General features: G+C 54.3%; 45 protein-coding genes, 1 other RNA gene and 1 pseudogene. 20 read left to right on the top strand and 27 right to left on the bottom strand.

From position 1 onward, the window contains the following. Positions 1 to 235: 235 nt before the first annotated feature. From lpxC to ftsA, 3 genes are all read right to left on the bottom strand, one after another. A complete protein-coding gene (lpxC, locus tag AAC086_RS19690; protein WP_339781297.1) occupies positions 236 to 1,201 on the bottom strand; it encodes a UDP-3-O-acyl-N-acetylglucosamine deacetylase in 966 nt (321 codons plus the stop codon). 292 nt (positions 1,202 to 1,493) lie between these two features. After that, a complete protein-coding gene (gene ftsZ / locus AAC086_RS19685; RefSeq protein ID WP_339781295.1) occupies positions 1,494 to 3,197 on the bottom strand; it encodes a cell division protein FtsZ in 1,704 nt (567 codons plus the stop codon). 212 nt (positions 3,198 to 3,409) lie between these two features. Beyond that, the gene (ftsA, locus tag AAC086_RS19680) at positions 3,410 to 4,660 is read right to left on the bottom strand and encodes a cell division protein FtsA (protein WP_339781293.1); all 1,251 of its coding nucleotides are present in this window, start codon (positions 4,658 to 4,660) and stop codon (positions 3,410 to 3,412) included. Positions 4,661 to 4,964: 304 nt separating this feature from the next. On the opposite strand from ftsA, the gene AAC086_RS19675 reads away from it, so the two are divergent. The 7 genes from AAC086_RS19675 to AAC086_RS19645 all read left to right on the top strand — a co-directional run bounded on the left by AAC086_RS19675 (position 4,965) and on the right by AAC086_RS19645 (position 12,800). Then, a complete protein-coding gene (locus AAC086_RS19675) occupies positions 4,965 to 6,224 on the top strand; it encodes an ABC transporter substrate-binding protein (RefSeq protein WP_339781291.1) in 1,260 nt (419 codons plus the stop codon). Positions 6,225 to 6,290: 66 nt separating this feature from the next. Further along, the gene (locus AAC086_RS19670; protein WP_339781289.1) at positions 6,291 to 7,184 is read left to right on the top strand and encodes a sugar ABC transporter permease; all 894 of its coding nucleotides are present in this window, start codon (positions 6,291 to 6,293) and stop codon (positions 7,182 to 7,184) included. Next, positions 7,184 to 8,068 carry a carbohydrate ABC transporter permease gene (locus AAC086_RS19665; protein ID WP_339781287.1) on the top strand — a complete coding sequence of 295 codons (885 nt, stop codon included), beginning with the start codon at positions 7,184 to 7,186 and terminating at the stop codon, positions 8,066 to 8,068. The genes AAC086_RS19670 and AAC086_RS19665 overlap by 1 nt, the downstream gene beginning before the upstream one ends. Positions 8,069 to 8,119: 51 nt before the next feature. Next, entirely contained in the window at positions 8,120 to 9,232 is a 1,113-nt protein-coding gene (gene ugpC / locus AAC086_RS19660; RefSeq protein ID WP_339781285.1) for a sn-glycerol-3-phosphate ABC transporter ATP-binding protein UgpC, read from the top strand. Between the two features lie 42 nt (positions 9,233 to 9,274). Beyond that, complete coding sequence (locus AAC086_RS19655; RefSeq protein ID WP_339781283.1) at positions 9,275 to 10,363, top strand: LacI family transcriptional regulator; 1,089 nt, start codon at positions 9,275 to 9,277, stop codon at positions 10,361 to 10,363. Positions 10,364 to 10,484: 121 nt separating this feature from the next. Beyond that, positions 10,485 to 11,624, top strand: coding sequence for a Fic family protein (locus AAC086_RS19650; protein WP_339781281.1), 1,140 nt, complete (start codon positions 10,485 to 10,487; stop codon positions 11,622 to 11,624). 237 nt (positions 11,625 to 11,861) lie between these two features. Further along, a complete protein-coding gene (locus tag AAC086_RS19645) occupies positions 11,862 to 12,800 on the top strand; it encodes a transposase (protein ID WP_339781280.1) in 939 nt (312 codons plus the stop codon). Positions 12,801 to 12,823: 23 nt separating this feature from the next. Here AAC086_RS19645 and AAC086_RS19640 read toward each other — a convergent pair whose 3' ends face one another. The 14 genes from AAC086_RS19640 to AAC086_RS19575 form a co-directional block, all read right to left on the bottom strand. Beyond that, the gene (locus AAC086_RS19640) at positions 12,824 to 13,693 is read right to left on the bottom strand and encodes a cell division protein FtsQ/DivIB (protein WP_339781278.1); all 870 of its coding nucleotides are present in this window, start codon (positions 13,691 to 13,693) and stop codon (positions 12,824 to 12,826) included. Beyond that, positions 13,681 to 14,595 carry a D-alanine--D-alanine ligase gene (locus AAC086_RS19635; RefSeq protein ID WP_339781276.1) on the bottom strand — a complete coding sequence of 305 codons (915 nt, stop codon included), beginning with the start codon at positions 14,593 to 14,595 and terminating at the stop codon, positions 13,681 to 13,683. Before AAC086_RS19635 ends, AAC086_RS19640 begins: the two co-directional genes overlap by 13 nt. Next, complete coding sequence (gene murB, locus AAC086_RS19630) at positions 14,592 to 15,533, bottom strand: UDP-N-acetylmuramate dehydrogenase (RefSeq protein ID WP_339781275.1); 942 nt, start codon at positions 15,531 to 15,533, stop codon at positions 14,592 to 14,594. The genes AAC086_RS19635 and murB overlap by 4 nt, the downstream gene beginning before the upstream one ends. Then, positions 15,530 to 16,942 carry a UDP-N-acetylmuramate--L-alanine ligase gene (murC, locus tag AAC086_RS19625; protein ID WP_339781273.1) on the bottom strand — a complete coding sequence of 471 codons (1,413 nt, stop codon included), beginning with the start codon at positions 16,940 to 16,942 and terminating at the stop codon, positions 15,530 to 15,532. Before murC ends, murB begins: the two co-directional genes overlap by 4 nt. After that, on the bottom strand, positions 16,939 to 18,135 hold the full coding sequence (murG, locus tag AAC086_RS19620; protein WP_339781272.1) for an undecaprenyldiphospho-muramoylpentapeptide beta-N-acetylglucosaminyltransferase: 1,197 nt from the start codon (positions 18,133 to 18,135) through the stop codon (positions 16,939 to 16,941). Before murG ends, murC begins: the two co-directional genes overlap by 4 nt. Before the next feature lie 104 nt (positions 18,136 to 18,239). Continuing rightward, the gene (gene ftsW / locus AAC086_RS19615; RefSeq protein ID WP_339781270.1) at positions 18,240 to 19,382 is read right to left on the bottom strand and encodes a putative lipid II flippase FtsW; all 1,143 of its coding nucleotides are present in this window, start codon (positions 19,380 to 19,382) and stop codon (positions 18,240 to 18,242) included. Then, a complete protein-coding gene (murD, locus tag AAC086_RS19610; RefSeq protein WP_339781269.1) occupies positions 19,379 to 20,821 on the bottom strand; it encodes a UDP-N-acetylmuramoyl-L-alanine--D-glutamate ligase in 1,443 nt (480 codons plus the stop codon). Before murD ends, ftsW begins: the two co-directional genes overlap by 4 nt. 27 nt (positions 20,822 to 20,848) lie before the next feature. Then, positions 20,849 to 21,937, bottom strand: coding sequence for a phospho-N-acetylmuramoyl-pentapeptide-transferase (gene mraY / locus AAC086_RS19605; protein WP_339781268.1), 1,089 nt, complete (start codon positions 21,935 to 21,937; stop codon positions 20,849 to 20,851). Between the two features lie 22 nt (positions 21,938 to 21,959). Beyond that, positions 21,960 to 23,396, bottom strand: coding sequence for a UDP-N-acetylmuramoylalanyl-D-glutamyl-2,6-diaminopimelate--D-alanyl-D-alanine ligase (locus AAC086_RS19600; RefSeq protein ID WP_339781267.1), 1,437 nt, complete (start codon positions 23,394 to 23,396; stop codon positions 21,960 to 21,962). 102 nt (positions 23,397 to 23,498) lie between these two features. Then, positions 23,499 to 24,959 carry a UDP-N-acetylmuramoyl-L-alanyl-D-glutamate--2,6-diaminopimelate ligase gene (locus tag AAC086_RS19595; protein ID WP_339781266.1) on the bottom strand — a complete coding sequence of 487 codons (1,461 nt, stop codon included), beginning with the start codon at positions 24,957 to 24,959 and terminating at the stop codon, positions 23,499 to 23,501. Then, positions 24,946 to 26,664 carry a penicillin-binding protein 2 gene (locus AAC086_RS19590; RefSeq protein WP_339781264.1) on the bottom strand — a complete coding sequence of 573 codons (1,719 nt, stop codon included), beginning with the start codon at positions 26,662 to 26,664 and terminating at the stop codon, positions 24,946 to 24,948. The genes AAC086_RS19595 and AAC086_RS19590 overlap by 14 nt, the downstream gene beginning before the upstream one ends. Then, on the bottom strand, positions 26,661 to 27,107 hold the full coding sequence (locus AAC086_RS19585; protein ID WP_339781262.1) for a hypothetical protein: 447 nt from the start codon (positions 27,105 to 27,107) through the stop codon (positions 26,661 to 26,663). The genes AAC086_RS19590 and AAC086_RS19585 overlap by 4 nt, the downstream gene beginning before the upstream one ends. Then, positions 27,104 to 28,102, bottom strand: a complete 999-nt coding sequence (rsmH, locus tag AAC086_RS19580; RefSeq protein ID WP_339781258.1) for a 16S rRNA (cytosine(1402)-N(4))-methyltransferase RsmH — start codon at positions 28,100 to 28,102, stop codon at positions 27,104 to 27,106. Before rsmH ends, AAC086_RS19585 begins: the two co-directional genes overlap by 4 nt. Beyond that, positions 28,099 to 28,617, bottom strand: a complete 519-nt coding sequence (locus tag AAC086_RS19575) for a division/cell wall cluster transcriptional repressor MraZ (RefSeq protein WP_339781256.1) — start codon at positions 28,615 to 28,617, stop codon at positions 28,099 to 28,101. Before AAC086_RS19575 ends, rsmH begins: the two co-directional genes overlap by 4 nt. A gap of 388 nt (positions 28,618 to 29,005) precedes the next feature. Between AAC086_RS19575 and AAC086_RS19570 the strand changes: the two genes are divergently transcribed. Then, positions 29,006 to 29,848 (top strand): EF-hand domain-containing protein, encoded by an 843-nt coding sequence (locus AAC086_RS19570; protein WP_339781254.1) that lies wholly within the window; start codon positions 29,006 to 29,008, stop codon positions 29,846 to 29,848. A 146-nt stretch (positions 29,849 to 29,994) separates the two neighbouring features. Continuing rightward, positions 29,995 to 31,224 carry a magnesium/cobalt transporter CorA gene (gene corA / locus AAC086_RS19565; RefSeq protein WP_339781252.1) on the top strand — a complete coding sequence of 410 codons (1,230 nt, stop codon included), beginning with the start codon at positions 29,995 to 29,997 and terminating at the stop codon, positions 31,222 to 31,224. Here the strand turns inward: corA and AAC086_RS19560 are convergent. Beyond that, positions 31,202 to 32,236, bottom strand: a complete 1,035-nt coding sequence (locus AAC086_RS19560) for a helix-turn-helix domain-containing protein (protein WP_339781250.1) — start codon at positions 32,234 to 32,236, stop codon at positions 31,202 to 31,204. The two genes, corA and AAC086_RS19560, sit on opposite strands and share 23 nt — an antisense overlap. Before the next feature lie 132 nt (positions 32,237 to 32,368). Here AAC086_RS19560 and AAC086_RS19555 point away from each other — a divergent pair, with 132 nt between their 5' ends. Next, positions 32,369 to 32,956 carry a cysteine hydrolase family protein gene (locus tag AAC086_RS19555; RefSeq protein WP_339781248.1) on the top strand — a complete coding sequence of 196 codons (588 nt, stop codon included), beginning with the start codon at positions 32,369 to 32,371 and terminating at the stop codon, positions 32,954 to 32,956. A gap of 53 nt (positions 32,957 to 33,009) precedes the next feature. Further along, the gene (locus AAC086_RS19550; RefSeq protein WP_339781247.1) at positions 33,010 to 33,633 is read left to right on the top strand and encodes a pyridoxamine 5'-phosphate oxidase family protein; all 624 of its coding nucleotides are present in this window, start codon (positions 33,010 to 33,012) and stop codon (positions 33,631 to 33,633) included. A 164-nt stretch (positions 33,634 to 33,797) separates the two neighbouring features. On the opposite strand, the gene rnpB is transcribed toward AAC086_RS19550, so the two are convergent. Continuing rightward, positions 33,798 to 34,199, bottom strand: an RNA gene (gene rnpB, locus AAC086_RS19545) — RNase P RNA component class A. A 199-nt stretch (positions 34,200 to 34,398) separates the two neighbouring features. Here rnpB and AAC086_RS19540 point away from each other — a divergent pair. Further along, positions 34,399 to 35,208, top strand: a complete 810-nt coding sequence (locus AAC086_RS19540) for a transporter substrate-binding domain-containing protein (protein WP_339781246.1) — start codon at positions 34,399 to 34,401, stop codon at positions 35,206 to 35,208. A gap of 12 nt (positions 35,209 to 35,220) precedes the next feature. Here the strand turns inward: AAC086_RS19540 and AAC086_RS19535 are convergent, their stop codons facing one another. The 4 genes from AAC086_RS19535 to AAC086_RS19520 form a co-directional block, all read right to left on the bottom strand. Beyond that, a complete protein-coding gene (locus AAC086_RS19535) occupies positions 35,221 to 35,964 on the bottom strand; it encodes an N-acetylmuramoyl-L-alanine amidase (RefSeq protein ID WP_339781244.1) in 744 nt (247 codons plus the stop codon). Between the two features lie 4 nt (positions 35,965 to 35,968). Continuing rightward, on the bottom strand, positions 35,969 to 36,841 hold the full coding sequence (locus AAC086_RS19530) for an EamA family transporter (protein WP_339781242.1): 873 nt from the start codon (positions 36,839 to 36,841) through the stop codon (positions 35,969 to 35,971). A 278-nt stretch (positions 36,842 to 37,119) separates the two neighbouring features. Beyond that, positions 37,120 to 38,955, bottom strand: coding sequence for an ATP-binding cassette domain-containing protein (locus AAC086_RS19525; RefSeq protein ID WP_339781241.1), 1,836 nt, complete (start codon positions 38,953 to 38,955; stop codon positions 37,120 to 37,122). Positions 38,956 to 39,149: 194 nt separating this feature from the next. Then, the gene (locus tag AAC086_RS19520; protein ID WP_339781240.1) at positions 39,150 to 39,959 is read right to left on the bottom strand and encodes a TerB family tellurite resistance protein; all 810 of its coding nucleotides are present in this window, start codon (positions 39,957 to 39,959) and stop codon (positions 39,150 to 39,152) included. A 481-nt stretch (positions 39,960 to 40,440) separates the two neighbouring features. On the opposite strand from AAC086_RS19520, the gene AAC086_RS19515 reads away from it, so the two are divergent. The 6 genes from AAC086_RS19515 (at position 40,441) to AAC086_RS19490 (ending at position 49,446) form a co-directional block, all read left to right on the top strand. Continuing rightward, on the top strand, positions 40,441 to 40,950 hold the full coding sequence (locus AAC086_RS19515; protein WP_339781239.1) for a winged helix DNA-binding protein: 510 nt from the start codon (positions 40,441 to 40,443) through the stop codon (positions 40,948 to 40,950). Positions 40,951 to 41,265: 315 nt separating this feature from the next. After that, positions 41,266 to 42,240 (top strand): TRAP transporter substrate-binding protein, encoded by a 975-nt coding sequence (locus tag AAC086_RS19510; protein WP_339781238.1) that lies wholly within the window; start codon positions 41,266 to 41,268, stop codon positions 42,238 to 42,240. 118 nt (positions 42,241 to 42,358) lie between these two features. Then, the gene (locus AAC086_RS19505; RefSeq protein WP_339781237.1) at positions 42,359 to 42,871 is read left to right on the top strand and encodes a TRAP transporter small permease; all 513 of its coding nucleotides are present in this window, start codon (positions 42,359 to 42,361) and stop codon (positions 42,869 to 42,871) included. Between the two features lie 14 nt (positions 42,872 to 42,885). Beyond that, on the top strand, positions 42,886 to 44,184 hold the full coding sequence (locus AAC086_RS19500) for a TRAP transporter large permease subunit (RefSeq protein ID WP_339781236.1): 1,299 nt from the start codon (positions 42,886 to 42,888) through the stop codon (positions 44,182 to 44,184). A gap of 88 nt (positions 44,185 to 44,272) precedes the next feature. Next, a complete protein-coding gene (locus tag AAC086_RS19495) occupies positions 44,273 to 47,914 on the top strand; it encodes a hydantoinase B/oxoprolinase family protein (RefSeq protein WP_339781235.1) in 3,642 nt (1,213 codons plus the stop codon). Between the two features lie 191 nt (positions 47,915 to 48,105). After that, positions 48,106 to 49,446 (top strand): MATE family Na+-driven efflux transporter, encoded by a 1,341-nt coding sequence (locus tag AAC086_RS19490; RefSeq protein WP_339781234.1) that lies wholly within the window; start codon positions 48,106 to 48,108, stop codon positions 49,444 to 49,446. A gap of 151 nt (positions 49,447 to 49,597) precedes the next feature. Here the strand turns inward: AAC086_RS19490 and AAC086_RS19485 are convergent, their stop codons facing one another. Then, entirely contained in the window at positions 49,598 to 52,519 is a 2,922-nt protein-coding gene (locus AAC086_RS19485; protein ID WP_339781233.1) for an autotransporter domain-containing protein, read from the bottom strand. 364 nt (positions 52,520 to 52,883) lie between these two features. Between AAC086_RS19485 and AAC086_RS19480 the strand changes: the two genes are divergently transcribed. Next, positions 52,884 to 54,548 carry an FMN-binding glutamate synthase family protein gene (locus AAC086_RS19480; RefSeq protein WP_339781232.1) on the top strand — a complete coding sequence of 555 codons (1,665 nt, stop codon included), beginning with the start codon at positions 52,884 to 52,886 and terminating at the stop codon, positions 54,546 to 54,548. Positions 54,549 to 54,643: 95 nt separating this feature from the next. On the opposite strand, the gene AAC086_RS19475 is transcribed toward AAC086_RS19480, so the two are convergent. Next, positions 54,644 to 54,925, bottom strand: coding sequence for a cupin domain-containing protein (locus AAC086_RS19475; RefSeq protein WP_339781231.1), 282 nt, complete (start codon positions 54,923 to 54,925; stop codon positions 54,644 to 54,646). A gap of 213 nt (positions 54,926 to 55,138) precedes the next feature. Then, positions 55,139 to 56,533, bottom strand: a complete 1,395-nt coding sequence (locus tag AAC086_RS19470) for a branched-chain amino acid ABC transporter permease (RefSeq protein WP_339781229.1) — start codon at positions 56,531 to 56,533, stop codon at positions 55,139 to 55,141. Positions 56,534 to 56,823: 290 nt separating this feature from the next. On the opposite strand from AAC086_RS19470, the gene AAC086_RS19465 reads away from it, so the two are divergent. Continuing rightward, a complete protein-coding gene (locus AAC086_RS19465; RefSeq protein WP_339781227.1) occupies positions 56,824 to 57,531 on the top strand; it encodes a TIGR00266 family protein in 708 nt (235 codons plus the stop codon). A gap of 12 nt (positions 57,532 to 57,543) precedes the next feature. Here AAC086_RS19465 and AAC086_RS19460 read toward each other — a convergent pair. Next, a pseudogene (locus AAC086_RS19460) lies at positions 57,544 to 57,671 on the bottom strand (IS630 family transposase); the annotation flags it as partial.

Genomic DNA, 57,671 nt, shown 5'->3' with positions numbered 1-57,671 from the left:
CAATCCTTAATTCTGTCTGCGGTCGTGCTGAAACCCGTTGGATTTCGCTGGTGTGGCCGGACTATATCACGCCAACACCGCCTATGGGCAAGTGCTTGAATCACTGAAAATTACATTTTCTGTGCTTTTATCAAAAATCTGCGGGCTTGTGGGCCATTTTCGCGGCGGGAAACAGGCAAAAAAAGCAGGCAGGTCGCAAAAAGCGACTGCCTGCCAAATGGTGATCGTGTGATGTTCAGGCGGATGCGCGGATCGGCTCGCTTACATCAAGCGAAGCGGCGCGCATCGGTACCAGGCGCCAGGCGCTCGAATCGGCAAACAGGGCCTTTAACAGCATGTTATTGACCATGTGACCCGATTTATAGGCGGTAACCTTGCCTTGCAACTGGTGCCCGGCGGCATAAAGATCGCCCAGAGCATCAAGAATTTTGTGACGGACAAACTCGTTTTCGTAGCGAAGGCCTTCTTCGTTCATGACCGAATCACCTGACAGAACCACGGCATTTTCCAGCGAACCACCAAGGGCCAATCCGGCGCTGCGCATGGCCTCCACCTCGTGGAGGAAGCCAAAGGTGCGTGCGCGGGCGATGGAATTGACAAACACGCCGTCGTCAAAGGTGACAGACAGGCGCTGGTTGGCAATTGCCTTGCTGGCAAAGTCGATTTCAAAATCGATATGGAACCCGTCGGCCGGTTCGACTTTGGCGCGGCAGCCGTTATGTTCGACTTCGACGGTTTTCAAAACCTCGACAACCAGACGCGCTGCATTCTGTTCTTCAATGCCAACACAATCGATCAGGAAGGTGAACGGCGCTGCACTGCCATCCATGACCGGAACTTCGTCTGCGTCAATGTCGATCAGAATATTGTCAATCCGCTGCCCGGCAAGGGCGGCCATCAGATGTTCGATTGTACCAATTTTGATCCCGGCGGCCAGGTCGCCCAGGCAGGTGCAAAGGCGGGTGTCGATGACTTCATCATACAGGGCGGCAAATTGCGGTTTGCCCGGTAAATCAACGCGGCGAAAAACCACACCGTGATCAACCGGGGCAGGATGCAGTGTGATCTGAATTTTCTGACCTGAATGCAACCCCACACCTGCGCAACCGATCGAGGTTTTCAGACTGCGCTGCCGAACGACAGAAGATGTCGCGGCGCGCTGGTCATTCAATGCGGTGCTAATGTCGGCGATGTTATTCACGGGGAACCCCCAGAAAAATCAGGTTGTATCACGATGATGATTTATCAGGCTGCGTATCGGCCTGTTTGTCAGGATCACAAACTAACCGTGGGTAGGCAATGTCGCAAATCACTCTTTGTTACGCTTTGTAACGCAGGTAAATTCGTTTATTATCAATCATTTATGGCTAAAAATTGCACTGAAAAAGTGCTGTGCATCGTGCGATTAGACGTTACATTTTTACGTATTTATACGGATGCCACTAAAAAAGGGGAAGGTCAGAACCTTCCCCTTTTTGCGCGGAGAGTTGTCGTCAGTTTGCCTGGCGACGCAGGAAAGCCGGAATTTCCAGAAGGTCATCAGACGTCGAAGACGTTTTGACCCGGGAAGCTGGATCGGCTTTCAATTGTGGTCGTGCATCATCCCCCAGTGACAGTTCCGTTTGGCGGGGGGCTGGTGCCTGTGGCTGCGGGGCGGCGTGTTGGCGCGGGGCGTTGTCGCCGTCGGCCTGGTGCTGTCCTTTGCCAAACAGGTTACGAATGCCCCCAAACCGCGGACGGTTGCCATGGTTATTGTCGGCAGCATCGTAAACATCAGGTTCGCCGCGTGCGGGTGCATTGTCGGTCGGGCGGGCGGCACGGGGCGGAATGAACGGCATGTCGCCATTGTCATCTGCAACGTGCTGCTGGCGTGCGCCTGGCTGCGGCTGTTGGGCACGCGGGGCCTGGCGCAGGGCCGGGTTTGGTTTCAAAACGGTTTGGCCCAGTTCGATGGAACCGGTCTGGCCGTGATCGGTGGCCGGGTTGGACAGGCCGGGCTGCTGCGCATTGCCGGTTGCGGCAAAGCGTTCAGCGGGCATGTCTTCAACGGACGAACCGCCTGCATAGTCATCCTGACCGCCAAAGGCTGCGGCGGGCATGTGTTCGGCCGGGGCCTGATGCGGTGCCTGATGGCCAAAACCGGCATTCGGTTTTGCCGCAGCGGCTTTGTCTGTACGGACTGCCGGTGCCAGCGGAATGGTTGTCGGTTTCGGGCGGCGGACATCTTCGGCATCAATGCCGGTTGCCACCACAGAAACGCGCAGGCCACCCTCGATGGACGGATCAAAGGTCGAACCAAAGATGATATTGGCTTCGGGATCGACTTCTTCGCGGATGCGGTTGGCGGCTTCGTCAACTTCATACAGCGCCATGTCCATGCCGCCGGTGATGTTGATCAGGACCGCACGCGCCCCTTTCATCGATGCATCTTCAAGCAGCGGGTTGGCAATGGCGGCTTCAGCAGCCTCCAGCGCACGTTTTTCGCCGGTTGCTTCGCCGGTGCCCATCATGGCTTTGCCCATCTCGCTCATTACGGTGCGAATATCGGCAAAGTCAAGGTTCACAAGGCCCGGAACCATCATAAGGTCGGTGATGGAGCGCACACCATTGCGCAGAACATCGTCAGCCATCTGGAAGGCATCTGCGAAAGTGGTTTTTTCGTTGGCTACCCGGAATAAATTCTGGTTCGGGATAATGATCAGCGTATCAACATATTGCTGAAGCTGTTCAATGCCCTGTTCGGCAGTGCGCATCCGGCGCGTTCCTTCGAAATGGAACGGTTTGGTAACGACACCAACAGTCAGGATACCCGATTCCTTGGCGGCCCGCGCAATCACAGGGGCCGCACCGGTCCCGGTACCACCCCCCATCCCGGCGGTGATAAAGACCATGTGGCTGCCCTCAAGCTGCGCCATGATTTCATCAATCGATTCTTCCGCCGCCGCACTCCCGGCATCGGGGCGTGCGCCCGCGCCAAGGCCCTGGGTTATTTGCCGACCCAGTTGCAGTTTACGAACCGATTTGCTTTGGCTCAGCGCCTGTGAATCGGTATTGGCAACGACAAAGTCGCAACCTTCAAGTTCGGATGCGATCATATTATTGACCGCGTTGCCACCGGCGCCACCGACGCCGATAACGGTTATTTTTGGTTTCAGGTTTTCTTCCGCTTCAGGTACGGAAAAATTAATTGTTGGCATGTTTGCTCTTCCTTCTCCGCGCTTAGGAGTCTGAGTCCAGTAACGGCCTTCCCTTTGCCGAAATTAGACCCGTGCTGATCTTTTACAGGCGAAAGAGTTAGTGCGATGTTAATGACGACGTTAACGGATGAAAAATTTTCATTTTTCTTCGTTTTGCTGTCAGCAGGACTTGTAGCACGGCAAGGCGGGTCTGTTTTATGGAAAATGCGGGGCTAAAAGTTTTCCTTTAACCATGCACCCAGTCGGCCAAAGCGGCCGCCACTTTGGCGGATATGGTTCATCGCCTCGCTTAGCGGGTCATTTTGTTGTTCAACCGCGCGCAACAGCAACCCGGCACATGCCGAAAAAGCCGGGCCTGACGTGGCCTGCGCCATGCCCGTTACCCCGTGCGGCGAGGCAATGGTGGCAGGACGTTCAAACATTTGTCCGGCTAGATCGGCAATGGCGTTAAGCTGGCTGGCACCACCCGTTAGCATGATCGACCGGCCGCCAATTTGTGAAAGCCCATTTTCTTCAAGCTGATCGCGGATCAGTTCGAACGTTTCTTCCAGGCGCGGCTTGATAATATTGATCAGCATCGAACGTGGCACATGGTTTACATTGGCGTCGTCTTCATCGCCAATCACGGGTACGGCCAGTATTTCCTGATCGTCGGAGGGGGATGTTAACGCGCTGCCATGCAGGGTTTTTAACCGTTCCGCATGGGAAAGCGACGTATTAAGGCCATAGGCAATATCACGAGTCACATGTGCGCCGCCCACCGGGAAACTGGCGGTATAAATCACCTGGCCGCCATGAAATACGGCAACGCTGGTGGTGCCCGCCCCCATATCAATCACGGTCGCACCGAGTTCGCGCTGGTCGTGGGTCAGGGCCGAAAGGCCCGATGCCAGCGGGGTGACGACCGTTTCCTCGATTTCAAGGTGGCAGCGCGCCAGCAATGTTTCGAGATTGCGCAACGCCGCGATCTGGGTGCGGACAAAATGCAGATCCAGCCCGACAACCGAGCCATACATGCCACGCGGATCACCCAGACCGACGGACTGATCCACCCGAAAGCCCAACGGCACGGTATGGATCAACTCGTCACCGGCCTGGCGCAGCAAGGCGTCTTTCAGGTCGTTGAGCTTGCGAATCTCCAGATTGCCGATGGGGCGTGACCCCAATGGCAATTCAATGGTGTGCGTTTCGGATTCGGGACGACCGCCGGAAAGGTTGACGATGACGGTTTCAATGGTTTGACCCGCCATTTTTTCGGCAGCATTCACCGCCGCGAGCACCACTTCCTGTGCCGCGTCCAGATTTGCGATCGATCCGCTTTGCAGTCCCTTCGACATATTATGGCCAATACCGATGATTTTCGGCTGACCGGATCTGTCGGGTCGCGCAATAAAACAGCAGACCTTAGATGTGCCGATATCCAGGGCCGCTATCAGCCCTGATCTCGTTTTGCTGCGTGCCAATTGTTTGCTCTGAGTTTACTTTTTGATGTTTGGGGTGGTCGTCGCCCGCAAAGTCAAACACCCCTTATCCCGGTTTTCGGTCAAAAGCAGTTGCAAATTGGTTAAGGCAGGGGGGAGTCTTTCACATTTTGTTCCCCAACTGTTGGTTTAATGTCTTTTTGCGATGCGGGAAACTTTCTTTTGCAATCCCGGGTTTTGGGGGCTTTTTGAGTTGCTGTACTGCAACGTTACAGGTGGCGCTTGACTCTCAACTGTAACGTTGCAGTAATTGGTTGCTAATTAAAACCAACAGGGAGGAAATCACATGTTTATCGGCAAGTTTGCCCGTGCGGGATTGGGCATTGTTGCAGCCCTGGCGATGTCCACGGCCATCGCTAGCGCAGAAGAAAGTGTTGAGGTTTTGCATTGGTGGACCGCAGGCGGCGAAGCCAAAGCCCTTCAGGTTTTGAAAAAAGACCTGGAAAGCCAGGGCATTACCTGGAATGACATGCCGGTGGCGGGTGGTGGTGGCGAACAGGCCATGACCGTGTTGCGCGCCCGTGTGACATCGGGAAACCCGCCAACTGCGGTTCAGATGCTGGGCTTTGACATCAAGGATTGGGCCAGGGAAGGGGTTTTGGCCAACCTTGACGATCTGGCGGGCAGGGAAGGCTGGAATAAAGTTGTTCCTGATGCCTTGAAAGAATTTTCCAAATATGACGGTCACTGGATCGCCGTGCCGGTAAATGTGCATTCCACCAACTGGGTTTGGGCCAACAAGGCGATTTTTGATGAACTGGGTTTGAAACAGCCCACCAGCTGGGATGAACTGATTGCCGATCTTGATAAAATCAAGGGGGCTGGTTATACCGCCATCGCCCATGGCGGGCAGGCATGGCAGGATGCGACAATGTTTGAAGCCGTCCTGATGTCCACCGGTGGCCCGGATTTTTATAAAAAGGCCCTGATCGATACCGACCCGGCAGCCCTTAATTCCGACACCATGGTCAAGGTGTTTGACCGCATGACCCAGTTGCGCGGCTATGTCGATGACAATTTCTCGGGTCGGGACTGGAACCTGGCAACCGCGATGGTGATTAACAAGGAAGCCGGTGTGCAATTTATGGGCGACTGGGCCAAGGGCGAATTTTTAAACGCGGGTAAAGTACCCGATCAGGATTTCATGTGCTTTCGTTTTCCGGGCACCCAGGGCACGGTTACCTTTAATTCGGACCAGTTTGTGATGTTCAAGGTGGGCGAAGACCGCCGCGATGCGCAAAACAAACTGGCGGCAGCGGTGATGTCGCCCACCTTCCAGTCAGCCTTTAATGTGGTCAAGGGGTCGGTTCCGGCGCGGACCGATGTTTCGCCCGATGCTTTTGATGCCTGTGGTAAAAAAGGCATGAAGCAACTGGCCGAAGCCAACGAAAAAGGCACGCTGTTTGGTTCGATGGCACATGGTCATGCGGTGCCGAGTGCGGTTAAAAATGCGATGTATGATGTGATTACCGCGCATTTTAACGGTGAATATGACTCGAAAACAGCGGCCGAAGAACTGGTTAATGCTGTTGAATCTGCTCAGTAAAAATCAATAACAGCCCTGATGGCCGGGGTGTTCTCCGGCCATCAGGGTAACGTGCGGAGCATCGTCATGTCCTTAACCGTGCCCGGCAAGGTGTCGTCCAGGCTACGCGATATTTTGCCCCGGCTGGTGCTAAGCCCCAGTTTGTTTCTGATCCTGATTTTTGTTTACGGATTTATCCTGTTTACCGGCTATCTGTCCTTTACCGACAGCCGGATGTTGCCGTCATTTGACTGGGTTGGTTTGGCCAATTACAGCAATTTGTGGGGGCAGCGGAACTGGATGACCGCCCTGCAAAATCTGGCAATTTTCGGCATTCTCTATATTGCGATTTGCTGCATTCTTGGTCTGATGCTGGCGATTTTCCTTGATCAGAAAATTCGCGGCGAGGGCATCTTACGCCCGATCTATCTGTATCCAATGGCACTGTCATTCATCGTCACTGGCACGGCATGGAAATGGTTTCTCGACCCGGGGCTGGGCCTTGAAAACACCATGCATTTGTGGGGGTGGGACAGTTTCGCGTTTAACTGGATCAAGGATCGCAATATGGCGATCTACACGGTTGTTATCGCTGCTGTCTGGCAGTCCTCGGGGTTTGTGATGGCGATGTTTCTGGCCGGGTTGCGCGGTATTGATGGTGAAATCCTTAAGGCAGCACAAATGGATGGGGCCCGTAACTGGAGCCTCTATACCCGCATTATCATTCCGCAATTGCGACCGGTATTTTTATCGGCCTTTGTGGTGTTGGCCCACCTGGCGATCAAGGCCTATGACCTTGTCATTGCCTTGACCAATGGCGGGCCGGGCCGGGCGACCGAACTGCCGGCGACCTTTATGTATTCCTATACCTTTACCCGCAACCAGATGGCGGTCGGGGCCTCGTCGGCGGTGATCATGCTGGCAATGATTGCCGCGATCATTGTGCCCTATCTTTATTCCGAACTGCGGGAGCATCGCTAATGTCGTCTTATGCACGTCAAAAATCGGCGATTGGGGCGGGTAAACTGGTGCGTGCTGCGCTTTATGCCGTGCTGATCCTGTTTGCGGTTTACTATTTGCTGCCACTATTTGTGATGCTGGTAAATTCGGTCAAGACGCTGGATGAAATTCGCGGTGGGAACATGATGTCGCTGCCCGAAAATTTCACGTTTGAACCGTGGTTATCAGCGTGGTCAACTGCACAAATTGGCGTTGAACCCACCGGGTTACGGCCTTTCTTCGTCAATTCACTGTTTATGGTGGTGCCTGCGGTGGCCATTTCGACCACTTTGGGGGCATTAAATGGCTATGTGCTGACCAAATGGCGTTTTCGCGGGGACAAAATCATTTTCGGGTTGATGCTGTTTTCCTGTTTTATCCCGTTTCAGATTGTGCTGATCCCGATGGCGCGCATTTTGGGCATGATCGGCCTTGCCGGAACCACCAGTGGCCTTGTGCTGGTGCATGTGGTGTATGGGCTGGGCTTTACCACCCTGTTTTTCCGTAACTATTATGCCGCCTTTCCCGACGAACTGATCAAGGCTGCCAAAATGGACGGGGCCGGGTTTGTGCGCACATTCACCCGTATTTTGTTGCCCAGTTCCGGGCCGATCATTGTGGTGACGGTCATCTGGCAGTTTACCAATATCTGGAACGATTTTTTGTTCGGGGCGTCCTTTGCCGATTTTGATTCCATGCCGATGACGGTGGCGTTGAACAACCTGGTGTCGTCCTCGACCGGGGTGAAAGAATATAACGTGCATTTTGCGGGTGCGGTGCTGGCCGCCTTGCCAACCCTGATCGTTTATATCGTTTCCGGGCGATATTTTGTCCGCGGCCTGATGGCGGGTGCTGTCAAAGGTTAACAACCACATCCTTGGCAAGCCCTGCCTGCAATTCATAAAGGTCTATACAGAATGGCATTTCTGGAAATTGACAACGTATGCAAAAGTTTCGGCCCGATTGATGTTTTAAAAAACATCGCGCTGGATGTGGAAGAAGGCGGCTTTCTGGTTCTTGTGGGTCCGTCGGGCTGTGGCAAATCAACATTGTTAAACACCATTGCCGGGCTGGAAAGCCTGACCACCGGGCAAATCCGCATCGACGGCGACGGGATCGACGATTTGCCGCCCGCCGAACGCAATATCGCCATGGTATTTCAAAGTTACGCCCTCTATCCCAATATGAATGTTGGGCAAAACATTGCCTTTGGCCTGGAAATGCGCGGGATGTCCAAGGCCGAGCGCGACGCCAAAGTGCGCGAAGTGGCCAAAACCCTGCAAATCGAAGCCCTGCTGGACCGCAGGCCCGGCCAGCTTTCGGGCGGGCAGCGCCAGCGTGTGGCCATGGGGCGTGCGCTGGTGCGCAATCCCAGATTGTTTTTGTTCGACGAACCGTTATCGAACCTTGATGCCAAATTGCGGGTGGATATGCGCACCGAAATCAAACGGATGCATCAAACCTTGGGTACGACCATTGTGTATGTCACCCACGACCAGATCGAGGCGATGACATTGGGCACTAAAATTGCGGTGCTTAAAGGCGGTGTTGTGCAGCAATATGGCACCCCTGCCGAAATTTATAACAATCCGTCGAACTTGTTTGTCGCTGATTTTATGGGCTCGCCCGCGATGAATTTGATTCCGGTTGAGATTGACGGTTCACAGGTGTGCCTCGGCCGCGACAAAGAGCAGGCATTGGTGCTCGATTTTGATCAGCTTCCGGCCTCGGTTATGGATATGAACGGTAAACAGGTGATTATGGGCATTCGGCCCGAAGCCATTACCGATGCACAGGGCGGGGCGGCCACCCGTGCCACATCGCAGCGCACCGTCACGGCCAAATGCCGGATGGATGTGATTGAGCCCGCCGGGGCCGATATTTATGCCATTACCGCCCTTGGCGGCAAGGAAGTGGTCACACGCCTGCATCAGGATTGGACCGGGCAAGCAGGAGAAACCCACGACCTGGTCTTTAACCTTGATAAAGTTGTGTTTTTTAATGCCCAAAGCGGCGAACGCTTGCGTTAGGTGCATTTCGCATGGCAATAGCTTTGCCATCGTGCAGGGCTGTTGCACGGGTTAGCCAGGGAGGAACGGACACTGTCCGATCATAACAAGGCCGGTCGCGATGACGGGAAATTTGGCCCGCGCACGCGACCGACATTAAAGACCATTGCAGAAATGACGGGTTTGGGCGTGACAACGGTATCGCGGGCCTTGAAGGATGCCCACGATATCAGTGCCAAAACCAAACAGCGTGTGCGCCAGGTTGCCGATGCCATTGGCTATCGCCCGGACCGTGCCGGGGTGCGTTTGCGCACCGGTAAAACCAATGTCATCAGCCTTGTTCTGGACCAGACCGACAAGATCCCCGAATTTGCCCGCCGCCTGATTGTGGGTATTTCCGACGTTATTCGCGAAACGCCCTATCATTTGGTGGTGACCCCGCAGGCGCGCAATGACGACCCGATGACGCCGATTCGCTATATCCTTGATACAAGGGCCGCCGACGGCGTGATTATTACCCATATCAAACCCGATGACGCCCGTGTCACGGCATTGATCAATAGTGGTTTGCCGTTTGTTACCCATGGCCGCTGTGCCGATGCACGGCAACATGCCTATCATGATTTTGACAATCGCGCCTTTTGCACCATGGCGGCACAACGGCTGCTGTCACGCGGACGTAAACGGCTGGCAATGTTATCGCCACCGTCAGAATTTACCTATTACCGGGAAAGTCTGGCCGGGCTTGCCGCTGCGGCCACAGACGCCAACGTTCCGTTCGAAGTTTTGCCCGGTGTGGATCTGGATTCCGGCAGTGAAGTTTTACGCCAGGCCGGTATGGCCCTGCGCCATCAGGATTATGTGCCAGATGGCATTATTTGCGGCAGCGAAATTTGCGCGCTGGCCCTGATCGACGGCATTACGCAATCGGGTCTGACGGTGGGCAAGGACATTGATGTGATTGCCAAGGAAACATCGGATTTACTGAATTTCACCCGCCCCCGGATCGACAGCCTGCGCGAAGATCTTATTCTCGCCGGGCAAGAACTGGCCCGACACCTGATCGACGTGATCGAAGGCCGACCAATGGATGAAATTCACAGCCTGGGCCAGCCAGAGGCCGTGTGGCGGACCTTGCCACATACGGACTGAAAACCTGCTGTTTTGTGACGATGCCCGCTATTCTCGTTGCCAATGAGCCAAATAGGCGGCATATTCGGCTCATAAAATGATTTGAATATAGTTTTAGTTGCCTCATCTCAGAGGACCGGCGATGCCATGGATTTGGGAAGACAAGAACTGGCCGCATTTTCAGTGGGATCGAGAGAGACTGCGCGCGTTGTTGCCGGGTATTTACCGGTTGCAGGGGCATCTTGCGGGGCTTGTGCAAAGCCAGTTTAATCCGGATCAAACGGCCCTGTCGGCCTTGCTGGAAAATATTCTGAAATCTTCGGCAATTGAAGGTGAGACGCTTGATCGGGAATCGATCAAATCATCTTTGGCCAACAAACTTGGCGTTCCGGGTCCAGCATCGGGCCTTGGTGCCTCAACCGATAAGTCCGATGGGCTGGTTGATATGATGCTTGATGCCGTGAGCAATATTGACGCGGCCCTTAGTACCAAAAGACTGTTCACTTGGCATCGCTGGCTTTTCCCGGAAAACGAGTTTCGGGTTGAAAAGGTTGATGTCGGCAAGTATCGGTCAGACGGGGTTATGCAGGTTGTATCCTCGCGCCCATCGCACATGCCGGTCGTATATTTTGAAGCCCCGCCAGTAGAGCGTGTTAACCGGGAAATGGATGATTTCATTGACTGGTTTAATGAAAGTCGCCGCGATCTGTCTCTGGATCCGATTGAACGGGCCGCGATTGCCCATTTTCGGTTTGTGACCATCCATCCATTCGATGACGGTAATGGGCGCATCGGCAGGGCACTGGGTGATTTGGCGTTGGCTCAGGCAGATCCCGACAGTATCCAGCTTTATGCGATGTCGGCCAGCATTGCCAAGGATCGAAAAGGTTATTATCAGGCGCTGGAAAATGCACAAAATTCCGGCCCTGACATTAATGAATGGATGACCTGGTTTGTTCAGACGCTTGAGAAGGCCTTAAAGCTGGCGGCGGGCAAAATTGATCAGACTGTCGCCAAGACCCGATTTTGGGAATATCACCGAAATACACAATTGAATCCCGGACAGATCAAGGCTTTGAACAAATTGCTCGATGGCGATTTTGTCGATGGGTTAAGTGCGGCCAAATATGCGGCCTTCGCCAAAGTCAGCAAAGCGACGGCAACCCGACATCTTGCTGATCTTGTTTATAAGGGATGTCTTGCCGTGCTTGGGGCAGGGGGCCGCTCAACCCGGTACGCTGTGATCCATCCGGGCCGCATCAAGTCCGATCAGAGTCTATGATTGAGAGAGTGGGTCATATTAAAGGAAAAATGCTTGTCTTATGAATAAGGCAGCTTTTTATGAGATAAAGAAGTACCGGAGAGGATGGCTATCCTCTCCGGCGATGGGGGACGGATCGTAAAGTGCAAGGTCGCCTGATGGACCGAGTTAAAGTGTGATCGCCCCCGTCTTTTCCAATCGTCCTGAACGGATACCGGAGCTTTAAGGCTCGGATGACAAGCATAGGAGACGGAAAAGATGACTGAGATTATCATCGGTGCGGACATCTCGAAAGACCATATTGATCTTCACAGGCTGCCGGACGGCGAAAGACTGCATGTGAGCAATGATCGCAAAGGTTTTGCCGCCATTGTCAAATGGATCGATAGCGCGACCCTGGACCACCTTGTTTACGAGCCGACCGGCCCTTATCACAAAGCGTTTGAATGCTTTATGATGACAAAAGGATTGCGGCTTTCCAAGGTCAATCCCCGTTTTGCCAGGCGCTTCTGCGAGGCCGCTGGCAGACTTGCCAAGACAGACAGGATCGATGCGGAACTTTTGGCCCGTTATGGCCAATTTTTGCAACCACGCATATTGCAAACCCAAACGCATATTCCCAGCGATTTGAAGGAATTTCATGTTGCACGGCAAGCCCTTGTCAAAGACAGGACGGCGGCCAAAAACAGAAGCAAAAACCTTGTCAATCCGCTGCTTAAAAAGCAGAATGCCGCCCGCCTCAGACAAATTGAAAGCCAGTTAAAGGCCGTCACCGAGTCGATTATGACACTGGTCAGCAACGATCAGACCCTGAAGGCCAGATACGATATTCTCGTCTCTATTCCCGGGCTGTCGCAGATTACTGCCTTTGCCCTTCTCATCGAAATGCCGGAACTTGGAGAGCTTGACGAGAAGGCCGCCGCAGCCTTAAGCGGCCTTGCGCCAATGACCCGCCAGTCAGGACGCTGGACTGGACGCGCCTTTGTGACGGGCGGAAGGGCTATCGTCCGCCACGCGCTTTATATGCCGGCTATCGTCGCCATTCGTTTTAATCGCGACATGAAGGCCAAATACGAAAGCCTTTGCAAAGCAGGGAAACCACCCAAAGTCGCAATAACCGCCATCATGCGAAAGCTCATTATCCTCGCCAACGCTCTGCTTCGCGATAATAGAAAATGGCATATAAAACAGTCTTGATTAAAACGGATACTTTAACCCGATCAAACCGAGCCCTTTTTTTCCTTCGGCGGGTTGCGGCGCAATTCAGCAGCCCCTGGTGTCAAGCGCACAAAGGTGCGGTCGGCAAGGCGCAGGTCAACCACCAGAACATCGCTGGTGAGCAGTTTGTGGGCCTGGTCCAACTGGTCCAGTCTTGCCCAGGCTTTTTGCATGTTATGTTCGGGCAGGCGAATGAACATGCCGTTTGCCAGTTGCACATTCCAGCGACGATGGCCGATGCGCTGTGCCCCTGTAACCTGTTTAAACAAACGCGGGATGGTTTTCAGCGTTGCAATCATTTCGGCAGCATGTTCGGGCGCGTCTTCGCCCACCAGAACCGGCAGGTTTAAATAATCGCCCAGTTCATAATCCTGCAATTGCACGCCATCGGCATCAATCAGGATGTGGTTGTCGCCATGTTGCCACAGGGCAAGGGGTTTGCGTTCGTCGACATGGATGATGATGGTATCGGGCAGGCGGCGTTCAACCGTTGCCGTGCGCACCCAGGACAATTGTTCGATGCGTTCACGTGCGGCATCGGCATCAAAGGTCAGGATCGGCGAGCCCGGCTTTTGCCCAACGGCAGCCAACAGGGCATTGGGGTCGGTGCGGTTGCGTCCGGCCACATCAATGGTGTTGATCACCATGCCAAAGCGGGCTGATGCATCAATGGCCTCGGTCTGGGCGGTGGTTAGCCATTGTTCGGTTTTTCCGCTTTGCCACAGGGCCAGCGGCCCGCCCACGATTAAGGCCGTTGCACTGATCCAGCGGCAGGCACGGCCCACCTTGCGGAAAACAGCACTCCAGCCATATTCACGTTGAACCTTCTCGCGGCGCTCGCGCGCCTGATCGGCGATCGTTATCGTTCGCATGTGGCGTCCTCAACCATCCATGCAACAATGTCGGCAAAGCTCATGCCGTCATGGCGGGCCGCATCGGGCACCAGCGATGTCGGGGTCAGGCCGGGTTGGGTGTTAATTTCCAGAATGGCAAGCTGGTCATGTTCCGGGTCATAGCGAAAATCGGCACGGGCCACACCCTTGCAACCCAGCACCCGATAGGCCTGTTCGGCGCAATCACGCACGCGCGTGCGCAAGGCAGAGGGGATATCAGCTGGAATAATATGCTGCGATCCGCCATTGGCATATTTGGACTGGTAATCATAAAAGGCATGGTTGCCGGTTAAAATTTCAATCACTTCCATGGCTTCGCCGTCTTTGACCGCCACGGTCATTTCGCGCCCGGCAACATATTCTTCCTGCATCACGCCATCGCCATGCACCCAGTCACGCGCCAGCATGTTTTCTTCTTCTTCGGCATTAAGAATAATTTCCACACCGACCGACGACCCTTCGTTATTGGGTTTCAGCACATAGGGCGGCGGCAAGGCGATGCCGTTTTTAATGTCGTCGCGGCTGACATAAACATGCCTGGCACAGGGCAGGCCGTGTTCGTGAAACAGGGCCTTTGCGCTCATTTTATCCATCGCGATGGCTGATGCGCGCACGCCGGAATGGGTATAGGGAATGTTTAAAATTTCCAATAATCCCTGAACCGCACCGTCTTCGCCCCAACGCCCATGCAGGGCATTGAAGATTACATCGGGTTTTGGCGACAGGCTGGTAATCTGGTAGGCCAGATCGCGGGTGGCATCAATTTCTGAAACGCGATAGCCCTTTTCGCGCAGCGCCCTGGAAACTTCGCGCCCCGTGGACAGTGAAACATCGCGTTCGGTCGACCAGCCCCCGTAAATCATCGCGACATGCTTGCTCATGCGTCTTTTCCCACAATTGATTGTCCCAAACGGTCGCCAATCCGGCGAATTTCCCAACGCAGATCAATGCCCGAATGGGCCATGACACGCTTGCGCACCTCGTCACCCAGATTTTCCAGGTCTTGCGCACTGGCATTGCCCAGATTGATCATGAAGTTGCAATGCAGAGGCGAAATTTGCGCCTCGCCAATGGTTAGCCCCCGGCACCCTGCCGCATCTATAACCTCCCACGCCCGTTGGGGGGTGGGGTTGGCAAAGGTGGACCCGCCTGTTTTGGATCGCACCGGCTGGCTGGTATTGCGGGCGTCGTTAATTTCGGTCATGCGCCGGGCAATTTCGGCCTTGTCATCGGTGGCGGCACGCAAAATGGCCTTGGTAAAAATCCAGTCATCCGGGATGTCGCAATGGCGATAGGAAAGGCCCATTTCATTGACCGCCAGATCATGAATGTTCCCATGGCTGTCAATGGCTTCGGCGCGGATCAGCACATCGTGCATGTCCCGGCCATAGGCTCCGGCATTCATCCGCAAGGCCCCGCCAATGGTGCCCGGAATGCCCGATAAAAATTCAAGCCCGCCCAGCCTCGCTTCTTGTGCGGCCCTGGCGACATTGCCATCAAGCGCACCGGCACCGGCGTGAATTTCATCGCCCAAAACCGTAACCGCGCTAAAAGGGCGCCCCAGGCGTACAACAACCCCGCGCAAACCGCCGTCGCGGACCAAAAGGTTTGATCCAACACCGATAACATAAACCGGAATCTCACCGGGTTTGTCGCGCAGAAACTGTGCCAGATCCTCGGCATCGGCCGGGCGAAACATCACGTCGGCCGGGCCGCCAACCTGAAACCAGGTGACCTTCGCCAGCGATGCGCCTTCGCGCAATTTACCACGGACTTTTGGCAGGCGGTCAATGATCGGGGTGTGGCGTGCAGCAGTCATGACGTTTTAAGGGCCTCCATCTGGATCGGCAGGGCATTGGCCCAGGTGCTGATGGAACCAGCGCCCAGGCACACCACAAGATCGCCTTTTTGGGCAATACCCGATACGACATTTGCCAAATCATCGGGGCTGTCCAGGGCCAGGACCTTGCGATGGCCGCGGTTGCGCAACCCTTCGACCAGGGCGTCGCGGTTGGCCCCGTCAATCGGGTTTTCACCGGCGGTATAGACATCGGCAACAATCACGGTGTCGGCATCGTTAAAGCAGGTGCAAAATTCCTCGAACAGGTCATGCAGGCGGGAATAACGATGGGGCTGCACCACGGCGATCACGTTGTTTTGGGTGGCTGAACGGGCCGCTTTCAAAACAGCGCGAATTTCCACCGGGTGGTGGCCGTAATCATCAATGATGGTCACACCGTCAACCTCGCCGGTTTTGGTAAAGCGGCGCTTAACCCCGGTAAAGCCATCAAAGGCAGACACGATTTTATCGTCATCAATGCCCAGTTCAAGGGCGACGGTAATCGCGGCCAGCGAATTGGAAACATTATGCTCGCCGACCATGGGCAAACGCACATTGTGAATGGTGCGCTCTGCACTGTCGATGCGTTCGCGAATAACCACATCAAAGGTGCTTTGGCCAATTTCAGTGCGCACATTGGTGGCGCGCACATCGGCCTGCGGTGAAAAACCAAAGGTGAAAATGCGGCGGTCCGTCACCCGGCCAATCAGGGCCTGCACTTCGGGATGGTCGATGCACAAAACGGCAAAGCCATAAAAGGGAATGTTCTGAACAAAGTTTTTGAACGCCTCGCGCAGCTGGTCAAAGTTTTTCCAGTGATCAAGATGTTCGGGGTCGATATTGGTGACAACCGCAATGGTCGAGGGCACCTTGATAAAGGTTCCGTCAGACTCGTCGGCTTCCACCACCATCCAGTCGCCATCGCCCAGGCGTGCATTGGTGCCATATGAATTGATGATCCCGCCATTGATCACGGTCGGGTCCAGCCCGGCGGCATCAAGCATGGTTGCCACCAGCGATGTGGTGGTGGTTTTACCATGCGTGCCGCCAACCGCAATGGCGGCCTTAAGGCGCATCAGTTCGGCCAGCATTTCTGATCGGCGAACAACCGGGATCATGTTGGCGCGTGCGGCAACCACTTCGGGGTTGTCGGGTTTGACGGCGGTTGAAATCACCACAACTTTGGCATCGGCAATGTTTTCGGCATCATGGCCGATAAACACGGTAATACCCAGTTTGCGCAGGCGTTGCACATTGGCATTGTCCGCCATGTCCGATCCCTGCACCTGATAGCCCAGATTGTGCAAAATCTCGGCGATGCCAGACATACCGATCCCGCCGATTCCGACAAAATGGATGTTTCCGATGCCAAGCGGCAGGGTTTTCATGCGAGGTCTCCTTGGACATGCGTTGTTTTTTGTTTCAGATCGACCGGTGTGCCTGCCGGGTTCAGCCCCAGCAAATCCAGCACCATATCGGCCAGCCGTTCGGCGGCGTTGGTGCGCGCAGCACTGCGCGCCCCTTCGGCGGCGCGCGCCAGAGCGGCGGGGCCGGTTAAAAGTTTGGTCAGGCGTTCGCTGACGATTTCAACGGTAAAGCGTTCCTGCGATAACATCCATGCCCCGCCGGCCTGTTCAACCTGTTCGGCATTATAGCGCTGATGGTCGTCAATGGCGTGGGGCAGCGGACATAAAAGCGAAGGCCGCCCGGCAATGGTCAGCTCAGCCACTGTTGACGCGCCCGAACGCGCAATAACCAGATGGGCGTCGCGCAATCGTTGCGCAATATCGTCAAAAAACGGCTTTAACGTGACATCAATGCCCGATCCTTCATAGGTTTTGGCAACCTGGTCCAAATCTTCGGCGCGGGCCTGCTGGGTGATGTGCAGGCGCGATTTAAGGGCATCGGGCAGGGCAATGATGGCGTTTGGCAAAATTTCCGACAAAACCCTGGCCCCTTGACTGCCGCCGGTAATGAGCACATTCACCGGGCCGTCGGCGGTTGGCGCGTCATAGGGCGCACTTGCCAGCGCGGCAATTTCCTGGCGGACGGGGTTGCCCGTCCAGACAACGCGGGGCTTGTCGGCATCGTTAATCATGCGGACATCGCGAAATGAGGTGGCAATGCGTGCCGCGGCCCCGGCCACAACCCGGTTGGCGCGGCCCAGAACGGCATTTTGTTCGTGAATGGCCAACGGAATATGCAGCCCTTTTGCCGCCATGGTCGCCGGGATCGAGGCATAGCCGCCAAAGCCGATAACGGCGGCGGGACGTATTTTTTTAAGATGGCGACGGGCCTGCCAGGTGCCAAGGGCCAACCGCACCATGCCGGTTAAACGCCCGCGGAGTCCCTTGCCTGCAATGCCGCCAGCGGGCAGCAAAATGGTGGTCACCCCGTCGACATTCTCGGTATAGCGGGCGGCCCTTGCATCGGTAAAAAACACCACCGTTGCCCCGCGTCGTACCAATGCACGCGCCAGGGAAACTGCGGGAAACATATGTCCGCCTGTTCCACCCGATGTCAGGGCAATGCACTGCCCGTCAAGCGGGGTGTCGGCAAGGGTGAAATCATCTGTCGTCATTGTGGACATGTAACCTGCGCGAAACTCGGAGGGACCCGAAGGCCGGATGCTTCAAGAGAAACCGAGAAAGGTTAATATCCTTTCAAACGCAGGTGAAAATCGCCCTAATTGGTGCTTCTTTTTCGGGTCAGGGCCAAAATAAAGCCAATACTGATGGCAATGGCGACGGTCGATGACCCGCCATAGGATACAAACGGCAATGTCATACCTTTGGGCGGTACGAGTTGCAGGGTCGATGCCATATTGATCATGGCCTGCAAGCCGAACTGAACCAGAAGCCCGGTAACGGCCAGAACCACAAACATGTTGCGTTCCCCCATCATCCGCGACAGGCCCCGCATGATGATAAAGGTAAAAATACCCACCACCAGCAGGCAAAATAACAGGCCGAATTCTTCGCCGGCAACCGCAAAGATAAAGTCCGAATGGGCATCGGGCAGATAGTTTTTAACCGTGCCTTCGCCCGGGCCCTGGCCCATGATGCCGCCATTCATGAAGGCTTCCATCGACCGCTGGATCTGATAGTTATCGCCGGTCGCAGGATCAAGGAAACGGTCCACGCGCGATTGCACATGCGGCAATATCAGATAAGCCGATGCCGCCAGGCCCACCACACTCATCCCCAGGCCAAAAACCAGCACAATCGGCAGGCCTGCCAGAAAAATCTGTACCGACCATATGGCGGTGATGACCACGGTTTGGCCAAAGTCTGGCTGGATCATCAGCAAAATGATGCAGGTCGCCAGCAACATGCAACTGACGATATAGCCAGGGAAATTGGGGTTTAACCGCCCTTCGGAAAACATCCATGCCGTCACGACGGCAAAGGCCGGTTTTAAAAATTCCGATGGCTGAATGGTGACGCCGCCAAAATTGATCCAGCGTACCGCCCCTTTGATTTCCGCACCGACAAAGGGCGTGAGAATCAGCATGGCGACAACGCCCAGAAACATGACAGAGGCAACGCGGCGCACCCATTTGATCGACAGCATCGAAATGCCGCCCGCACATATGATGGCCACAGTTAAAAAGAAAAACTGCCGCCGGACAAAGTGAAAGCTATCCACACCAATGCGGTCCGCCACCGGCGGACTGGCAGACATCACCAGCAATGCGCCAATGCCCATCAACAAAATGGTTGCAGCCACCAGCCAGCGATCGACCGTCCACCACCACACGCTTAAAATCGACGTATCGGCGCGTGAAAAGGCGGTATTGCCGTTTTTATCGCCAAACGGGGATCTCATAGGGCCTCCGGGTCGGTGGATTGTGACGATAGCACGTCAAACAGGGCGCGAAAGGCATCGCCACGGGCTTCAAAACTTGTGAACTGGTCAAATGATGCGCAGGCGGGCGACAGCAAAATGACAGGGGCGGGGGCGCTGTTGTCATTGCCTGCCGGTCGTCCGGCCTTGTCGGCTTTGGCGTCGGCCCGTGCGCAGTCAAGGGCACGCCGGGTGGCAACGTCAAGCGTGCCACATTGCTCATAGGGCAACTGACCGTTCAGTGTGGCGGCAAATTCATCTGCGGCACTGCCGATCAGAAAGGCTTTTTTGATGCGGCCATACCATGGGTCCAGTCCGTCAATGCCGCCTTCCTTGGGTTTGCCACCCAAAATCCAGTAAATATTGTCATAGGCAGACAAGGCCTTGGCGGTGGCTTCGGCATTGGTGGCTTTGCTGTCATTGACAAAAACAACACCATCAATCGTACCGATCTGTTCCTGGCGGTGGGCCAGGCCGGGAAAAGACATGACCCCCGATAAGATATCGTTTGTGCCGATGCCACGTGCCCGGCACAGGGCATAGGCAAAGGCAATGTTTTGCCAGTTATGGCGACCGGGCATATGCGAAACGGTGCGAAGGTCCAGCACCGGGTTTTTATGCCCGTCAAGATCGTCGACCAGCCAGTGGTCATCGACATAAACGCCGTGTCGGGTCGGGCCATTCACCGAAATTTCCACCATCCGGTGGCCGCCTTCACGGGCCAGTTCGGTTGCCATTTGCGCGCAATGTGTATCATCAATCGAAATAATCGCCCATTTCGGCCCTTTTTGGCGGGCAAAAATATTGCGTTTCGCGCCGATATAACCGGTCATGCCACCGTGGCGGTCCAAATGGTCGGGGGTAATGTTTAACATGGCACTGGCATCAAAGGCGGCTTTGTCAATCAGGTCCAGCTGATAACTTGAGAGTTCCAGCACATAACAGTCATTGGCACCTAGCGCATCAAAGCCCAAAACCGGATAACCCAGATTACCGCCAACCTGGGTTTTGATCCCGGCCTGGTCAATGATATGGGCGGTTAAGGCGGTGGTGGTTGATTTGCCGTTGGTACCGGTAATGGCCAGCATGGGGACATTGGTCGCCGTGGTGCACAGCAGTTCCACATCGCAGATAATCGGTTTTCCGGCGCGGCGGGCTTTTTCAGCCGCCGGGTGCGGGGTGGGGAATGTGGCGGGGATGCCAGGGCTGATCACCAGCATCTCGGGCTGGTTCCAGTCGCATTCCACCAGATTGACAGGGGTTAAACCCAATGCGTCAAGCTGGTGGCGGCTATTTTCATTGTCATCCCAGGCCCACACCACGGCACCCGATTGGATCAATGCCTTCACACTGGCCAGTCCCGATTTTCCAAGACCCAGAACCGCAACGGTTTTTCCGTGCAAATGTGAAAGATTGATCAATGTCGCGTTCCATTCAAAACAGGGGGATTAACGCAGTTTCAGGGTGGCAAGACCGATCAGGGCCAAAATCACGGAAATGATCCAGAACCGGATGACAATGGTCGGTTCGTGCCAGCCCTTTTTTTCAAAATGGTGATGCAAAGGGGCCATGCGAAACACCCGTTTGCCGGTTAGTTTGAACGACCCGACCTGAATAATCACCGATACCGTTTCAAGGACAAACAAACCGCCAATGATCGCCAGGACCAGTTCGTGTTTGGTAACAACGGCAACGGCACCAAGGGCCCCGCCCAACGCCAAAGACCCGGTGTCGCCCATAAACACCATGGCAGGCGGAGCATTGAACCATAAAAAGCCCAGACCCGCCCCGACCAGCGCGCCGAGCAATACGGTTAATTCACCTGATCCGGCGATATAATGAACCTGTAAATAATCGGCAAACTGGATGTTGCCAATCAGATAGGTAATCAGGGCAAAGCTGGCTGCGGCAATCATGACCGGCACAATGGCAAGGCCATCCAGCCCGTCGGTCAGGTTCACAGCGTTGGACGCCCCAACCATGACAAACATGGCAAAGGGCACAAAAAACCAGCCCAGATCAAGCAACAGGTTTTTGAAAAACGGAAAGGCCAGCTGGGTTGCCAGGGCCGGGTCGGTATTGTGCGCAATCCACCACGATGCCAGGGCCGCAATGGAGAACTGGCCCAAAAGTTTGATCTTGCCGGGCAGTCCTTTGGAATTGCGTTTGGAGACCTTTAAAAAGTCATCCATAAAACCGAGAAATCCATACCCGATGGTGACCAGCAATACGGCCCACACATAGGGGTTGGTCATATCGGCCCACAGCAAAGTCGCGATAGAGGTGGAAATCAGCAACAAAAGGCCGCCCATTGTCGGGGTGCCTTTTTTGGTCAGTAAATGGCTTTCGGGCCCGTCTTCGCGAATGGGCTGGCCTTCGGTTTGGCGGGCGCGCAACTGCTCAATCAGCCAGGGACCCAGCACGAATGCCAGCACCAGCGATGTAAAAACAGCTCCGCCGGTCCGAAAGGTGATGTACCGAAACAGATTAAACAGCGGAAACTGGTCAGCCAGCGGGTATAGCAGGTTATAGAGCATCGCTCTTTGGGTCCCTTATGCGTCAGTTGGATGTGGGGGCAGCGCCCGCATGACCGGATTTTAAAGCCGAAACAATTTTAGAAACGTAAATACCAAGCGAACCTTTGATTAAAACCACGTCACCATCGCGAATTGTTGCGCGAACGGGCTCTATTGCATCTTCTGCACGGTCAAAATGGCCCAAATGGTGTTCGCCAGGCAGTTCTTTGGCCAGTAATGCCATTATCGGGCCGACGGTAAAAACGGCGTCGATTCCCAGATGTTCAAGCGGATGGGTAAGGTCGCGGTGCAGTTGTTCGGCCTCGGCCCCCAATTCGCGCATGTCGCCCAGAACGGCAATGCGCCGCCCCGTCCCTTCCGGCTTTTCATTGGCCAGAAGCTTGAGGCCCGCCATCATCGAGGTGGGGTTGGCATTATAGGCATCGTCGATCAAAACATAGTGGCCGGTTTCGGTCCCGGTTGTGTCGGTAACGGGCAGGACGTGGCGGGCACCGCGCCCGGCAGGCGGGGTTACATCGGCCAAATCCTGTGCCGCGTGCACCACGTCGGCCCCCAATTGATCAACCGCAGCCAAAACCGCCAGCGAATTGATCACCCAGTGTTCGCCCGGGCAGCCAATGAAATATTCAAGATCGCGGCTTCCCACACGGGCGCGAACAGCACTGCCACCGGTAACGATATTGGCCTCAAACAACCGATAATCGGCGGTGGCATCGGTGCCAAAACCCTTGATGGTGGCAATTCCCAGTTCTTTGGCCCGACGGGCCAGGGCGAAATAATGCAGGTTGTCACGGTTCAGAATGGCACTGCCGTCTTTGTCCAGGCCTTCAAAGATTTCGGCTTTGGCCTTGGCGATTTCGCCTTCATCCTTGAAATATTCGGTATGTGCGCCGACCACATTCGTAATCAGGGCAACAGAAGGCCTTACCATTTTAACCAGCGGCGTAATTTCGCCCGGGTGGTTCATCCCAATTTCAAAGACGCCGTATCTGGCATCGGCAGGCAAGGTTGCCAAACTAAGGGGCACGCCCCAATGGTTGTTAAAGCTGGCCGGGCTGGCATGGGTTTTACCCTGTTCGCCCAACACATATTTAAGGGCTTCCTTGGTGCCGGTTTTACCAACGCTGCCGGTGATGGCGATGATTTTGGCGGTGCTGCGCGCGCGTCCGGCCAGGCCAAGGCGCACCATGGCGTCCAGCGTGTCATCAACAATCAGGGCCGGGGCATCGGGTGGCAAAACCGATTCGTCGGAAACAAGGGCTGCTGCACAGCCTGCTTCAAATGCTTTGGCGACAAACTGGTGACCGTCGAAATTCGGGCCTTTCAGGGCAATGAACAAGTCGCCGGGCCGGGTTTTGCGGCTGTCGATTGAAATGCCGGTAACCTGCCAGTCGCCAGCGACGATGCCGCCCGTGGCGGACACTGCGTCCTCTGCCGTCCATAAAACAGCTTCACTCATCGCGTTTCTTCTTTCCGTTGATCTGTTCGGTCTGTCTGGCAGACGGCGTCTTGCCGGTTATCGCGCCCCTGAAGCCGGGGCGCGATAACATCGGGCAAGGGCCTAGTTTCCGCCGAGCAATAAATTGCGGGCGACGGCAGCATCGTCAAATGGCAATACAGTGGCGCCAACGATTTGCCCGCGTTCGTGGCCCTTGCCAGCAATAATCAGAATGTCATTGCGTTGCAAGATGCCAATACCACGTTTGATGGCTTCGGCGCGGTCGCCTATTTCAACAGCCCCTTCGCAGGCCGCCTTGATGGCGGCACGAATGGTGGCGGGGTTTTCGCTGCGCGGGTTATCGTCGGTGATAATGGCAATGTCGGCATTGTCTTTAACCGCGCGGCCCATTTCCGGGCGTTTGCCGGTATCGCGATCACCGCCTGCGCCAAAAATGCAAATCACCCGGCCCTTGCAATGGGGGCGAACCGCCTTGATCACGGTTTCAAGGGCGTCGGGGGTATGGGCGTAATCGACAAAAACCGGCGCGCCAAATTTGGTTTTACCCACCAGTTCCAGTCGGCCACGCACACCTTGAAGTTTTTCAAGGGCCGCAACCGCATCGTCAATGACGGCCCCTGATGCAATAACAATCCCAAGGGCGGCCAGGGCATTCATGATCTGAAAGGTGCCCATCAGCGGTAAATGCACGCTGTATTCACCATTTTCGATGGCAATTTTGATTTTGGTGCCGGTTGTATCGGGCTTGGCTGAAACCAGTTTGATGTCGTTGCCCTTAACCCCGTAGGACAATATGTCGATACCGCGATCCTGGCAGATGCGATGCAGCATGTCATATTGGGCAATGTCGGCATTGATTACAGCCGTGCCATCAGCTGCCAGCAAGTTCTGAAACAGACGGGCCTTGGCGGCAAAATATTTGGCAAAGTCGCCATGATAATCAAGATGGTCGCGCGACAGGTTGGTAAAGGCGGCAACGCGCACCTTTACCCCGTCCAGCCGATGTTGGTCCAGGCCGTGCGAACTGGCTTCCATGGCGACATGGGTGACGCCAATGTCGCTCATTTCAGCGAGTGACTGGTGCAGGGCAACCGGGTCGGGCGTGGTCAGCGAACCGGGGATTTTAGCCCCGGCAGCACAAATGCCCAAGGTGCCGATAGACCCTGACATTTTACCCAGCAACGTCCAGAGCTGTTCGGTGAAAACGGCGGTGGATGTTTTGCCATTGGTGCCGGTAATGGCGGCAATGGTTTCGGGTTGCTTGTCGTAAAAACGGGCCGCAAGCTGGGCGTAACGCTGGCGCGGGTTTTCCACCGGAATCAACGGTACCGTGATGGCCGCTGTTTTCGGGGTATCGGTTTTGGCCAAAATTGCCGATGCACCAAGTTTGATGGCATCTTCAATATATTTGGCACCATCGTCGCGCGCCCCCGGAAGGGCGGCGAACATAAATCCATCACGAACTGCGCGTGAATCTGCGGTCAGGCCCTTGATGTCAGGGTCCTGTCCCCGGGCATGTTTCAATGCCGCCTGATCTCCTGCCATAAGCTCAGAAAGACGCAAGTTTGCGTTCCTCTTTGCGAAGGTCCAAACGCAACGCTTGCTCTATTTCCGGCGCCTTCGCGTACGCCGGTTCGATCCCCAGTAGGGGAGCAATACGTGTCACAACCTTGCCAACGGCAGGTGCTGCTACCCAGCCTGCTGTGGCATAACCATAAGTTTCTTTTGTTCCTTGTGGTCCGTCTAACGTCACCAGAACCACATAACGCGGGTCCTGCATCGGAAAGGCGGCGACAAAGGTAGACATTCGGGCATTCTTTACGTAGCGCCCGTTAACCAGCTTGTCGGCTGTACCGGTCTTCCCGCCAAGGAAGTACCCCGGTATGTCGGCTTTTTTGCCGGAACCTTCGGTGACAACAAGGCGCATCAAACGGCGCATGTCGTCAGAAGTCTTTTTTGAAATAACCCGCACACCTGCCGGGGCACCGTCCTGTTTTAAGATGGTGCTGGGGCGGCGGATGCCGCCATTGGTAATGGTCGCAATGCCATTCACCAGTTGCAGGGGGGTTACCGCAATGCCGTGCCCGTAGGAAATCGTCATCAGGTTGATTTCACGCCACGGGTTGGGCAAAAGCGGGGAGGCGACTTCGGGCAGTTCGACATCGGACGGGTCGAGAAAGCCGAAATCTTTCATATATCTTTTCTGGGTTTCGATGCCAAAATCCATCGCCATGCGGGCCGACCCGATATTCGAGCTGTAAGCCAGAATTTCGGGCACCGTCAGCCACCGGTTTTCCCCATGAAAGTCATGGATGGTAAAGCGTGCGACACGAAGGGGTTTTGTGGCATCATAGGTGCTGTTGAGCGTTGCTGTGCCGGTATCAAGGGCAATCGCGGCGTTAAACAGTTTAAACACCGATCCCTGTTCATAAACCCCCAGCGTCGCGCGGTTAAAGCGCGCATCGGTTGGGCCTTGTCCGGGGCGGTGCGGGTCAAAGTCGGGCAGGGAAATCATGCCTATGACTTCGCCGGTATAAATATCCATCACAAGGCCGGTGGCCCCGGCGGCGCTGAATTTTTCCATCGCACTGGAAACCTCGGCGCGCAGCGCGTGCTGGACGCGAATATCAAGCGACAGGCGCAGCGGGCCGGAATTGCTGCGCAAATCATTGTCAAATTCGCGTTCGGCCCCGGCAATGCCGTTATTGTCAATGTCGGTAAAGCCCAGTACATGCGAAAATAGGCGGCCCTGCGGGTAAACGCGGCGCTCTTCACGCTGAAAATTCAGGCCGGGAATACCCAGGGCATTGACCTTGTATTGCTGGTCCGGGGTCAGGTTGCGACGGATCCAGACAAATGCTTTTTGCGAGCCAAGATGGCGGATCAGCGTATCGCGATCCAGCCCCGGCAGCACGGTGAGCAAATGGTCAGCCGCACCAACCGGGTCCTTGATCACACGGGCATCGGCATAAAGTGAACTGGTCGGAAGGTCGGTCGCGAGCAAAATGCCATTGCGATCAACAATATCGGCGCGTTCGGTTTTAAGTTCTTTGCTATCGGTGCCTGCGGTCAAGTCGGGTTCGTTGCCCTGTTTTAAGACAGTGGCGTTAAACAGGCCCCCGGCAATCCATAAAAAGCCGATGCCAAACATGATGCCGGTGATGAAAATGCGATTACGCGCTGTTTCCAGCGCGTGTTTTTCACGTTGTTCCGGGCCAAGTTCGGGGCGATCACCGCGCAGCCAGTATGAAAAACGCAACAGGTTCATTGCGTGTCCCCCGTGTCCGGGGTCGGCGCCGGAATGCCAACGCTGGGGCCGTCAATGATCAGGTTTTCCGATGCTTCGTCATAGGCGCTGTCGTTTGGCCGGTCCCGCGGGGCGGGCATATAGGCAACGGCTTCGCCAAATTTATCCAGGCGATAACGGCGGGCATCGGTATCGGTGGGAATGGTATCGATGCTGGCCATCTGCAAGGGCTGGATCTGATCAAGCTTCAGATATTCCCTGGCCAGTTTTTCAATCCGGGCCGGAGAATTCAGATAGCTCCATTCCGCCTGAAAAACATGGATGCTTTCCTGTTCGTCAAGAATATCGGACTGAATGGCGGCATAGCGCCGTTCGAGGCGTTCAACTTCGTGCGAAACCCAATAAGTGCCCACACCGATCAGAACCGTCATCAAAAACCAGAAACCTGTCATGATCTTGGTCATGCGTCGCCTCCGGTCTTTTTGGCGGCGGTCGATGGCAAATCATTGCGTTGTGCAGCGCGTAATTTGGCCGAACGGGCACGCGGGTTGGCGCGCAACTCGTCTTTCTGGGCGGTCACGGCCTTGCGGCTAAGCGTGCTGAAGGTCGGTTTGGCGGCTTCGGGTTCGCCGGGCAGACGGCGCGACTGCTTGCGCGGGTCGCCACAGCGTTCCTTGAAAAATGTTTTCACCAGCCGGTCTTCAAGCGAATGGAAGGTGACAACCACCAGCCGTCCGCCCGGTTTCAGAATGGCTTCGGCAGCATTCAGCGCCCGGTCAAGTTCACCCAGTTCGTCATTTACGTGAATGCGCAACCCCTGAAAGGTGCGGGTTGCCGGGTCGATACTGTCTTTGGATTTGCGCACAACCGAGCGCACAGCACTGGCAAGCTGGCCGGTGCTGGTGAACGGGGTTTCGGCACGCATTTCAACAATCTTGTGCGCAACCTTGCGCGAGGCGCGTTCTTCGCCAAACCGGTAAATAACGTTGGCAATGTCTTCTTCGTCGGCGGTATTGACGAAATCGGCCGCACTGGGGCCAGACATCGACATCCGCATGTCCAGCGGGCCATCGGTGCGAAAGGAAAAGCCGCGATCAGCCTGATCGATTTGCATCGATGAAACGCCTATATCAAGAACGATGCCGTCAACCTGTTTTACACCGTGTAACGGTAACAGCGCGGCCATATCGCCAAAGCAGCCTTCAACCATATGAAAACGGCCATCATATTGGGCGGCCATTTTGCTGCCGGTTTCAACCGCACTTGGGTCGCGGTCAATGCCGTAAAGCGTGCAAGGGGCATGATCAAGAATGGCGCGGCTGTAACCACCTGCGCCAAACGTGCCGTCCACCATGATGTCGCCTTTGGCGGGGTTTAGATATTCTAGAACCTCGCGTAGCAAAACCGGCTTGTGCGGGGCCGATGCTGACGGGTCAAATAGCAGGGGGGATGTTGTCATGCCTCGTCCTCCGGTGTTTCCACAACAGACTCTGATGGCAGGCTGGCGCGGCGCGCAGCGGGTGCGGCAGCCGGTTTCAGCTTAAGGGTCGATCCGCGATTGACAACCCGGGTGCGGCTGGCGGTTTTACGCTCGGCAAAGGTATCAGGGTTCCAGATCCGAAAGGTGCGACCGCGGCCAACAAAGGCAACCTGATCAGTGATGCCCGCATATTCGATCAGTTCGGGCGGCAAAATGATGCGGCCTTCCCCGTCAAACGGCAGGGCATGCGATGCGCCCAGGATGGTGTCGGCAAGGTCTTCGGCTTCGTCTGAAAACATTTCCAGATCATCAAGCGATGCGGCAATGCGTTCCATGTGGCTTTCAGAACACCCCTCAAGAGTAGGTTCTTTGGGGGATTCATAAATGTAGATGCCAGCAAATCCGTCTTCTTCCAAGGCAGCACGAAACCGTTTGGGCACGGAGACGCGCCCTTTCCGATCCAGTTTGTGAATGTGCGTCCCGGTGAACAGCACCCGCCTTGATCCCCTGATGATCGATCGTCAGATAACGAAGTTTGGAAAAAGACATCGTCAACCTGACGTCCGAAGCCCATTTGACACAGCCAAATTACCTGCTTAATGGGGTACCATGGGATATGATGGGGGTCAATGGGAATTGATGGGTTTGAATGTGATGTTTGTGGGGTATTCTGCCCTTTTCCGGCCTTTTTTCCCAGGGCGGAAAACACAGCAAAAGGTGCAATTTCAGTATGTTTTTGCCTTTTCGCCCATGAAAACCCAAATATGACCATAGGGTCCCATCGGGGATTGGTTTTTTGATCGTGATGGGGTTTGATGGGATAAAGGGCGTATCCGCCGTCTCTGTGCCATCCGCCCGATGCGTTGCGAACCGGAGTCAGTTTTGCAAACAAAGACTATAATCAGGTTAATTGCCGGGCAGGTTTTACTGTTTGGCTTGCTGGTGGCGTTGCCTGTGGCCGCACAAAACAGCACGACCAGCCAAAGCCGGTCGGGCACGGCCAATCACGGCAAAAACCAGACCGACAGCACTTATAGCGTTATTTCACCGCAAATGCGCCAGATGTTACCGGCCCTGATGCAGCAATTGCAAAACAACCCCGCCTTGTTGCAGCAATTTGGCCTTGGCGGGCTGGGTGGCATGAACGGATTGACGGGGATGGCATTAGGGCAGGGAAATGGCGATGAGGATGGCGGCGCGGGTATTCCCATGCCTGCGATCCCGGGTATCAATGTGCCTGATATTACCGGGGGCCCTAAGATAAACGGTGCGGGGGGTGCCAATGCGGCGGCGCAGGCCCGGTTGGATGCGGCCCGAAAAGGTGGGCTGGTGGTGCCACCGATGCCGGTGCCTGAACAGGTGACCATTTACCGTGCGCAATATCATCCATCCGATATCAATCAGGATGGCCGGATTGATGCCGATGAAGCGGCAAGTTATGCGGCATGGATGTTTCGCCGCCATGATATCAATGGTGACAATGTTTTAACGATGCGCGAATTTTCAGCCGTCGAGGCCTTGCCAGGATCGCCCGACGCCAACCGTACCCGTTTACGCGTCGAGGCGCGCAGGCTGGAATTGCTGTTTCCGGATTTTGACAGCAACCACAACCAGTTGGTGGAAAAAAGCGAATTCATGGCAAAAGTTGCCGCGAAATTTGATGAAAACCGGGGCAGCGCAAAAGATATCAGCCCGTTTGTTTTTCAAACGGTTTTGCCATTCTAGGTGGCAAGGCGGTTATGCGCCATTGTTTGCAGCGCGACGCACGGCCATCTGTGTTAAAGAACTGTCATGACTGAAAGGGTGACAAACCCGGCCTTGCAGGTCATACATGGCGAAAATGTTCCGGCCCGACATGACGGAGAACGTACATGGAAAGCAACGAAATCTACGCCCCCCTACGCACATCTACCGATGGCGATCAGCCGGAAAATGCCGAACGTGATGTTTCTGCGTCCGGGGCGGAAGACGAGGCGCATGGTGCAATCGAACGCAGTGAAAAACACACTGGCGACGACCATGACGACTTTGACGAACACGGGCACGAGACCGAAGCCGAAGACGACATGTATTGCGACAGCGACAACCCGACCGAAAGGTTGGATCGCGCGTTCGCCCGCGACTTTGCCGTTGAAGATGCCAGCGAAGTGACCCGCGAACCTGCCGTTCTGGCGGGCACCAAAGTTGTTGCGCCGGGCAAGGCTGCCAAAGCAGCCCCGGTCTGGATTGATTTGTTCGAGCCAGACGCCAGTGAATTGCGGGCGATTGAATCCCGTTTCGGGATCGAGGTGCCAACCCGCGAAGAAATGCAGGAAATCGAGCTTTCATCGCGCTTGTATGACGAAGATGGTGCCTTGTTCATGACGGTGACGGTTTTAAACAAGGCGGCAACCGATGATCCTGAATCGATTGCGGTTACGTTCATCATGGTCAAGAAAACCCTGATCACGTTGCGTTATGCCGATCCGATCCCGTTTAAAACCTTTAGCCGCCGGGTGAAACGTTCGCCGGGGCTGGCAAGTTCGGCGGATGCTGTGTTGCTGGGCCTGCTTGAACAGATTGTCGACCGGCTGGCCGATATCATGGAAATTGCGGTGGCCGATCTGGAAAAAATTTCCAATGCGGTGTTTTCCAAGGAAGGCAACAGGCCCGATCAGGATCACCATGACAATCTGCGGCGTATTGGCCGGGCCGGTAACCTTGCCAGCAAGGCCAAGGACAGCCTTTTGAACCTGAACCGAATGGCCCTGTTTTTAAACACCCAGGCCCGGTTTAAAAAGGATGCCAAGGCACGGCTGAAAACGCTTTCACGCGATATTCTGTCCATTACCGAACATGCCAATTTCGTCGCCAACAAGGTCACCTTCCTGCTTGATGCCACGCTGGGCATGATCAATCTGGAACAGAACAATATCATCAAGATATTTTCCGTTGCCGCAGCGGCATTTTTGCCACCAACCCTGATCGCCAGCATCTATGGCATGAACTTTCAATTCATGCCCGAATTGCACTGGGAATTTGGGTATCCTCTGGCGATTGCCTTGATGGTTTTATCCGCCGTTGGCCCGCTTTGGTATTTCAAACGCAAAGGCTGGTTGTAAAGCGGGCGCGATAGTCGCTCGGCGCGACCGCCAGGTGTTTGATAAAGCAGCGGCGCATGCGTTCATCGTCGCCAAATCCGCATAAAACTGCAATCCGGGCTACTGAACTGTCGGTATTTTCCAAACAGGTTCGGGCGGCATCCATGCGCATTTCTTCGAGGGCATGTGCCGGGCCGGTGCCGGTTTCGCGGGCATAAACGCGCGAAAAATTGCGCGGGCTCATATGGGCCTGGGCGGCCAGATCTTCGACAGACAATCGCAAATGCAGGTTTTTGCGCATCCAGACATGCAAGGTATCAAACCGTCCGTCGCGGTCCCCGACCTGCTGGCTTAGGGGCTGGCTAAATTGCGACTGCCCGCCGGGCCGCTTGATAAACATGATCAAACCACGTGCGACGGCCAGGGCGGCGTCGCGGCCCAAATCTTCCTCGATCATGGCGATGGCCATATCAATGCCGGTGGTCACCCCGGCCGATGTCCAAACCGGGCCGTCGCGCACATAAATCGGGTCGGGTTTGATCCGTGCCTGTGGAAACCGGGTTTGCAGCCTGTCGCACCATCGCCAATGGGTGACCGCTATGCGCCCGTCCAAAATACCCGCAGCTCCCAGCAAAAACGCCCCGATACATATTGATGCCACCCGCCGAACCTGCATTTTTTGTGCAATTAACCAGCCCAGCAAAGCGGGGTCATTCAGGGCAATCAATGGTTCGTCGGTGCCTGCGATGATCAGGGTATCAATCGCTTTGTCAGCAAGGGTGGACAGGGCAACCGTTGGCAGGGCAATGCCGGTATCGGTCACAATGGGGCCACCGGTTTGCGATGCCAGTACGATCTCATAGGGATGGTCTGGTTCATAGGGATGGTCTGGTGTCGGGGCCGTTTGTGATGCCAGCCCATTGGCATCATGAAAGGCCTGCAACGGGCCGGTCACATCAAGCAATACGGTATGGGGCGTCATGACAAAAACCACGCGGCGCTGCCGGGGTGTCGGGCGGGTCCTTTGAAGCATGTTTCTTTTAATTGCCTTTGGCATGAATAAAGGGATGTTTGTCATTTATGCCATCTTTATAAAGCGTAGTCTAGCGGCCAGACGAGGGCCCGCCGACAATGGCGGGGGCCTGTTTTAGAAAAGGGAACAGCGATGACGATGACCGATATTTTAACCACAGAACTGCCGGTATTGATCATGATTGACTGGCAAAAAGGGTTTCGTGACCTGGATTATTGGGGGCAACGTCACAACCCCGATGCCGAACAAAATGCGCAACGCTTGCTTGCTCATTGGCGTGCGCATCAGGGCAGGGTCATTCATGTGCGTCATGATTCAACATCGCCACAATCGCGTTTATATCCTGGTCAGTCCGGCCATGATTTCGAGGCCTTCGCCAGTCCGCAAGACGGCGAAAGGGTTTATGGCAAAAACGTTAATTCGGCCTTCATTGGCACCACATTGGAGGCAGATTTGCGGGCCGATAACAACGCCAGGCTGGTTTTGTGCGGTATCAGCACCGATCATTGTGTGAATACCACCACCCGCATGGCCGGGAATTTGGGTTTTGACGTTGTTTTGGCCGCCGATGCGTGCTTTTGTTTTGATCGCTATCTGCCCGATGGCCGCAAAATAGCGGCGCAAACCGTGCATGATGTGCATCTTGCCAGCCTGTCGGGCGAGTTTGCCCGCATCCTGACAACGGATCAGATCCTGTCAGTTGATGGTTATTGCGATTGACTTGCAACTTCCTTTGACGCAGTTTGAGCCCATTCGCAGCACAGGAGGCCGGCATGGCAAAGATTGAAACCCTTGATCAATTACGGACGATTTACGGCGATCCAATGGACATTGCCCTGCAAAAACAGCTTTCTGTGCTGGACAAACATTGCCGCCGTTTCATCGAACTGGCCCCGTTTGCGGTGATTTCCTCGGCCGATGCCAATGGTTCAGCCGATGTCAGCCCGCGCGGCGACGGGCCGGGGTTTGTGCGTGTTCGAGATGATAAAACCCTTTTGATGCCGGATCGCCCCGGCAATCGTCGGCTCGATACCTTGACCAATATTCTGGTTAATCCGCAGGTGGGGTTGCTGTTTTTTGTGCCCGGCATGAATGAAACCTTGCGCATCAATGGCACGGCGGAATTGCACGATGATCCTGAATTGCTTGATCTGTTTGCCGACACGGGCAAGCTGCCGATCAGTGTTATCAAGATCACGGTTGATGAGGCCTTTTTGCATTGTGCCAAATCATTGATGCGTTCGCGTTTATGGCAGTTGGAAAGCCAGATCAACCGTAAATCCTTTCCCACCCTGGGGGCCATCATCAAGGATCAGCTTTCGATTGCTGACGGGCAAGAGATATCGCAGGAAGAAAGCGATGCCCATTTCGCCAAGTCGATCGCAGAACGCGGATAAGTGCTGCCTTAAGCGCATTTACGCCCGGCAATGACATCATTGCCGGGTATTTTTATGGCCGCAAGGCGGTGATGCATGGGTATGAAGCCCCTCTGCATCGCGGCGTTGTACTGTTGTAGTACGTTGCCGGACGCCGGGCCATTTTGTAAAAGCGAAAAAAAGAAAATACCAGATGGCCTGTAAGCCGGGTTCTGTCCATGCGGCGAACCGCACTGTATGGCCATTCATCTGGGACGTTCGTCACCGAACGCCTCCTGCAACCAACCCGAATGGTGGCTCGAAAACCTGCCTGCCGACAACGGCGAACCGTCCGGCCGACCATTCCTATTAGGTTTTGCTCCCGGTGGGGTTTACCATGCGTCCCGCGTTACCGAAGGACCGGTGCGCTCTTACCGCACCCTTTCACCCTTGCCCGATGGCTTGCGCGATCGGGCGGTTTCCTTTCTGTGGCACTTTCCCTAGGGTCGCCCCCGCCAGGCGTTATCTGGCACCGTGTTTCCGTGGAGCCCGGACTTTCCTCCCCTTTGTACATTTCTGCACATCAGGGCGGCCATCCAGCCATCTGGTGGGCGCGGTTTACGCCAGCAATGCGCCAAGGTCAAGAAAAAGCACGATATATACTGCGGGTTGGACTGCGGCTGTCTTTTTGCATGAGAACAGTGCAACGGAGGCTTGAATAATTGCAAATTGATGACCACTACTTAAGGGTAGTATAGCATAGACCATATTTGCTTTTGTCCCGGTAATATTAATTCGGAGCCTGTATTGCGTTTCTTCTGGGTTACCCTTTTCGTTCTTGTAGGCCTGTTGTGCCGGTTGCCTGGTGCCGCCGCAGACGAAATTCGCCTGTGCTATAACCGCTGGGAGCCCTATGCCTATGATGATGGCACGGGTGCCAGCGGCCTGGCGGTTGATGTTGCCCGCCAGGCCTTTGAAACATCGGGTCATCAGGTCCGTTTTACGCAAATGCCCCATGCGCGGTGTCATTTTGGTTTGCGCTATGGGGCATATGACGGGGTTTTGTTTGAAAACCTGAAGGAAACGATGATCGAACCAATGGTGGAATCGAAATTCGCTGTAATCAATCGCGTTCTGGTCGCTGTTGTGCGCGAAAGTTACCCGCACTCAGCCTATAAAGGGCCTTCAACCTTCGAGGGGGCCAACTGGTTGCATGTTCAGGATGAAGATTATCCAGCCAAAATTACCTCGGATTCGCAAATGTACCCGGTGGATGTCGGTGAAAATGCCCACGGGCTTTTGATGTTGCGCCGAAATTACGTGGATGTTGTTTTTCGCGATCTTGCCAGTCTGCATTTTGGGGCTGATGCGGTGCGTGAAACAGCCGGGCTAAAAACCTTGTTGCCCGCTGTCGAGATCGAACCGTTTTATTTACACCTTAAAGATACATTGGCACCGGTTCTTGCCGATTATGACAGTGCCGTTGCGGAAATGATCGCCAATGGCAGCCTTGACCGGCTTTATTACAAACATCTCGGTTTTAGCCAGGTGGCCTTTAACCGCTATTTTTCCGGCAGCAGCCTGCCAACATTGCCGCAAGACCGCCTGATGCCTTAAGTGCTTTATGCTTTATGTCTGTGGCGCAGATCGTTTGATCAGGTCTTGCAGAATGGCAATGCTTTGCCCGTCGGCACGGCCATCAAGGCAGTTTGGACGCCAGTGACGTTGAAAGGCAATACGGTTGTTAATCCCGTGTTCCGGCCCATAGCCAAATTGTTGTAACAGGCCATCAAACAGGGTTTCGCAGTCGTTGTCTGTGGTTTCGGTCATATGTTGTTCCGGGCTGGCCGTCGGCCATAACCCGATGCCATTTTCGGCCAGGTGTTGCCATGGAAACAATTCGCCGGGGTCTTCCTTGCGCTCTGGTGCCATGTCGGAATGGGCAATAATGTGATGGGCTGGAATGTTATATCGGCCCAATATTTCCTGGCACAGGGCAATGACGGCATCAATCTGGGCAACCGCAAACGGGCGATAGCCAAATTCATGGCCGGGATTAACAATTTCAATGCCGATAGAAGATGAATTGATATCGGTACAGCCGCGCCATTGTCCGCGACCCGCATGCCAGGCCCGTTTGGATTCCGCAACCAGCTGGTAAATACAGCCATTTTCCTCGACCATGTAATGGGCCGAAACCTGGGATGCCGGGTCGCACATACGGGCGAGGGCCATCTCGCCACTGGGCATGCCGGTATAATGCAGCACCAGCATATCGATGGTGGACCCAGGCGGACGGTCACCAAAATTGGGCGAGGGGTGCCAGATGACGGGTTGCCTGGGTGGTTTGCGCTGTTCGTGCTGTTCCGGCATGGGGTTAATCCATTCCCTGTTCCTGATTTTGCGGCGGCTTGCGAAACATGATAACGGCAACACCAACCAGAACCGTTAATCCGCCGATGATTTTAAAGGTGCTGATGGCTTCACCAAAGATCAGGATTGACCCGGTAACGCTGACAATCGGGGCCAGCAACGACCACGGCACCACCTGGTTCACATCGTAGGTTTTCAGCAGGTAATACCACGACCCGTAAGCCACAATCGACGACATGATCACGGTGAAACTTAAATTCGCCCACGCCATCCAGCTTGCATTGATAACGGCGTTAACGGCACCTGGTTCCAGAATAAACGATAAAATCAGCAATTGCGGGGCCGCCATCAAGGCCATCCAGCCATTCAGCTCAAACGTATTGATGTCGCCCAGTTTCTTGATCAAAACATTTGCCACGGCCCACATCAGGGCGGCAAACACCACCAGCAACAGCGGAACCTGCAAATCGGTCATCGATGGGTCCCAGAACATTAACGTCACGCCAACAAAGGCCAGCGTCATGCCCAACAGGCGTTTCCATCCCAGCCGGTCGTTAAAGAAATAGGTTGCCAGCATCGATGAAAAGGGCACGCCCAGCAATACGATGATCGCGACCGGCCCGGCATCCAGCATCGATAAGGCATAAAACAGCACGCCAAAATGACCAAAACCAAAAATAACCGATAATGCGGCCAGCTTGCCCAGCTTTGCGCGCGGGATTTTGGTAAAAGGCACCAGTAACAAGGCAACGGCGCTAAAACGCATGGCGGTTAACATTATCGGCGGAATTTCGCTAACGGCCCCTTTGACCGTAAGCACATTAATGCCCCAGATAATGGCAACAGACAGCGACAAAAGGGCAGCTTTTAAGGGCATGACAGAACCTGAAAAGGCAGGGGTGATGATCAAGGATACGCCAACACCCCCGCGCGTAAATGACTTTGCATTTATGGTTACGTGTTTGTCTGGAACGACTCAAGCCCCAAGCATGTAACCCCCGGATGCAAAAATGTGCAGTCCTGTTGCATCATTGCGTATTTTCGCGCCGCCCCATCAGGTTTGCAAACAAAAGCAGAGAAAACCGGTTGGTCCTCTCTGCTTTTCTGTCTGTTTATGTGCGGCTATGAAACAGGCCGGGCATGTCCTGGCTGGTATTATTCAATGCCAAGTTCGTCGCGCATCATTTCAAGTTCCAGCCAGCGTTCTTCGGCCTTGGCGGCTTCGGCGCGCACGGCTTCCATGCGATCAAGTTTCTTTTGGAAGGCATCAGGGTTGGTGGCAAAAAGGGTGCCATCGGCAAGCTCGGCCTCGATCTGGGTTATTTCAGCTTCCAGCTTTTCGATTGTGGCGGGCAGCGTGTCATAGTCGCGCTGGTCCTTATAGCTGAGCTTGGCCTTGCTTTTGGGCTTGGCCGGGGCCGCATTGCCGCCTTTGGAACCGCCCCGTTTGATCGGCTTGGTGTTCGATGTGCCGGTATCGGTTTCGACCTTGGCCGACAGGGCGCGCAAATGCACATAATCGGAATAGCCACCGGGATATTCGGTGGCAACGCCGTTGCCTTCCATGACGATGGACGATGTCACAACGCGGTCGAGAAAATCACGATCATGGCTGACAAGGATCAGCGTGCCTTCATATTCCGACAGCATTTCCTGCAACAGATCCAGCGTATCCATATCAAGGTCGTTGGTCGGTTCGTCCATGATCAGAAGGTTGGTGGGCTTTGCCAGCTGTTTTGCCAGCAATAACCGATTGCGCTCGCCGCCTGACAGGGCACCAACGGGGCTTCGGGCCTGTTTTTCGTCAAACAGGAAATCGCGCAGATAGCTGACCACATGGCGCGGGTTACCGCGCACCATGATCTGGTCGCCGCCCACATCGCACAGCGTATCCCACAGGGTTTTGGTATCGTCCAGGGCCGCACGTTTCTGGTCAAAATAGGTCGGTGTCAGGTTGGTGCCGATTTTGATGGTGCCTTCATCGGGGGCAATCTGCCCGGTCAGCATTTTCAAAAGGGTGGTTTTACCGGCCCCGTTCGGGCCAATGATGCCGACCTTGTCGCCGCGCAAAATGCGGGTCGAAAAGCCGGAAATAATGTGTTTATCGTCCCAGGATTTCCCGATCTCGGTGGCTTCAATCACCACTTTGCCCGATGTGGACCCGGCATCGGATGCCAGCGACACATTGCCAATGCGGCCTTCCTGCTGGGAGCGTTCGTGGCGCATGTCATATAACCGGCGCAAACGGCCCTGGTTCCGTTTGCGGCGTGCCGAAATGCCCTGAACCGCCCAAACCGATTCCTGGGCAATCAGTTTATCCAGTTTGGCGCGTTCTTCGGCTTCCTTGCGATAAACTTCTTCGGACCAGTCATCAAACAGCGCAAAGTTTTGATCGTTGCGGCGCATGACACCGCGATCCAGCCACAAAACACCGTTCGATACCGCGTTCAAAAACGCCCGGTCATGCGAAATTACCACAACCGCACCCCGAAACGCCTTGATTTCGCTTTCCAGCCATTCAATGGTTGGCAGATCCAAATGGTTGGTGGGCTCGTCAAGCAGCAATACCTGGGGGTCGGCAATCAGGGCGCGGGCAATGGCGGCCCGGCGGCCTTCTCCGCCCGACAGATTGTTGGGGTCGGCCTGCGGGTCGATTTTAACGGCGTCCAGCAGCATATAGGCCCGATAGGCATATTCGTCTTCGTGATCTTCCAGCGCGCTCAGGACATATTCCTCGACCGTGCTGTATTTATCAAAGCGGGGTTCCTGGGCCAGATAGGCGACCTTGCAACCGGGTTGAACAAACCGTTCGCCGCCATCGGCCTCGATCTCGCCGGCAATGATTTTTAACAGGGTCGATTTGCCCCCGCCATTCCGCCCAACCAGGCACAAACGGTCCCGCTCGCCAATCGCCAGCGATACGTCGGAAAACAGATCATTGCCGCCAAAGGTCAGGCGAATGTCGTTAATATTAATCAGCGGTGGCGCCATGAAAAAACCAATACCTTAAAACCGGTGTAAATGTTGCCCCTTGCAAACCGCAAAAAGCGCTGCTGTGCAAGTGAAATCACGTTTTCACCGGGCACAGCAGCCGTGCAAAAGCACGGTGACGGGGCATTTTCGCAATTATACCCGCATCATCGGGATTTATGACCTCCGATGATGGCACTTGAGTGCCGTGTTTATCAGATATTGCGTTCCTTGCAAATCTGGTCCCAGGCGGCGTTGATCCGGGCCATTTTTTCGTTGGCCTGTTCAACAAATTCTTCGGGCATACCTTTGGCCATCAAAAGGTCCGGGTGGTTTTCGCGCGATAATTTCCGGTGCGCGGCCTTCAGGTCCTCGTTGCTGGCATTGCGGGTTAGCCCAAGCTGTTTATAGGGGTTCAATTCCCCGGATGTGGCGGTGTTGCCATGATGAACCCGGTCAAAGTCAACATCGGCAAAACCAAAAATATTGGCAACCTTGCGCAGATATTCCTTTTCCGAAGGGTGCAGGTGACCATCCGACAGGGCGATCTGGTGCAGGGCTTCGAGAATGCTTTCCAGAACGGCCCGTTCACCGGCAAACATTTGTGCGATCTGACGGGCATAAGGTTCGTATCCATCGGCGGATTTGCGCGCTGTGTCAAAAATCTGGCCGACCTGGGCGGCGTCGGGGCCGCTGACATGAAACAGCCGCTTGAAGGCGTTGATTTCTTCGCGGGTGACCACACCATCGGCTTTGGCCATTTTTGCCGCCAGCACAATGACACCGGTGGCAAAGGCAACCTGTCGCGGGTCGGCCCCGCCAAACTGGCCCGTGCGTTGGCCCCAGGGGTTGCCTGCGCCATATCCGCCCCAGGGGCCACCTTGCGCGGAAACGCGTTCCTGGTTAAAGCCGCCATTATTGGCTTTATCCACCATGTGCCCGGCGGCGGCCCCCAAAATGGCCCCCAAAGGTCCGCCCAGGGCAAAACCTGCCGCGCCGCCAATAATTTTTCCCCAAATGCTCATGGTTTCAATGCTCCGATCGTTAAAAGGGCGGTGCAATGAAACACGGCGCCAGCGGAAATATATGCTGCCTGACAAATAAGATATCAGTGCCGACAGGGCAAGCCTGTGGTGCAGGTGGTGAAATATCCGTTTTTTGTTTGAGTCCTGGTTGTGGAAGCTGGCGGCAGTATTGGCTGTTTTTACTTTTGGCGCAATCCGCCGGTTTGCGTCGGATCAGCCTTGCAATTTGACGGCGCAGTTCTTGAACGGATCGGTTTGTGAACCGCTATGGTTCGCAATGGGGGGCGAGATTACCGGCTTCCTGACCAGAAAGCGGACGCTTTGATGACAAGTTGTTGATAACAACAGGTGCATCTATGCTTGTGAATGTAGATTTTTTCACGATAAAATGACGATAAACCGTTTTCTTATTGTCGAATGCCAAGGGTGTTCGATATCCGGTTCGGTTGTGTGCTTTATAAAAATAACGGGAACGTCAAACATGGTAGAAAAACAGCATATTGTTTCATCATCGCATTTGGTTTCCGATCGTGCGGCTGAATTATCGGAACTTGAATTTGCCCTGATCCTGTCTGGCAATGCCTTTAACCGCTGGGTTGTGCGCTGTATGCGGGCCGCCGGGATGCCGGATCTTTCCATTCTCGATATTCTTGTTTTGCACAACGTAAATTCGCGCGAACGTGAGAAAAGCCTGTCAGAAGTGTGCTTCATTCTGAATGTCGAAGACAGCCATCTGGTGAATTACGCCTTGAAAAAACTGCGTAAGCTGGGGTTTGTCGATGGCATCAAGCGCGGCAAGGAAGTGCATTACGCGACCTCGAAAGAAGGGCGCGAACTGTGCCAGCGCTATCGCGAAGTGCGCGAAGCCTGCCTGATCGAAACCTTTGAACGGTTGGGGGTGAACCGTGCCGAAGTAGGCGATGTTGCCAAAACCCTGCGGGCGATTTCCGGGGTCTATGATCAGGCATCACGTTCTGCCAGTGCGATGTAATACCAGCTTTCTACGCCGATGACTCATGAAAAGCCAGCCTTGTGTTTCGAATCTGCGATTTGTAAAATCGGCTGGAGAAACGGCAGTTTTCCTTGGGGAAGGCTGCCGTTTTTATTTTGCCTGAACGGCCCGATATGAATCCGTGTTGGCAAAGAAATGTTCTGTTTCCGGGTGTTAAATCTGGTTTTGGGTGATTAAAAAATGTGCATCCTGATTTTTGCATGTCTGTTATGAAATAACGTTGACAAAATAACGATAAAATGTGACCGTTTTGTTGGAAGGCTGATCTAAAAACCAAAAACGGGAGACTGAAAAATGATGAAGAAGGCGCTTTCGGCGATTGCTCTGGCGGCAATGACTTTTTCGGCAGGGGCGGCAATGGCGGCTGAAAAATGGGATATGGCAACGCCCTATCCTGATGCGACATTCCATACCCAGAATATCATGGAATTTGCCAAGGATGTTGAAACCGCAACCAATGGCGAACTGGCCCTGACCGTTCATTCGGGCGGTTCATTGTTCAAGCATGGCGAAATCAAACGGTCGGTACAGCGGGGGCTGGTGCCCATCGGCGAAGTTCTGATTTCGCTTTTGGCCAATGAAGACCCGATTTACACCGTTGATGCGATCCCGTTTCTGGCGACCAGCTATGATGATGCGCGTAAATTGTGGGATGTTTCACGCGAAGCCATCGAAGCCAAGTTGGCAAAAGACGGTTTGAAAGTTCTGTATGCGGTGCCGTGGCCGGCACAGGGCCTTTACACTGCCAAAGAAGTAAACTCGGTTGAAGACCTTAAGGGACTTAAATTTCGCGCATACAACACCACCACGTCGCAACTGGCCCAGCTGACCGGCATGGTTGCAACCCAGGTGGAAGTCCCCGAAATTCCGACCGCCTTTGCCACCGGCATTGTTGAAGCGATGATGACATCGCCCTCGACCGGGGCCAATTCCAAGGCATGGGATTTCGTGGATAATTTTTATGACGTCCAGGCCTGGTTGCCGAAAAACATGGTGATCGTGAACGCCAAATCGTTTGATCATTTGTCGGCTGATGTGCAGAAAGCGGTGATGGATGCGGCAGCAAAGGCCGAAGAGCGCGGCTGGAAAATGAGCATGAACGAAGCCGATGCCAAAAAAGCCATCCTGAAAGAAAACGGCATGAACGTTGCGGCACCCAGTGCCGAACTGAAAGACGGCCTGTCAAAAGTCGGTGATAAAATGGTGGCTGACTGGTTGAAAGAAACCGGTGCAGAAGGCCAGGCCATTATTGACGCCTATAAAAAATAACATCCTCCCTTTGGGGGGCCGGGGATGGTTTCAATTCACCCCGGCCCCCTGATCGTCAAAATGATATTCTGTCTGTTATTGTCAACCACCGGGTTTGCCGGGCGGAAAGGGGATTGTTGTGCGTAAATCACTGGATATTCTTTTTGGAATAACATCGATTTTGGCAGCTGTGTTTCTGGTGATGATCGCACTGCTTATTCTTTCGCAGTCCATCGGTCGCCTGGTGGGGCTTGTTATTCCCGATGCCAACGATCTGGCCGGTTTTTGCCTTGCTGCGGGGACGTTTCTGGCGCTGGGGCCTGCTTTGCGGTACGGCGCGCATATTCGGGTATTGTTGGTCATCAACCAGTTGCACGGAACAGCCCGGCGCATCATGGAAGGGGGAACCCTTTTACTCGCTGTGTTTTTTGCCGGTTATTTCACCTGGTGGATGGGCGTTTTATCGCAGGAAAGTTTTTCATATGGCGATGCATCTGCCGGTGTGTTGGCCTTTCCGCTGTGGATACCGCAATCGGCCATGACTTTTGGCTTGGCCATGCTGACACTGGCGCTGATCGAAGGGCTTATCGATACGCTGTTGGGGCGTCCCACCGTTTTCGCCGACCGCGAAACCAGCGACATGACCGAATAGGGGAGTAGGGTCACATGGAAGTACTTGAAATCGGCCTGGTCCTGATGGCGCTGCTGTTTTTGTTTCTCGGCGCCGGTCTGTGGGTGGCATTGTCGCTGTTTGCGGTGGGTATTATTGGACTTGAATTTTTTTCGGGCGCGCAAACCGGCCCGGTTATGGCAACCACCGCCTGGAGCAGCATTGCCACCTGGTCGCTGGCCCCGTTGCCCTTGTTTATCTGGATGGGCGAAATCCTGTTTCGATCCCGCCTTTCAGAAGACATGTTCACCGGCCTAGCCCCGTGGTTGAACAAACTTCCCGGTCGGTTATTGCATGTTAATATTCTGGGTTGTGGTATTTTCGCCGCTGTTTCGGGGTCGTCTGCGGCAACGGCGGCGACCATTGGCCGGATGTCGATCCCCGAATTGCGCAAGCAAGGCTATGCCGACAAGCTGATTTTGGGCACCCTTGCCGGGTCTGGCACGCTGGGTTTGCTGATTCCGCCGTCGATTATTCTGATTGTTTATGGTGTGTCGGCGGAACTGTCGATTGCGCGGTTGTTTATTGCCGGGGTTTTGCCGGGCGTTATGTTGATTGTCATGTTCATGGGCTTTGTCATGATCTGGGCGACAATCCATAAGGATAAAATGCCTCCTGCCGCGCCCGGCATACCGTTTATGGACAAAGTCCGGGCGTCGGGGCGGCTTATTCCTGTTATTTTACTGATTACGGCGGTGATTGGTTCGATCTATGGCGGTGTTGCCACCCCGACCGAGGCCGCAGCCTTTGGTGTGGTCGGCGCGCTGATCCTGTCGGGGTTTAGCCGTACGCTGAACTGGGCCAGCTTTGTTGATGGCCTGATGGGGGCGACCCGCACATCGTGCATGATCTGTTTTATTCTGGCCGGGGCATCGATTTTAACCGTTGCCATGGGCTTTACCGGTATCCCGCGGGAACTGGCCGGGCTGATTTCCGATATGAACCTGTCGCCCTATGCGCTTTTGGCGATGTTGACCCTGTTTTTCATTGTTATGGGCTGTTTTCTCGATGGTATTTCGGTGGTGGTGCTGACCACATCGGTGATCCTGCCCATGGTGCAGGCGGCCCATATCGACCTGTTATGGTTTGGCATCTATGTGGTTCTGGTCGTTGAAATGTCGCAAATCACACCGCCGGTGGGCTTTAATCTGTTTGTTTTGCAGGGCCTTACCGGGAAAAACCTGTTTTCCATCGCCCTTGCGGCCCTGCCGTTTTTCTTTTTGCTGATGGCGGCGGTGGCCCTGATCACGATTTTCCCCGGCATTGCCACCTGGCTGCCAACGCAAATGAACTAGGCATATGAATTCGGCGGTGTGTGACCGGTTTGGCTGGTCCTGCTGCCGCGCTGTTTTCTGAATTTCCGATGCTAAAGGAGTAAGCATCATGGCTTCGCATGATCAAAACACGGCTCAAACCAACAATGCCGATACGGCAAAATGGCAATTCTGGGTCGACCGTGGCGGCACCTTTACCGATATTGTCGCCCGCAAGCCCGATGGCACGTTGCTGACCCATAAATTGTTGTCGGAAAACCCGGAACGTTACCAGGATGCGGCCATTCAGGGCATTCGCGAATTGCTAAATCTTGGCCCCGATGAAGCCATTCCGGCACACAAGATCGAAGCCGTTAAAATGGGCACCACGGTGGCGACCAATGCCTTGTTGGAACGCAAAGGCGACCGCACGGTTCTGGTCACCACGGCGGGGTTTCGCGATGCGCTGCGCATTGCCTATCAAAATCGGCCCCGCCTGTTTGATCGCAACATCAAACTGCCCGAAAGCCTGTATGAACGGGTGATCGAGGCATCCGGGCGCTTTAACGCGCAGGGCGAGGAATTGACCGCCCTTGATTGCGATCAGCTGCGCACCGATTTGCAAGCCGCATTCAATGATGGCATTCGCGCCTGCGCCATTGTCTTTATGCATGGCTATCGATACAGCGCGCACGAAGTGGCGGCGGCTGAAATTGCCCGTGACATCGGCTTTACCCAGGTGTCGGTCAGCCACGAGGTCAGCCCGCTGATGAAACTGGTGTCGCGCGGCGATACCACGGTGGTCGATGCCTATCTGTCGCCGATTTTGCGGCGCTATGTCGATCAGGTTGCCAGCCAGCTTGGCGGTGTGAAACTGATGTTCATGCAGTCCAATGGCGGCTTGACCGATGCCTCGAAATTTCAGGGCAAGGATGCCATCCTGTCCGGCCCGGCGGGCGGTGTTGTTGGCATGGTGCGCACGGCTGAAATGGATGGCTATCAACAGGTCGTCGGCTTTGACATGGGCGGCACATCGACCGACGTTTCGCATTATGACGGCGAATATGAACGCGATTTTGAAACCCAGGTTGCCGGGGTGCGGATGCGCGCGCCGATGATGAAAATTCATACCGTTGCTGCGGGTGGCGGGTCGGTATTGCATTTTGATGGCGCACGTTTTCGCGTTGGCCCCGACAGTGCCGGTGCCAATCCCGGCCCGGCGGCCTATCGTCGCGGCGGGCCGTTGGCGGTAACCGACATTAACGTCATGCTGGGCAAGGTCCAGCCCGATTTCTTCCCGCCGGTTTTTGGCCCCGAGGGCAATGAACCGCTCGATGATACGGCGGTTAAAACCCGCTTTGCCGAAATGGCGGCCAAAATCAAGGCCGATACCGGCAATGATATGACCAGCGAAGAAGTTGCCGAGGGCTTTTTGCGCATTGCGGTCGAAAACATGGCCAATGCGATCAAGCAAATTTCGGTGCAGCGTGGCTATGATGTGTCGGATTATATCTTGCAATGCTTTGGCGGGGCAGGCGGGCAACATGCCTGCCAGGTGGCCGATACGCTGGGCATGACGCGGGTGTTTGTTCATCCCTTTGCCGGGGTGTTGTCGGCCTATGGTATGGGGCTGGCCGATATTCGGGCGATGCGCGAACAGGCGGTTGAAAGCCGCCTTAAAACCGATGAACTGGCAAATCTGGATCAGCAGCTTGACAAGCTGGGGGTTGATGCAAGGGCCGAACTGCACGAACAGGGCATTGGCGATGATAAAATCCGCCTGCAAAAAAAACTGCATCTGCGTTATGACGGCACGGATAACCCGCTGATTGTTGATTTCGGTACGGCGGATGAAATCAAGGCCCAGTTTGAAGAACAGCACAAACAGCGCTACGGCTTTGTCATGGAAGAAAAGCCGCTGGTGGTAGAAGCCGTGGCGGTCGAGGCGATTGGCGAAACCGAAAGCCTGCCGGATGCCGAGGCGGTTCTTGTTGACGGCGAAACGGATGTTGCACCGCTGGCAACCCGCCGGGTGGTGTTTGGTGGCGTTGCCCACGAAACCCCGTTCTATAAACGCGAAGACATGAAACCAGGCGCCGTTGTCACCGGTCCTGCCGTTGTCGTTGAACCTGTTGGCACCACTGTGATTGATCCGGGCTGGGAAGCAAAGGTGAATGGTCGCGATCATTTGGTGGTAACCCGCGTTGTGCCCCTTAAACGCACCGAAGCCATCGGCACCGAAGCCGACCCGGTGATGCTGGAGGTTTTCAACAACCTGTTCATGAACATTGCCGAACAGATGGGGGTCACACTCGCCAATACGTCTTATTCGGTTAATATCAAGGAACGGCTGGATTTCTCCTGTGCGCTGTTTGACCAGCAAGGCTTGTTGATTGCCAATGCCCCGCATATGCCGGTGCATCTGGGATCAATGGGGGAATCGGTTCAGGCGGTGATGACCAAAAATGCCGACAAGATGAAACCGGGCGACGTTTATATCCTGAACGATCCCTATAATGGCGGCACGCACCTGCCCGATATTACCGCCATCACCCCGGTATTTGACGATGCAGGCAAGGACATTCTGTTTTATGTCGCCTCGCGCGGGCATCATGCCGATGTGGGCGGAATCACGCCGGGCTCCATGCCGCCCAATTCACGGGTGCTTGAGGAAGAAGGCGTTCTGATTGATAATTTCAAACTGGTCGATCAGGGTAAATTTGATGAAGCCGGGCTGCGGAACCTTCTGGAAGGGGCGACCTATCCGGCGCGCAACCCGTATCAGAACATTGCCGACCTGCAGGCCCAGATCGCGGCCAATGAAAAGGGTGTTCAGGAACTGCGCAAAATGGTCGATCATTTCGGCCTTGAAGTGGTTCATGCCTATATGAAACACGTGCAGGATAACGCCGAAGAAAGTGTGCGTCGCGTGCTTGAAGGCCTGAATGACGGCGAATTTGCCTATGAAATGGATAATGGCGCGGTTGTTCGCGTCAAGGTCACCATCAATAAGGCAGATCGTACCGCCAAGGTCGATTTTACCGGCACCTCAGCGCAGCTTGATAACAATTTCAATGCGCCGTCGGCGGTGACACGGGCGGCGGTGTTGTATGTGTTCCGAACCCTGGTCGATGATGATATTCCGCTCAATGCCGGGTGCCTGAAACCGGTTGATTTGATCGTGCCCGAAGGGTCCATGCTCAACCCGGTTTACCCGGCGGCCGTGGTGGCGGGGAATGTTGAAACCAGCCAGCATGTCACCGACGCCCTTTATGCTGCCCTTGGCACCATGTCGGGCGCACAGGGCACCATGAACAACTTCACCTATGGCAATGATGAATACCAGTATTACGAAACCATCTGCGGCGGCACCGGGGCCGGACCGGGCTATAACGGAACGTCGGGTGTGCATACCCATATGACCAATTCGCGCCTGACCGACCCGGAAGTGCTGGAATGGCGCTTTCCGGTCCTGCTCGAAAGCTTTGGTATTCGGACCGGCTCTGGCGGCGATGGTGCATTCAAGGGCGGGGATGGCACTGTACGCCGGGTTCGTTTCCTTGAAAAAATGACGGCATCGATCCTGTCCAACCATCGCCGTGTTCCGGGCCAGGCGGTTGCGGGCGGCCAACCGGGCAAGCTGGGCCGCAATGCGGTGGAGCGTACCGATGGCACCATAACCGAACTTAAAGGCACCGATGGCACCGAAATGAACCCCGGCGATGTCTTCATCATCGAAACCCCGGGTGGTGGGGGGTATGGCAAAGCCTGAGACCCCCATCTCGGGCATTTGTTCGCCAGCACCCCATAAAGGGCTGCTCCCTTCAGCAGCCCGGCATCAAGTGATGCTCCCTTAAAAACTCGCCGCCCGGAAAACCGGGCGGCTTTTTGTTTTAAGAATAGTTTGTTCTAAGTTTTTGTTTTAGGTTTCAGGTTTGGGGAGATAAGTTTAAAGGTGCGGTTGTGAAGGTGTTGGGTCGTGGCATTGCAATATCGGGCTCAGTCAAATTATATGCCGTGATCTTACTAAGTCGACTAATTCCAACCTTGTATTCTACGTTCCGAATTTACTTGATTGGCGACGTTCCTGACGTGGGCGCGTATTCTATCGCTTCACAGATTTCCTGGTTATCGCTGGTGATAGAGGTCATAAATGACGGGATCTTATTGCCACTTTTCTATGTTTTTGGTCGATACATTACTAAGCCCGATGCGTTTTCATCTGTTGTCAGTGTTGCTTTTCGGTGGATCGGCGGCGCCTTCATCCTGCTATCGACTTTTTTGTTGATTTTTGCCCCCCATCTGGTGACAGCAATGGGGCAAACCCCAGAGCTTCACGAGATTACGGTCACATACATTCGCGGTGAAATCATAGCCATGACCTTTAGCTATGTTTTCACTGTTGCCATGATTGTGCTTACTGTACTGGGACGAACAGCAAGCATTATGATGCTGCTGATTGCCCAGGCGGTCTGCATGTCGATGTGTGATGCATTGATGTTTGGCACATTCGATTTTTCGTTCGGTTTAGGCATCGTCGGCGTTGCGATTTCGAGCATCGTCTCGAATATCATTTTAGCCCTTTATGCCATCTATATTCTAAATCGATGTGGTGTTTCGCTTCTCAACAGAAATCGACTTGACCCGATTCTTAAAAGAAGCTGGTTGCGGATATCGATCCTGGCATCAACGGAAACGCTTGTTCGTAATGGGGCTTTTGCCGTGATGATTATCCGGATTGTCAATACAGTGCACAAGCAGGGAGAGTTTTGGCTGGCGAATGCATTTATCTGGGGATGGCTGCTACTGCCCATTCTGTCATTGGGTGATTTTGTCCGGCGTCAGGCGGCAGTTAAAAATGGATATGTCGGAGCAGGACTGTTTTTATATTTTGTCTCAACGATGTTCATTTGCGCGCTTTGGTTCGCGACGTTTTCCTATTGGGGAAGTTTTTTGCAAAATGTCATGGGCGTTTCAGAACCGGGGCCGGTGATTGACGTTGTGAATGTTTTGATTGGGTTTTACGTCGTTTTTGCATTTAACAATGTTGTGGACAGTTTCTTTTATGGAACAGGGCGCACAGACTTGATGCTCTATCAGTCCCTGTTCGTAAATGTCATCTATTATGGGGTTGCATTTGTTCTGTATCAGAACGGATATTTTCAGCCTGATATCTATTCGATTTGCCTGCTGTTCGGAGGTGGGATCGTTGTAGATGCAATTCTGACGTTTGTTTTGTTCGTTTGGATTTCGGTGCCGCAATATTTTCGTGCTGGTTCAAGCGCGGGAATTTTATCGAAATGAAATAGCACTGGTTTGGCTTCCCGAAGGCCTAAGATGTTTGCAGATTTATTCGGTGCTGTGACAGTGTCGAGTTGTACTCATATGAAAAACGGTAGCATTTCTGCCACCGTTTAAGTTGGTAAAGCTTGTTGTGCCGGGTATAGCCAGTTGTTTAAAAATCCAGGTTCATCCGCAAGGTTGCGGCCTGGCTTTGATAGCCTGAGCGCAGTTCGCCGTCATAGGACAGTTTCAGGCTCAGATTTTCATAGGTCTGATAGGACAGGCCAATGCCAAGACGCACACCATCCGATTCAAGTCCCTTGGTCTGGATTGAATAGTCGGTACCGCCGATCTGGCCCGTGGTATCGACGGTATTGTCGGTGTAATCATGGATCCACGCTGCCGAGACTTCTGGTGAGACAATGCCGGTCGGGGTATCAAAGCTCCATTCGGCCCGTGCCCCGACTTCATGGGTGACACTGCTGTTGTTTTGGCTGTTGACCGAGTTGTTGGCCGCACCGGCACCGGTTTCCTGATAGGACTCAGTACGTGCGCCAAGCCAGCGAAGCCCGGCAAACGGGGTAAGTGTTGTGTCGCCCAGGCTGAAATCATAACCAACACGGGTGCGCGCCATATATTGCTGCCCGTCATAATCGGCACTGGCGGTATTGCCCAAAAAGGAAATGGTGCGCTGCTGGTCGTAATGATTCCATCCGGCACCAATCTGGCCATCAATTGCCAGGCGATCGATGTGGTAAGTGCCATAAAATGTCATTTGATAGCTATCAAGCGTGTTTGTCGATCCGTTCGAGGCATTGCTGCCATCGGTCCAGGATCGCACCCAGCTTAACGCGACACCGCCCAGAAGGTTGGGGGTAATCAGATGGTCAAACCCGCTGGTCAGGCCAAAGCTTTTGCTGGTAAAACCGTCATTTTCGCTATCACCGGCGCGGTGCGCCGACCCGCCCAGGATTTGCCCCCATAACTGGCTGTAACGCCCTTCGTCACCCGCCGCGATCCCGGTTTGCGATGCGCCGTCGCCCGACATGGCGATTTGCTGACGGGTTTCAACCGCACCAATGACAATGGATGTGGCCTGTGCCGATAGCTGGACGGTGTTGGCGGCACTGGCGGGCGAAAGTTCCTTGATGGCGGTGCCGCGCTGGGCTTCGGGCAGGCTGTCAATTTGTGCGAGAACCTGATTTTGAAAGGCAATGGCCGCGGGCGTATCCTTGGCGTTAATCGTATCAAGGGTGCGCCCCAGCGGCGTTGCACTGCCGCCTTCGGCATTGCCGACCGGGGTATATTTGCCGGTGCCATCTGCTTTGGTCAGGATCACAACCAGATCCTTGCCCACGGTTTTGACAACCGCATTACGGTCCGCCGTTCCGACAACAGAGGCCGATAATGTGGTATAGCTTCCCGTGCCGCCGGCACCGACAATCGTATAGCTATCGCCAACGGCAAGGTTGTTGCCCGAAACAACGACAGTTGAATTGCTGATCGCCGCGTCACCTGAAACGTTAAGCGCGCCGTGCGAGGATGTGTTGGCAGCCTCTACCAGCAATCCGCCGCCGGTTTGGACATAATTGCCGGTAATTGTAACCGCATTGCTGAGCTTTAAGGTCGCGCCGGTATTGTTAACGCTATGACCGGTGGCATTAATATCGTCATTCAGCCAGATTTTGCCGCTGGAAAAGGTAAGATCGGCATTTGTATGGGTGATTTGCCCTTTAACCATGCTGCTGTCGCTGGTATAGCCGCTCAGCACGCCATAGATCGTCGAATTGTCGTTTGAAATCGTCAGGCCGGTCGCACTGGTGTTTTCGATATTGCCTTTGATGGTGCCGCTATTAACAAGGCTTTGTGTTGTGCCAGTAGTCTTGATGGCATATTGCGTTGCCGAAATTGTACCGCTGTTGGAGATGTTAATGGTTCCACTGGCGGTTTCGGCATAAATCCCCCGAAGAGATGACACGGTGCCGGCGTTCGAGATCGTGATATTGCCCGCCGTCAGTGCTTTGGCTTCGATCCCGGTATCGGCAGAGGCAGTGACGGTGCCGGACGTCGTGTTGGTAATCGTCGTATTTCCCGAAGTTTCAACTTGTGTCTGGATGCCAATAAAACCAGCTCCTGGGTCACTACGGCCTGGGTCGTCAGAAGCTATGACGGTACCGCTATTTGTGACAATGGCATCGCCGTTTGTGCTCCAGGCCTGAACGGCGATGTCATCTCCGGCTTCGATCTTACCGCTATTATTGATCGATGAACTGCCGCCATCCGCAGACCATGTGACAACACCCTGTCTGTCTGTTGCTGTTATGGTGCCGGTATTGGTTATGGCCGCATTTCCATAATAATTGTTAACGCGCGCGCCAAAACCGGTGCCGATGGTTTTGTTAATGTCGAGTACAGAATAGGTGGTGGCATTAACTGTTCCGTGATTGGTGATTGAAACAGTATAGGGTGCCGTTTTAACCGTTTGAGAACCACCGTCAGCATAAAGACCGCGATCATCGGAGGTGATCTTGCCCGAAGCTTCGTTTGTAATGTAAACATTGCCGCCATTCGTTACAGCACTAATCCCTGCTGCGCCGCTTTGTTGGCCGGTCGAATTTATCATTGCACCACTGGTGATCGAGATGTCGCCCGATGTATCGTTTTTGAACCAGATAGCACCAAAACCGCCGCCTGAGGTTGAAATCGTAGCTCCAGTTTCGATCACAGCAATTGCGTTACGATTTGCTTTGTTTGTCTGTGAAATGACAGCACTGTAATCCGTACGGGTAAGAGTCGTATTTCCGTCAATCGTCAGGGTCTGCGTTGTTGCACCTGTTACAGAATCATCAGGTTTAAGCTCAACAGAACTTGCCGTTTCCCCGGTTAGGGTCAATGATGACGCACCTTCGTCTGAGAAATACTGGATATTGCCGTTACTAAAGCAGTTCGTTCTGGTGAACGTGCCCGTAGTGTTACAGGCTGCCTCCGCCGTTTCTGCGGCAAACAAGGCTAGTCCCGAGACGGAACAGCAAAGCACGACTTTCTTCCAGCCGATATTGCGATATGTGCTGTTCGATGATTTTTGATGGAACATAGCCCCCCCGGAACCTGATTTTTGCGAAAATAATTTGCACCTTATCAGAATGTATATTCACCAGTTGCCTCTTTGGAGGTCACTATTCTTAAGATAGTTAATAATCCTCTAAATATATCCTTATGTATATATTTAGAGATGAGCTACCGCGCGACCTTTTCTGTACCAAGCTATCGGTATCATATCATGCTGTCCGGATGTCACAGGATGATCACGCGGACTCGCGATATAGCCGTTGAGGCCTTGGCGAAAATGAACGAAGATTGCGTAAACATGCGGTTTGCGGCGATATGGTACTGTGTGATTATCTTATTGCTAAATCCTCGTCCTTTTTTCCCGCTTCATTCGACAGGACAGACTCATCTTGAATTTCCTTGTTCAGTATCAGCGTTACGCGGTTCTTGCCGGTGTGACGATTCTTGCAATTGTGTCGGTTATTTGCGCGCCTTTTTTTGGGGCCTGGTTCTGGCTGTCGGCGGTGATTTTCGGGGCCTTGACGTTGCTGGGCTGGCATGACATCCGCCAGAACAAACATTCGATTTTGCGCAATTACCCGGTCAGCGGGCATATCCGGTTTATTCTGGAAAACTTCCGCCCGGAAATTCGCCAATATATGATCGAGGGCGATCAGGAAAAGCTGCCTTTTAGCCGACAGGACCGCGGGCTGGTTTATCAACGCGCCAAGGGGGTAGAGGATAAACGCCCCTTTGGCACGATTGAGGATGTTTACAGCTCCGGCTATGCCTGGCTGACCCATTCGGTAACGCCAACCATCATTACCGGCACCGATTTTCGGGTGCGGGTCGGCGGCCCGGCCTGTAAAAAACCCTATGATGCCAGCCTTTATAATATTTCCGCCATGAGCTTTGGCGCGTTGTCGGGCAATGCCATATTGGCGTTAAATAGCGGGGCGAAAAAAGGCGGTTTTGCCCATGATACCGGCGAAGGCAGCATCAGCCGTTATCATCGCCAGGGTGGGGGCGATCTGATTTATCAGGTGGCATCGGGTTATTTTGGCTGCCGCAACGAGGATGGCAGCTTTTCGCCCGAGCGTTTTGCGCAAACCGCTGCCGACCCGCAGGTCAAAATGATCGAGGTGAAGTTAAGCCAGGGGGCAAAACCCGGCCATGGCGGTTTGTTGCCTGCGGCTAAAATCACCGAAGAAATTGCCGAAGCGCGCGGCATTCCGATGGGGATCGACTGTGTTTCGCCCGCAGCACACAGCACCTTTTCCACCCCGGTCGGTTTGATGGAATTTATCGGCAAGCTGCGTGACCTTTCGGGCGGCAAGCCGGTGGGGTTCAAATTGTGTATCGGCCATCGACGCGAATTTATGTGCATCGTCAAGGCGATGTTGAAAACCGGTATTTTGCCCGATTTTATTGTGGTGGATGGCAAGGAAGGCGGCACGGGGGCGGCCCCGGTTGAATTTGCCAACCGGGTGGGGATGCCCATGCATGAAGGGCTGACCTTTGTGCATAATGCCCTGCGCGGGGCCGGTTTGCGTGATCAGATCAAAATTGGTGCGGCGGGTAAAATCGTCTCGGCGTTTGATATTGCCCAGACCTTTGCCCTGGGGGCGGATTGGTGCAATGCGGCGCGCGGTTTCATGTTTGCGCTGGGCTGTATTCAGGCGCAATCCTGCCACACCAATAAATGCCCGGTCGGCATCGCCACACAGGACCCGGCGCGCCAGCGTGCCATTGATGTTGGTGATAAAAGCGACCGTGTTGCCCGCTTCCACAGAAATACCCTCCATGCCCTTGCCGAAATTACCGGGGCCGCCGGGTTGCAAGACCCGCGCGATTTTATGCCCTATCACTTTATGTTCCGCCAAAAGGACAATGAATTTCTCGACGGGAACGAAGTGTATCCCTACCTGCCAGAAGGCTTTCTGGTCTCCGATGCCGAAATTCCCGCTTTGTCCGACTGGCATAGCCGCTGGGACCGTGCGTCGGCCGAAACCTTTGCCCCGTCTGAAATTCCGTTTGGTCCGTTTAAACGGCGCGAAATGGCGCACAGCACCTGATCCGTAATCTGGTTTCTATCGGGGCAGACAATGGTTTCAGTCTGCCCCGATATTGCCGTGTGTCGTTTTTGGGGGTTTTATCTTTATCGGTTTAATTAACTTCCAACGGGATCGATAATCATAAGGGTGCCGTGGCTTCCTTCTGCAACCGCGTGGGGGATGCCTGCAAGGGCCAGATACATTTCGCCTTCGGAAACCTGTATTTTTTCGCCTTCAACACGTAAAAACATTTCCCCGCGAATGACAATCAAGGCTTCATTGTAGTCGTGTGTTTCATCGGGAATTTGTTGTCCATCCATTTTAAGGATTTTTATATTGCAATTTCCAGACTGTCCAATAACTTTGGATTTCCAAAATTCTGGCAGGTTTTCAGCCATTTTGGTGAGGTTTATATGGGGCATGAACATTGTTCCTGTGTTGATTTTTTATTTTAATAAAATAATTAAAATAAAACCTGTCATGGCTTCATAAATGAGTGGGTTGGTGAAAATTTTTACGATGATTTACCTGTTTTTTCTGTGATTGGTTGATCTCGCAAGATTCCATTACGCATATCGGATGTATGGTTTGCGGTGAGAAAATAACCGAAGCTATCGTCCCTGGCGAGGGGCGTTGTCGATTGCAAAAAGCCCCTCGGGACGTAAAATTAACACCGCAGCCAGCAGTCCAAACACGGCAGCATCGCGGTACGGATCGCCGAAATATCCGGTCCAGAGTGATTCCAGCACCCCCAGCAAAAGACCACCCAGCCAGGCACCGCGAATAATGCCGATACCGCCCAAAATGGCGGCTGTTAAGGCTTTGAAACCCAACAGGGTGCCGAAATGAAAATTGATCACCCCGTAACGCAGCGCCATGATGGCCCCGGCAATGCCGCATAGCATTCCGGCCAGGGCAAAGGTTTGGGCTTCGACATGGTGCAGGCGCACGCCACACAGGGCAGCGGCAAAACGGTCCTGGCGGATGGCGTGCCAGGCACGGCCAAAGGCGGTGTTCTGCATAAGGCCCTGCAGGATGAGGCACATCGCCGCAGCCAGCAAAATGGCAAGAATATCGAACCCGTCGATAGTGACGATGAAATGCCCGCCGCGTACCAGTGGCAAGGTAAATTGCCAAATTGGTGGCAGGTTAAAATTGCGCGCCGACCATGCGATGCGGACAAATTCCTGGATCACGAAAACACAGCCAAGCGATGCTACAATTATGGCCTGTCCACTGGCCTGAAACCGGCCCAGCGGTCCAAAAACCCAGCGCCACGATAAATGGCTCAACCCGGCCCCATAGATCATTGCGGCCACCATCGCACATATGACAATCAGGGTAATATGCCAGCCGATTCCGCCAATGACCGCCAGACTGGTAATCATTGCTGCCATCCCGCCCACCATCAGCATTTCGCCAAAGGCCAGGTTAATGCGGCCAATCAGACCGTAAATTAGGGTAAAGGGCAGGGCGAGCAAAGCATAGACCGCCCCGCGTGACAGGCCTGACAGGCTGAGTTGTGCGGCAAAGGCGGCTTTGTTACCAATATCGGCAATATCGGGCAGGGTGGCTGTGCGGCTTTCATCGTCAAAAAAGGCCATGGCACTGCCACCCACCCGGTTGATCCAGAACCGGTCTAGCAAGACCAACTGGCTGTCGGGTAAAGGGCCAAAGCGCGACGTGGTAATGCCGGTAAGGGGAGCACGTAATCCGGGTGTTTTTGAGGGGGCAAAATGGCAGGTAATACTATGCGCAAAGGCAGGGGAGCCGCCGCCGGTCAAGGGTATATTATCTGAAATTGCCCCGTCATTATCACCATAATAAGGGACGCTATCGGGCAGGATTTGGTAAATCAGGGTGATGGTGTCGGCAGATGTGTCGACATCGGGGCGGGTTAACAGATGAAAGCGTAAGCCGCTATTTTCAACGCCGGGAAGGGCCAGGCGGCAAATATTGAACTTGTAAAAATCCTGTTTTTCGCACCCGGCCAACAGCAGAGGCAACAATAGCCCCAGCAAAATTTGCCAGCCCCTGATTGACCATCCCCGCCCCATTTTTCACCCTGTTTGTTTGGGTAGGGTATATTGCAAGTTTTACGTGAACTGTCAAAGGGCTATGGTCGGCAAAGGTTTGGAAACGTCATAATATTGCCCTGCTTTGCCATTTGTTTTTGATTATAGTGCCCCAGATCCCGACCCTGAGGCATAATCGGTGGTGTCGGGAATGACGGGGCAGATGCCTTTTCGGCCGTGTTCCCTGTGCCATCCGCCCGATGAAAAGCAAAGGAAAACCTGTGGCAGATATTATTGATTACGAAATCATTGGCAACGAAATGCAACTGGTCGAGATCGAGCTTGATCCCGGTGAAGGGGTACGTGCCGAAGCCGGGGCTATGATGTATATGGGGGCCGGTATTTCGATGCAGACCAATACCGGCGGCGGCCTGTTTTCCGGTTTTAAACGGATGCTGACCGGGGAAAGTTTTTTCATCACCAGTTTTGTCCATGAAGGGTCTGGCAAGGGCCATGTTGCCTTTGCTGCCCCTTATCCCGGCAAGGTGATTGACATTAACCTGCGTGATTTTGGCGGGCAGGTTTTATGCCAGAAGGACGGTTTTTTATGTGCCGCTGCGGGCATCGACATTGATGTTGCCTTTTCCAAACGGTTGGGGGCCGGGCTGTTTGGCGGCGAAGGGTTTATTTTGCAACGGTTAAGCGGCGATGGCATGGTGTTTGTGCATGCCGGTGGCACCATTGTGCGCAAGGATTTGCAGCCGGGGCAAAAAATGCGGGTTGATACCGGGTCGCTGGTGGCCCTGACCGATAATATTGATTATGCGATCGATTTTGTTGGCGGTTTTCGTAATGCCCTGTTTGGCGGCGAAGGCCTGTTTGTGACCACTCTGGAAGGACCGGGAACCGTGTGGTTGCAAAGCCTGCCTTTCTCGCGGTTGGCAGATCGCATCGCTGCTGCCCTGCCCAAGGATCGCAACAAGGGCTAAAGCGTTTTGCCTTTAATTTGAACGATATCCAGCAGCAGCAAAGAAGTTCGAGCATTCGTTTGGCTGATACAGATCGCAGATATTTCCAATTGCAGCGATGAGGTCGTCATAGGTTCTGGCGCCGATCCGTCTGAGATGCG

Source organism: uncultured Thalassospira sp., from assembly GCF_963976115.1.
GTDB lineage: Bacteria > Pseudomonadota > Alphaproteobacteria > Rhodospirillales > Thalassospiraceae > Thalassospira.
Note: the sequence above shows the minus strand (reverse complement) of the source record. Positions and strands in the feature narration are given on the sequence as shown.

Excerpts from the sequence above, each read along its gene's own strand:
- AAC086_RS19525 (WP_339781241.1), bottom strand. The coding sequence starts at position 38,955 with ATGGCGCCACCGCTGATTAATATTAACGACATTCGCCTGACCTTTGGC.
- AAC086_RS19535 (WP_339781244.1), bottom strand. The coding sequence starts at position 35,964 with ATGCCGGAACAGCACGAACAGCGCAAACCACCCAGGCAACCCGTCATC.
- AAC086_RS19675 (WP_339781291.1), top strand. The coding sequence starts at position 4,965 with ATGTTTATCGGCAAGTTTGCCCGTGCGGGATTGGGCATTGTTGCAGCC.
- AAC086_RS19645 (WP_339781280.1), top strand. The coding sequence starts at position 11,862 with ATGACTGAGATTATCATCGGTGCGGACATCTCGAAAGACCATATTGAT.
- AAC086_RS19670 (WP_339781289.1), top strand. The coding sequence starts at position 6,291 with ATGTCCTTAACCGTGCCCGGCAAGGTGTCGTCCAGGCTACGCGATATT.
- AAC086_RS19515 (WP_339781239.1), top strand. The coding sequence starts at position 40,441 with ATGGTAGAAAAACAGCATATTGTTTCATCATCGCATTTGGTTTCCGAT.
- AAC086_RS19550 (WP_339781247.1), top strand. The coding sequence starts at position 33,010 with ATGGCAAAGATTGAAACCCTTGATCAATTACGGACGATTTACGGCGAT.
- AAC086_RS19520 (WP_339781240.1), bottom strand. The coding sequence starts at position 39,959 with ATGAGCATTTGGGGAAAAATTATTGGCGGCGCGGCAGGTTTTGCCCTG.
- AAC086_RS19590 (WP_339781264.1), bottom strand. The coding sequence starts at position 26,664 with ATGAACCTGTTGCGTTTTTCATACTGGCTGCGCGGTGATCGCCCCGAA.
- ftsZ (WP_339781295.1), bottom strand. The coding sequence starts at position 3,197 with ATGCCAACAATTAATTTTTCCGTACCTGAAGCGGAAGAAAACCTGAAA.
- AAC086_RS19500 (WP_339781236.1), top strand. The coding sequence starts at position 42,886 with ATGGAAGTACTTGAAATCGGCCTGGTCCTGATGGCGCTGCTGTTTTTG.
- AAC086_RS19635 (WP_339781276.1), bottom strand. The coding sequence starts at position 14,595 with ATGAGCAAGCATGTCGCGATGATTTACGGGGGCTGGTCGACCGAACGC.
- AAC086_RS19560 (WP_339781250.1), bottom strand. The coding sequence starts at position 32,236 with ATGCTTCAAAGGACCCGCCCGACACCCCGGCAGCGCCGCGTGGTTTTT.
- AAC086_RS19475 (WP_339781231.1), bottom strand. The coding sequence starts at position 54,925 with ATGGCTGAAAACCTGCCAGAATTTTGGAAATCCAAAGTTATTGGACAG.
- AAC086_RS19585 (WP_339781262.1), bottom strand. The coding sequence starts at position 27,107 with ATGACCAAGATCATGACAGGTTTCTGGTTTTTGATGACGGTTCTGATC.
- murG (WP_339781272.1), bottom strand. The coding sequence starts at position 18,135 with ATGACGACAGATGATTTCACCCTTGCCGACACCCCGCTTGACGGGCAG.
- AAC086_RS19600 (WP_339781267.1), bottom strand. The coding sequence starts at position 23,396 with ATGAGTGAAGCTGTTTTATGGACGGCAGAGGACGCAGTGTCCGCCACG.
- AAC086_RS19530 (WP_339781242.1), bottom strand. The coding sequence starts at position 36,841 with ATGCCCTTAAAAGCTGCCCTTTTGTCGCTGTCTGTTGCCATTATCTGG.
- AAC086_RS19650 (WP_339781281.1), top strand. The coding sequence starts at position 10,485 with ATGCCATGGATTTGGGAAGACAAGAACTGGCCGCATTTTCAGTGGGAT.
- AAC086_RS19495 (WP_339781235.1), top strand. The coding sequence starts at position 44,273 with ATGGCTTCGCATGATCAAAACACGGCTCAAACCAACAATGCCGATACG.
- rsmH (WP_339781258.1), bottom strand. The coding sequence starts at position 28,102 with ATGACAACATCCCCCCTGCTATTTGACCCGTCAGCATCGGCCCCGCAC.
- AAC086_RS19555 (WP_339781248.1), top strand. The coding sequence starts at position 32,369 with ATGACGATGACCGATATTTTAACCACAGAACTGCCGGTATTGATCATG.
- AAC086_RS19510 (WP_339781238.1), top strand. The coding sequence starts at position 41,266 with ATGATGAAGAAGGCGCTTTCGGCGATTGCTCTGGCGGCAATGACTTTT.
- mraY (WP_339781268.1), bottom strand. The coding sequence starts at position 21,937 with ATGCTCTATAACCTGCTATACCCGCTGGCTGACCAGTTTCCGCTGTTT.
- corA (WP_339781252.1), top strand. The coding sequence starts at position 29,995 with ATGGAAAGCAACGAAATCTACGCCCCCCTACGCACATCTACCGATGGC.
- murB (WP_339781275.1), bottom strand. The coding sequence starts at position 15,533 with ATGACTGCTGCACGCCACACCCCGATCATTGACCGCCTGCCAAAAGTC.
- ftsW (WP_339781270.1), bottom strand. The coding sequence starts at position 19,382 with ATGAGATCCCCGTTTGGCGATAAAAACGGCAATACCGCCTTTTCACGC.
- AAC086_RS19665 (WP_339781287.1), top strand. The coding sequence starts at position 7,184 with ATGTCGTCTTATGCACGTCAAAAATCGGCGATTGGGGCGGGTAAACTG.
- murC (WP_339781273.1), bottom strand. The coding sequence starts at position 16,942 with ATGAAAACCCTGCCGCTTGGCATCGGAAACATCCATTTTGTCGGAATC.
- AAC086_RS19640 (WP_339781278.1), bottom strand. The coding sequence starts at position 13,693 with ATGCGAACGATAACGATCGCCGATCAGGCGCGCGAGCGCCGCGAGAAG.
- ugpC (WP_339781285.1), top strand. The coding sequence starts at position 8,120 with ATGGCATTTCTGGAAATTGACAACGTATGCAAAAGTTTCGGCCCGATT.
- AAC086_RS19485 (WP_339781233.1), bottom strand. The coding sequence starts at position 52,519 with ATGTTCCATCAAAAATCATCGAACAGCACATATCGCAATATCGGCTGG.